Source organism: Moraxella cuniculi DSM 21768 (genome assembly GCF_900156515.1).
Lineage (GTDB): Bacteria > Pseudomonadota > Gammaproteobacteria > Pseudomonadales > Moraxellaceae > Moraxella > Moraxella cuniculi.
Genome location: NZ_FTNU01000011.1, coordinates 1 through 57,671, shown reverse-complemented (window position 1 = coordinate 57,671; position 57,671 = coordinate 1). Strand labels below are relative to the sequence as shown.

Here is a 57,671-nt window from a genome sequence, read left to right as displayed (position 1 = left end):
CTTGGGCTTTTGACAAAATACCTGAAAATTTGGGGCAATTTATGCTAAAATAAGGCATATTTTTCTAACCAATTTCACAATCATAAAGGATAGCCCATGACAACTTTTAGCCAAGAAAAAGCCGCCATCACGCACATTGAGGGGGCATTGCATGACAATCACTCTGTTCGTATCGGCATTGCTGTTGGCAGATTTAATGGTTTTTTGGTCGAAAGTTTGGTTGAAGGGGCGATTGATGCCTTAGTGCGTCATGGTGTGCTGGGCAAAAATATCCATGTGGTGCGTGTGCCAGGTGCTTTTGAGCTGCCTTTGACCGCCAAAAAAATGGCAGAATCAAACAACTATGATGCCATCGTGGTGCTGGGGGCGATTATTCGTGGTGCTACGCCGCACTTTGATATCGTTGCCAGCGAATCTGCAAAAGGCTTAAGCCAAGTGGCACTACAGCACGGCATCGCTGTCATCAACGGCATTCTCACCACCGAAAATATCGAACAAACCATTGAGCGTGCTGGCACCAAAGCAGGCAACAAAGGGTACGAAGCGGCAATGACTGCACTTGAGATGATTTCTGTATTTAACAAAATCTAATCTTAAATGCGGTGATGGCATTGCCAATTTGCAAGCCATCGCAGGCAACCGAACCTGTAGCAGTACGGCAAATTTTTTTGAATGAATCAATAAAATTTTGCCAAATTATCATCGCTCATTGATAAGTTTAGCAAAGAGATTGTCATGACCCAACAAACAGACACCCCAAACCTTGCCGAAACTGGCTACAAGACCAGCCATACCGCTGTACGCAAAGCTCGCCGTTTTGCCCTGCAAGGACTGTATGAATGGCTTAGCACCGATTACCGCCTAAATAAGCACGCCAGCCATTTGGCAGGTGGTAACGAACCTCATACCATCGCCGCTCGCACCCGTGCAACAAATGCCATGCACACAGTTCATTTGGGCTACTATCATGAACTCATGCGACAAATCCCTGCCAAGACAGGCGAGCTGATTGTGGATATCAGCAATCATTTGGATCGCAATTTTGAGGCTCTGGACACGGTAGAGCAGGCGATTTTGCTCATCGGTGCCTATGAACTCAAATACAGCTTGCACATTCCTTATAAAGTCGTACTTGATGAAGCCATGCAGCTGAACACTCATTTTGGGGCAACCGATGCACACAAGCTCATCAATGCCGTGCTGGACAAACTTGCCAAGCGACTGCGTAGCCTTGAAAGTGCTGCCGATAAGCCATCTTGACAAACAATCAGCTGCCTTGCCAAACTCCTTGACAACACAGCATCCATCAGCAACCGCCCATTATCTGTGCCATGTCTGAATTCTCGCTCATTGCTCGCTATTTTCAAGGTGCAACCAGTACACACCACAGCACTCGTCTTGGTATTGGCGATGACTGTGCCATCAGCCAGCTTGCTGATGATTGTCAGCTGGTCAGTTGCACCGATACTCTGGTAAGCGGTAGGCATTTTCTTCCTGATACTTGTCCGCACGCCATCGCTTACAAATCTGTGGCGGTGAATTTGTCAGATTTGGCGGCGATGGGGGCGACACCTTTTGCCATTTTGCTTGCTCTTAGCCTACCAAAATCAGCTGCTTGTGATGAATTTTTGGGCAGATTTGCCAAAGGGATTGCTGATATTTGCCAGCAGTTTGGCGTTGAGCTTATCGGTGGCGATACCACAGGCAATGACACGCTGACAGTTACCATCACAGCACTTGGCACCGTACCTGCCAACTCGGCATTGTACCGCCATACCGCCAAAATTCATGACATCATCTGCGTCAGTGGTGAGATTGGCTCGGCAAATTATGCCCTAAGCCAACGACTGGCTGGCAACTCACCCCCAGCACAGTTACAGCAAGCACTGGATTATCCAATGCCGCAAGTGGCACTGGGGCGACAACTGCTTGGGGTGGCAAACAGCATGATTGATATCTCTGATGGGCTTGGGCAGGATTTGGGTCATATTTTGGCTGCAAGCGGTGTTGGTGCAAGGCTTGATTTGCACAAAATCCCTACCAATGCTTTGCTTGGCAAATTAGACCATGAACAGCTTTGGCAACATCAGCTAAATGGCGGTGATGATTATCAGCTGCTTTTTACCCTAAGCCCTGAAAAATTTGCCGAATTTAATCAGCACAGCCAGCCCATTTATGCCATCGGTGAGATTGTGCCAACGCAGGGCTTACAATTATTTTGGCACGACACTCCTGTTGATTTTCCCATCAAAGGCTGGCAGCATTTTTAACATTTAGCAATATGAGCAACTATCATGAGCAACCAAAAACCCGATATCTACCAAGCCAATCTCTGCCCACCCTGCCCACCTGATGCCAGCAGTTATGACAAAATCATCTACCAACTCGGCATCGGTCTTGGCTCTGGCAAACCAAAAAAAGCCGCTGGCACTTGGGGTACGGTTGGCGGATTACTGGTGGCGATTGCCTTGATTTGGCTGGGGTTTTGGGTATTTGTCATCGCAACCATACTTGGGCTGCTTGCTGGCAGCCATATCTGTGGTCGCACCAGCACCCTGATGGGCATCGCTGACGATCCGCACATTGTCTGGGACGAATGGATTGGTATGTGGCTGGCGTTATTGCCCACTGTGTTTGTGCTGAACCACTTTGGGCTATTAAATGACTTTGTGCCAAGCAAACTTATATTTTGGAGCAGCATTACGCTATCGTTTGGGCTATTTCGCCTGTTTGATGTCCTAAAGCCCGCCCCTATCAGCTGGGCAGATCGCCATGTATCGGGAGGCTTTGGGATTATGCTTGATGATATCTTGGCAGGAATTATCGCAGGAATGCTCACAGTGATTGCGATATTTAGCTTTGCCTCACTGGGTCTTGTACTCTAAGCTGCTTGCTGCCAAATCGGCATCATCAAGACAGCACAACCGCCAAGATTTTTGCTTTGCTCTGATGGGTGTTTTTCAAGCTATTAATTGGGAAATTATCACAATGCCAAAACACCAAACCTACCTGCCGCTTTGGCACATAACGGTAAATTGTCAAAACTAGCCTGCACAAAATTAGCAGTGATTAAATTTGGACCATCTGCCAAAGTTTTGGTAAAAAAATTAGCACATTTGCAAGTGAAGCAAAAAATTAAAAACCACCCATTATACAATCGGTGGTTTTGGTAAAAAACAACGCATCATTCATCGGCGAACAATCGCTCAACCGCAGCTTCATCAAAGCGATACTGCTGACCGCAAAAGCCACAATCAAGCACCAGCACGCCATCATGAGCTGCCACCACCTGCTTGGCTTCATCGAGCCCCAGTTGTATGATTGCCCCTTCGCTTTTTTGCACCGAGCAAGTACAAGCAAAATGCAGCAGTGTCGCCTCTGGCAGCACCACTTGCTCCTCATGATACAAACGATACAGGATTTCTGCCGCTGGCAAATCGGTAATTTCTTCAGGTTTTAAGGTGTCAGTCAGTGCCGTCAAGCGATTCCACAAATCAGGGTCGGCTTCTTTGTCGGCTTGCGTCTGTGGCAATAATTGCACCAAAACGCCAGCAGCCGTTGTGTCCGAGGTAGCAAGTTTAATCAAAGTTGGAATCTGTGCTGACTGCTTTTGATAATGTGCCAAGCACTCCGCCAAACTGTCGCTGATTCGCTCAACAATCCCTTGATAGGCTTCGCCCTTGTCGGGGTGAATGCTGATAAATAACACGCCTGCCCCCAGTTGAGCAAACGCCTCATCACTGCCATCAAGCGACCGCCACAAAGACGCATTGTCGCCTGTGTCATCAAACCCTGCCAATGCACGCACTGCCCCCGTATGGTCGCACTCTGCCATCGCCCAAGTGAGTCGTGCCTTTTCATCGGTGCTTTGTAATTGTACAGAAAGTTTGCCATCAATCTTTAAGGTGCTGATTAATAGGCTTGCAGATACCAGCATCTCGCCTAGCAGTGCCTTGAGTGCTGCTGGGTAGTTTTTTTGGGCGATGACGGTTTGGTAAGCCTTGTCAAGCTGTACAATGTCGCCACGCACGGCTGAATTTTCAATAAAAAACCGCTGGCGATAATCGCTGCTTGCTTGATAATCTTGGGTAGTGGTTGTCATGATTTTTCTCTATTACAAACTTCCTTACTATATGGGGACAAAAAGAAATTTTACAAATACCGATTCGCCATCGTCTGCCCAGATTGCTTGTGGTATAATAAATTGCCCTTGCCCAACGATTTGGGGCAAAGTTGGCATTTAACAGCAGATTGCTGCTGGCAGATTGATAATTTTGATACTAAGGAACAAGACTATGTGCGGTATCGTTGGTGCTATTCGTAGCCATCATAATGTGGTGGATTTTTTGACAGATGGATTAAAACGCTTAGAATATCGTGGCTATGATTCGTCTGGCATCGCAGTACAGACCGAAACAGGCATTCGCCGTGTACGCCGTGTGGGACGCGTTGCACTGATGGAAGAAGCCGCCAAAAATAAAGAAATCTATGGGCTGACAGGCATCGGTCATACTCGCTGGGCAACTCACGGTGGCGTTACCGAACCCAATGCCCACCCACACATTTCCGCTGGGCTGATTTCGGTGGTGCATAACGGCATCATTGAAAATTTTGAAGCAGAAAAGGCTCGCCTAGAAGCACTGGGCTATGAATTTGAATCACAAACAGATACTGAGGTCATCGCCCACAGTGTGCATTATGAATACACGCACAACGGTGGCGACTTGTACCGTGCGGTGCAGACTGCTTGCTCTCGCTTTCAGGGTGCGTATGCCATCGCAGTCATTGCCAATGACAAGCCCAACCAAATGGTGGTTGCTCGCATGGGCTGCCCACTGCTGATTGCCTTTGGCGAAGATGAGGTATTCATCGCTTCTGATGTCTCTGCTGTGATTGCCTTTACTCGCCGTGTTACCTATTTAGAAGATGGCGACATTGCCTTACTGCACGCTGATGGTATCCAAAAATTACTCGACAAAGACGGCAATGATGCCAACCGCAGCATCAGAACCTCCGAGTTGTCATTGGCATCGCTGGAGCTTGGGCCCTACAGTCATTTTATGCAAAAAGAAATCAACGAGCAGCCCCGTGCTGTCTCTGACACTGCCGAGATTTTTTTGGACGGTGGTTTTATTGCCGAGAATTTTGGCGAGCAAGCAGCACAGATTTTTGCCGAAATCAACAGCATTAAAATTTTGGCCTGTGGCACTTCATACTATGCTGCCTTGACGGGCAAATATTGGCTAGAAAGCATTGCCAAAATCCGCTGCGATGTTGAGATTGCCAGCGAATATCGCTACCGTGAAGTCATCGCCGACCCAAAAGAGCTCATCATCACCATCAGCCAGTCAGGCGAGACACTTGATACGATGGAAGCCTTAAAATACGCCATGACACAGGGGCATCAATACAGCCTATCCATCTGCAATGTCATGGAATCCGCCCTACCACGCAACAGCACGCTGGCGATTTTTACCCGTGCAGGTGCCGAGATTGGTGTCGCCTCAACCAAGGCATTCACCACGCAACTGGTGGTGTTGTTTGGGCTGGCGGTAACGCTTGGCATTGTGCGTGGTCAGGTTGATGATGAGCGTGCCGATGGCTATGCCGAAGACTTGCGTCTGCTACCCGGCAGCATTCAGCACGCACTGAATCTTGAGCCGCAACTGGCAACTTGGGCACAAAGTTTTGCCAACAAGCCCAGTGCGTTATTTTTGGGTCGTGGCATTCACTACCCCATCGCCCTAGAAGGTGCGTTAAAACTCAAAGAGCTGACCTATATCCATGCCGAAGCCTACCCAGCAGGTGAACTAAAGCATGGGCCACTGGCTTTGGTTGATGAAAATATGCCCGTGGTTGTCATTTCACCAAATGACGGACTGCTAGACAAGGTCAAAGCAAATATGCAAGAGGTGAGTGCTCGTGGCGGTGAGCTGTTCGTCCTGTCTGATTTGGACAGTGATTTTACCGCAAGCGATGGCATTCATGTGATTCGCACCCCGCGGCATATTGGGATTTTGTCGCCAATCGTGCATACCATCGCCGTGCAGCTATTGTCATACCATGTGGCACTGGTGCGTGGCACAGATGTTGATAAACCACGCAATCTGGCAAAAAGCGTAACCGTAGAATAACCACCCAAAAACAGCAAGTAGCCTTAGATTGCTTGCTGTTATATTAAATTACGCCATAGACTTCGCATAGCCATGATAATGCAATTTTGGCACAGTTTTGGTACATGGCACTGCCACAAGGCTTAATTATCAGTCATTGCTCACCTGTTGCACCCTATGCCAAAATATGGCACAGTAAGCTGTTTTAGCAAGTGTTCATCAAAGATATTCTTGGCATCAAAGATTGGCACATGAAGTGCATTTAACCGATGCACATCAGGTGGTACAAGCAGCGACCAATTGACGATAAACAACGCATCAGCCTCCTTAAGCGGTGTATACGCATCATCAACCATCTCAAGTAGTGGCTCATCACCATACAACGACATCATCTCAAACGCCGTATGCTGGGTGAATAATCGTGTCTTAATGCCGTATGACCACAGCAGTTTTAATAAGGGGTGAATTGCCGAATTGGTGGCACGAGACGCACCACTGCGATAACCAGCCCCCCAAATCACGACAGTTTTTTGTTCAATAAACCCATCAAAATACTGCCAAAATTTGCGAAAAATCAGCTCTTTTTGGTCTTCGTTAATCTCGCTGACAGCACTGATTAGGGCGGTTTTTACCTGATGGTGTGCAAAGTCGCCAGCCAAGAGCTGCAACTCTTTTGGCAAACTTTTACCACCAAAACCCCAGCCCGCCGACAAATATGCCGAGCCAATGCGACTGTCCTGCCCAATAATTGCCTGAACCGCCTTAATATCCACCGACTGCTTATCTGCCAGTCGTGCCATCTCATTCATGAACGAAACACGCACCGCCAGCATTGCCATCATGCTACTTCTGGCAAACTCCACCGTTTTAATGTCGGCAATCTTGCAGCACAATGCACCGCCTTTTAGACGCATCAGCACATCACAAGCCTGCACGCTGTGCGGGGTCTTTTCGCCAATCATCAACAAATCCGCTTGATAAAAAGCATTAAAATTCGCCCCATCTTTCATAAAGCTAATGGGCAGATAGTAGACCCATGCCGATTTGATTTGCCATGCCTTATCCGCCACCGTGCCAATCGGTGCGGCACCACTTAGGATAATCTGGCTATGCACGCTGGTATGCTGCTGCAAAAACTGCCAAATATCCTGCATCTGTGCTGCCATATCCTCAAAAAACACCCACAATAAGCCATCACAACTTGCCAACAAATACTGCTCAAGTGGTATGGTGGCAAGCTGGATTTTTTGTTCGCTGCAATACAGCGACCACAGCGTCAGCATTTGGGTATCAAACTGATAATGCTCCAGCGTATCGTTGATGGCGTCCTGCGTTGCCCACAGCTGCACCTGCTTGCCCAAACTTGCCAAATACAAGCAAGCATTAATCGCCTCATGCTGATGACCCATGACAAAAATGCGTTCGTGAATTTGCATATCTCTATCCTTGCTTAATCCGAGCCAGCAACGCATTGGTTGAACCATCAAAACTCTCAACCTTGCCTGCTTGTTGCAGAGCCTCATAGACACTGTTTGCCATCACCTTGCCGACTTCCACCCCCCACTGATCAAAGGGGTTAATCTGCCACATGACACTCATCACATATACCTTATGCTCATACAAAGCAATCAACGCCCCCAAAGTCTTGGGGCTTAAGTCTTCTAGCAACAAAGTGGTGGACGGCTGGTTGCCACGATACTGCTTAAACTTGGCAAAATTATCCTGCCCTTGTTGCATTGACTGTGGCAAGGCTTCGTTGCCAAACGCCAGAACCTGCGACTGGGCAAGGCAGTTGGCAAGTGATAATCTGTGCTGGTCTGCCAGCGAGGCATTGGACACCTGTGCATCATTATAACGGCGAATCGGTGCAATAAAATCACAAGACACACGCTGCGTGCCTTGGTGCAGCAGCTGATAAAAGGCGTGCTGGGCATTTGAGCCAATATCACCCCACAAAATTGGGCAGGTATTGTATGCCACTTGCTCGCCCGAACGCTTGACTGACTTGCCGTTTGATTCCATCTCAAGCTGGGTCAGATAATTGGGAAAAAACGACAATCGCCCATCATAAGGCAGCACCGAGTGGGCGTTAATCCCCAAAAAAGTCGCATTCCACACCCCAATCAGCCCAAGCAAGACAGGAAGATTTTTACGAAAATCCGCTGTGGCAAAATGCCTGTCCATCTGGTTTGCCCCAGCGAGCAATTCCCGAAAACCTGCCATGCCAATTTTAATGGCGATTGCCAAGCCAATTGCCGACCACATACTAAATCTGCCACCAACCCAATCCCACAACAGCAGCTGATTATCAGGGTGAATGCCCCACTGGCTCATCTTATCAAAACGGGTGGAAATGCCGATAAAATGGCGGCGTAACACAGTGGCTGGATTGTCATGGGCAGTAAGTAACCACGACAATGCCGTTTTGGCATTTGACAAAGTATCAATCGTGCCAAAAGATTTTGAGGAAATAATAAACAAGGTACTTTGAGGGTTTAGGATTTTTAGCAAATTGTCCAGCTGCGTGCCGTCCATATTTGACACAAAATGCACGCGAATGTCAGTATCTGACCACTCTGCCAATGCTGTGGTCGCCATCAATGGTCCCAAATCAGAGCCACCCACGCCAATATTGACCACATCGGTGATTGCCTCGCCAGAAAACCCTCGCCAAATGCCACTGCGAATGCGTGCTGTCAGCTTGGCAACCTTATCTAGGCTTTCATGCACTTGTGCATTGACATCAATGCCATCAACCATCAAAACCTCGCCCTTGGGCAGACGCAATGCCGTGTGCAAGGCAGGGCGATGCTCGGTGTCATTGACTTTTTGTCCTGTGATTAGAGCATGGATTTTATCTGCCAAACCAAACTCATCAGCAAGCAAAAACAGCTTATCCATCACCTCATCATCCACCGCTTGCTTGCTATAATCCATATAAATATCACAAGCACTGGCTGCCAATCGCACCCCACGATTGTCATCTTTGTCAAACCGTTGTTTTAGGCTCAAGGTTGCCTGTGTTTTTGCCAACCGTGTCAAATCCTGCCAAGCTGACTGCGTCATGATTGTTCCTTATATTGCTAGATGGTTGCACCAAGATGCTTGGCAAAATAAGCAAATGCCTGCACATAGGTTGTCATATCTCCAGCATCAAAGCTCTCGCCTTTTAGCGTAACCACCTCCATGCCCTGCGTGCCAATCAAAGCATCAATGGCATCGGTCAGCTGAATCTCACCGCCGACACTTGGGGCGGTTTTTGCCAAATAAGCAAACAATTCGGCATCAAAGACATAACGCCCCACCACCGCCAGATTTGATGGTGCCAGCTCAAGTGCTGGTTTTTCAACAAAACCTTTAACATCAAAGCACTGATTGATGTTGGTCTTTTTGATGGTTTGTTTGTCATCAAGCCGTGCAATGCCATATTTATGCACCTGACTGTCCGCCACTGCATCAACCAAAATCTGGCTGCGTCCTGTATCAGCGAACCGCTTGAGCATGAATGCCAAATTATCCACAGCAAAATCAGTGGTAAATGGATCAAGCACCACATCAGGCAACAATACCGCAAAAGGGTTGTTACCAACCACCGCCTGCCCTTGCAAAACTGCATGACCCAGCCCCAGTGGCTTGCCTTGTCGCACACTGATAATCTGTACATCATCAGGCAAGCAATTGATACTGTCTGCAAGCTCGCCTTTGCCCTTGTCTCTTAGCTGCCTGTCCAGCTCGCTGTTAATGTCAAAATAATTTTCGATGGCACTTTTTTGGGCATGGTTTACCAAAACGATATTTTTGATACCCGCCCTGATTGCCTCAAGCACGACATAATGAATGGCAGGTTTGTCGCCAAGCGGCAGCATTTCTTTTGGCACCGCCTTTGATAATGGCAACATACGCGTGCCAAAACCTGCGGTAGGAATGATGGCATAAGTTGGTTGCAGTGGTTTTTGCATATCAATCACCCAATAGTTACTTTGCTCATTATGATAATTATTTCAAGGCAGAAATTATGACGCTCGCCCAAATTTGCGTTTTTTGTCCATGCTCTCCATCGCCAGCACCATCTCGTTATGGTCAAGGCTTGCTGTATGGCTAAGCAGCTGCATCACATCAGGGTGCAGTACAAATTTGGCAAATTCGGCAACACGATCAATGCGATTGTCAAAATTTAACAGTCCTGTTTTGTCATCAACGCTGACATAACCCACTCGCACCAGCGTGTCTAGGAAACTTGTAAATAACGCCTTGTCAAACATATCTGGCAAATCATCGGCGTGCAGCACTGAGATACGCTGACCGACCACATAGCACAGATTGACCACCTGCTCACTACTTAGGCGATTTGTGCCTTGTTTGGCAAGCAAAGTCAATGCCATAAAATACCTCTCAAGGCTTTGCTGAGCTGGGCTTGCCAATACCACCAGTCGCTGATACGCCTCCGAATTACCCTCGGCACTACCAACCACGCCATCGCCCAAATCCACAACCACGCCCTGCTCAATCAGCAGATTTAGCACCTGTTGCACTTGGTGATTGATATTACGCAGGGCGGTTTTTAGGAACAATTCCGCCTGCAAAAATGGATACAGCAGCTCAGTAATACCATCTAGTCTATCACGATGGATGCGGCCATTTCGCTGCACCAACGCCGCCAAAAAACTGGCAATGATAAACACATGCAAAATATTATTTCTAAAATAGCTCAATAGCGGTGCTTGTTTATCCGCCACACGAATCATATCGCCCAAAATATGTGCTCGGCGTTCGATGAGCTTTAATTTAATGCCATAATCAACAATTTGCCGCGGTGTCATGTCGGTAACATAGGTGTCAGCATCATAAGGCAGTGCCTGTGCAATGCGTTGATACAGGCGAATCTGCTCAAGGCACAAGGTCTCATCAAGTGCAGCATTGGGTGCGGACAAAAGTGCCAACGCCAGCAGCGATACAGGGCTGACTACCGCTGCCTTGTTAATATTTTGCATGATTTTCACGCCCAAATTCTGTACCATGGCGTGCGTGTTTTTGGTATTTTGCTCATCAGTTGATTGGGCATTGACATCAAATTTTGCCATAAAATCGGTCAAATAAAGCGGCTCGCCAAATGCCAAATGCACCGTGCCAAAAATCCGCTCAATCTTGCGTGCTGTCTTTAACAGACCCAGCAGATTCTCGCTTTCTTTGGGCTTGCCTTTTAGCTCGCCAACATAAGTCGCCCCCTCCATGATGCGTTCATAACTGATATAAGTCGGGATAAATACCACAGGTTTGGCAGGCTTACGCAAATAGCTATTGACCGTCATCGCCAGCATACCCAATTTGGGCGGCAGCAGTCTGCCCGAACGCGAACGACCACCCTCAATAAAATACTCAATCGGTGCTTGTCGCTGCATCAGGCTATGCACATATTCCTTAAAAACGGTGCTGTATAACGCATTGCCCTTAAAACTACGCCGCATAAAAAACGCACCGCCACTTCTTAGCAAATCGCCCAAAATTGGGATATTTAAATTCTCGCCTGCCGCCACATGAGGGATTCTTAATCCTCGTTTATAAATCACATAAGACAACAGTAGATAATCAATATGGCTGCGATGACAAGGCACATACACTATCTGATAATCTGGAGCCAGTGTGCGTACCCGCTCAAAATGTCGCACCTCAACACCATCGTACAGCCGCGTCCACAACCAAGTCAAAAAATGATCAAAAAACCGCACCACCGAATGCGAATAATTACTGGTAATCTCACCCAAGTACCCTTGAGCCTCTGCCTTGGCTGCAGCGATGGATTTGCCAGTCTGATTGGCATGATTTTTGATGGCGTCAACCACCACAGGCGATGAGAGTATCGCCCCTGCGACATTGCGTTTGTCGGACAAATCAGGGCCGACAATGCTGGTGCGTTGTTTGTCCAAATAGCCCATCAGACGCATGGCAATGGTGGCAGCCAAATTCTCGCCCACGCCAGCTTTGGCATCGTTAATAAGCGATTGTAAGTCCTTTGGCTCAGAAAACCGCACAAAAGTATCTCGACCCATCACACCGATATTAAACAGCTGCTTGATTTTTGATGGCGATTCCCATTCATCTGCCATCAGCAGCCGAAACAGCGACTCTTCTTTGTCAGGAGCCCTCCCCCACAGAATCGTTACAGGCACCAGTTGCACCTTCAGCTCTGGATTGTCAAGACACGCTGCAATCAGTCGCTCCAGTCGTGGCACGCTCTGTGTCGCCCCATCGGCTCTGCGGTCTTTTAAAAAAATCATCGCCGAAGTTTCGTGGATACCAGCAGCCTTAACTTGTGCCAATGCTGACGGCAGCCCCAACTCATCGGTTTGCATACCGACTAATAGACTGTTGGAACGAGAATACGCACGAATCACATAAAAGGTGGGTACAGCTGGGTCAAGCACAGGCACCTCACCAAGCAAAGTAGGCTTGACAGCAAGCGACAAGCCCTTTGCCGAAGCACGGCGATATGGGCTGGGCGTGCGGCTGTGTTCTGTGCCAGCTGGGTGAGTGTCGCTCGGTTTGTCTTTTGTTAGCCAAGTTGGAAGTTTTAGCATAATCAATAAACGATAATAATTTGACTGATTATTCTACCATTCTTTGACTTTTTTTGACTGAAAATTTGACAAAAAATGTTATAATTTTCACCTTTTGGCATAAAAACACGCCACAATATCTGTTTTTGTACATTGGGGAATTTATGAAAACCTCTTTTGACCGCTACCAAACACCACCTAAGAGCATGACTGCCGATGTGGCACAGCTGATAGATACGCTGACGCTTGACAAGATTGCCACTGATACTTTTCAGGCACCAAGTTTTGATTATGTTGGGCCGCGTGTTTTTGGCGGTCAGGTGCTGGCACAGGCTTTGATGGCGGCAGCCCAAACGCTTGAAATTGACAAACCCTGCCACAGCCTGCATGGGTATTTTTTGCGTGGTGGCGATATTCAGCTGCCTGTGGTTTATCAAGTGCGTCGTCTGCGTGATGGTCGCAGCCTGTCAGCACGAGAGATTACCGCCGTGCAATATGTGCCAACTCATGCCGATGACAAGTCTGCCGAAACCAAGCCACAAGTGATATTCTCCATGATTGCTTCGTTTTCGCCGATGGAGGGCGGGCTGGATTATCAGCCTGCCATGCCCCAATACCCAGCCGCCGACAGCCTAAAGACCGAGCAGCAGCTCAAGGCTGATTATCTGCACAAAATTCCAGAATCGCTACAGGCTCGCTTTATGCGTCCTCGCCATGTTGAGATACGCCCCGTCCACCCCCAAGACCCCATCTCGCCAGCACCCACCACACCTCGTCAAGCCAACTGGCTGCGAATTAGTGATATTGGCGAACAACCTGTTGCTATCCATCAGGCACTGCTTGCATTTGTTTCGGATTATTATTTGGTCGGCACAGCCCTGATGAGCCATGGGTTATCGCTGATGTCGCGTGGCTTGCAGTTGGCAAGCATTGACCATTCGATGCACTTTCATCGCCCCTTTGATATTCGTGAATTTTTGTTATACGAAATGTGGAGCGACACCACCAGCCACGCCAAGGGGCTAAATCATGGGCAGTTTTGGCAAGCGGGCAAACTTGTCGCCACCACACAGCAAGAGGGTCTGATGCGACTGCACGCCGATTGACAAGAGTTTGCCCATGGGCTGATTGCCACTTCGGCCATCTGGTATTTTTGACCTGACAGCAAAATACTTACCAAAAAATTGATACAATATTGCCCTTGGTAAGATTTTTGTACGCACCACTTGACCACGCCTATGCTGATGATTAGTATAATCAAGCAGTGGTTAAATGCCTTGTTTGCACCCACACAATCCCACCAATGGCTATTGGCTTTATCAATAACACGGATACACACATGAGACATGGGTTATATTTTGGTTTTTTGGCACTGGCGGTGCTGGCACTGACAGGCTGTGATGTGGTCAAACAAACCATCACAGGCGACGAAAAAGCTCTAAGCGATGCACAAATCGCCAAGCTCATACCTGCACGCGTAAAAAATGCCAAAAGCTGGGCTGCTGACATGGCTGATATTTTTGATACTTTATCCATCAAAAAAGATGCCCAAAACATCTGCACTGCCATCGCTGTCATCGACCAAGAATCCAATTTTGCTGCCGACCCTGCCGTGCCCAACTTGGGCAATGCCGCCCTAAAAGCCATTGATGAGAAACTTGAGGACAAACTTGGCAAAAATTTAGCTGGGGTATTTCGCACCATGCTGGAGACTCGCCCAAGCCCTGCAAATAGCTTTATCAAACAAATCCAAGCAGTCAAAACCGAAAAACAGCTTGATGAGCTTTATCGTCAGATTTTTGATTATTTTACCCAGACCTATAAGGTCGCCCCTTTGACGAATATCACTCGCCTGTCAGGTCAAGGGCTGGACGAACGCATCAACCCAGTTACCACGCTAGGTTCGATGCAGGTGCATATTGACTATGCACGCAGCCATCGCCGTGCCAGCATGAGCGATCGTGATTTGCGTGCCGACCTTTATAGCCAATATGGCGGTCTGTATTATGGCATTCATCGGCTGCTGACCTATCCTGCCAATTACGACAAGCCCCTGTATCGCTTTGCTGATTATAATTCTGGTATGTATTCTAGTCGCAATGCCGCTTTTCAGCAGCGTGTGGCAACCTTGACAGGTCAGACGCTTGCCATCGATGGTGATTTGTTGCTGTATAACGATGGCACGCCACTGAACAAAAAATCCGCCACCGAGATAGCGACCATCAAACTGCTTGCAACAGCCACCAAGCCCGTCAGCGAACGCCAAATCCGCAGCGACTTTAAAAAAGAAAAAACACAAGGCTTTGAAAATACCGTTACCTACCGCACGGTCAGTGAGCTATTTGACAAACAAACAGGACGCAAAAGCACCTATGCCATCATGCCCCAAGTTGTCATCAGCGGCCCAAAATTAAGCCGAGATTTTGACACCAACTGGTTTGCTACCCGTGTTGATAAACGCTACCAAAACTGCATCGCGACCGCCAAGCGACTCAAACTTAGTTAGCCGCCAAGCATAAGTGCCATTTGGCTTTTGTTAGCTTTATTAAATATTAATTGAATAATATATTTGACAATGGCGGCACAGCCACGCCAGCAAACCACCATCTGGACTAAAAATCATACGGCTGGCGTTTGATTATCGCTGTCTTGTCAATGTTGCGTTGTTTGGCAAATTAACTTATGCCAACACATTATTTGACCTACAAAACCACAGGATTTTTGATAATAAAGGAGCGTTAATAAAACCGTTTTGGCAATTATTGCCAAATCAAGCATGGCGGCGGTGTGGCTGATGATGGCAGGCTTGGATTGGTTTATTGCATTTGAGCTGCTCGTATCAACCAAGCAATGTGATTATTTAAACGATCCCAGTTGTATAAAAATAAGCAAATATGCAAGATTTGGCTCATCTGGCAAGTCAGAGTTTAATGCTTTTTGTTTAATAAATACACACCGACTGCTGCCGACAATAAAATTGGCAATAACGCCATCAATAATGGCGACAACCCTGCTGCCAACGCCACAAAGCCTGCCAAATCCGTCAAATAACTAAACAGCAAACCTGTCAGCAATGCCAGCACAATACGCAAGCCCAAGCCCTGTGAGCGTAACGAACCAAATACAAATGATGATGCCACCAACACCAAAGACAGTACCGCAAATGGCGAAAATAGCTTTTGCCAAAACGCCAGCTCATGACGCACAGAGCGAGTACCTTGATATTTCATCAGTTGCCGATGGGCATACAAATCGCTTAGCGACAAATCCTCAGGTTCTTTGGTCAATAAATGCACATCAGTCGGTGCAATTGGCAAAGTTAGCGTCTGCGTATCGGCGTGCGTTTTTTCAACACGATTGTTGTTGATTGCCACCTCATCAACGCCAGACAATTGCCAAACATAACGCGTCGCTACGCCATCGGCTTGGTCTGTGGCAGGTGTATTTTGTTGATAGATACCCTCATTGGCACGCAATGCCCCCACCAGATTGCCATCATCGAGCTGATACCGCTTGACCTCACCAAGCCTACCCTCGCTGTCAGCATAGCTGATATAGACGACATCTTGGCGATTGCCTTCATTAACCACCGACCAATAGCCATTGATGGAGATAATTTTGCTATAAATTGCGTCATTTTTGATGGCGGCGGCTTGTTGATTGGTGATGGGCAGCACAAACTGATTGACCACAAGTGCCAACAAAACAAAAATAAAGGCAGGCAACATCACCCAGCCGATGATGCGATACATACTAATGCCAGCCGCCCGCATGATGACAAGCTCGCTATTATTGGCAAGCAGCCCCAAGCCAACAACCGCACCGAGCAGCACTCCTGTTGGGATAAATTGCACCAAAAAATCTGGCGAACGATACAAAATAAACCGCAAAGCGTCCATCAGTGTATAGGTATCGCTAAGATTCTCAAGCTCGCCAAGATACGAAAAAATCACCTGCAACAACCACAACCCCATCACTGCCGCTGTCATAGCAAGCAAAGCAGACACGATAACATACTTTGGCAAAATCAGCGACTTCATGCTAGTTTCCATCTGGTTTTTTGCGATTGAGGCGAATGCGTGCCACCCATCGCTCATGATAATTCAGATACAAAGCGAACGCGGTTAATAATACCATCGCCACAGCATAGCTACCCACGGGCAGTTTGCCTTTGGTGATACTGTCTTTTAGCGAAATCACCACCAAGACACTCGCCACATAAATAAAAATCGCTGGAATCAACTTCAGCCACCTGCCCTGCCGTGGGCGTGTGTAGGACAGTGGCAATGCCATCATCAGTGCCAACACCATCAACCATGGCATACTGGCACGATAACCCAGCTCTGCCATGGCTTCGTTGCGATTTCTATCAAGCGTCCCACGAATCACCTCAATTAATGCAGGGGTGCTGACCGCCTCGATACGCAGCTGCTTACTCTCATCAGCCTTAGGGGCGGTCAATGTCATGCGATAACTATCAAACCCCACCTGACTGTACTGACGACTGGCAGGGTCAATCTCATAACGGCGACCTTGGTACAGATTTAGCTGAATCTGCCCATTGTCAAGCAGTGTCTGGGTGGCAGATTTGGCAAAAATCAGCGTGTCTTTTTTGGCAGATTTGTCCGTCAAACTGCGATTGTCCGCCTGATTTTTTGCCATTTGTACGATAATCACATCGCCAAGCGACTCACGGCGTTGCCCAATCTCGCCCACATACAGATGATAATTGCCACTGCTGATGAATTGTTTTGGGCGAATCAAATCAAACACTTGAGCCATTGACTGCTCTTGCCAGATATTGCTCGCTCTGTACATACCCCACGGCTTTGCCACAAAAGACACCCAGCCTTCGGCAATCGCCAGCAATAAACCAAGCGGTATCAACAACCGTCCCAGCTGACTGCGACTGATGCCACTGGCATTGATAACCGCCATCTCATGATCAGAATACAAACGACCAAATACCAACATTAAGCTGATAAAAAATGACAATGGCAAAATCAGCTCAAGAAAATACGGCAGATTATAACCAATCAAGCTAAACAATACGCCAACATTTAGCCCACCTTCGGCTGCGATGCCAAAATAGCGAATCAATCGCCCACCAAGCAACATCACCACCAAAAACCCCAAAACTAGGGCGGTGGTTGTAGCAACTTGACTGGTAAGATAGCGGCGTAAAATCACGGCAATTCAGCTTGATTATTTGTACAAATAAGTTATCATATCAAAAAATCAGACAAGTTTTAAGTAATTTGCCAAGTTTATTTTGTTGCCAGTTGTTGCCATGCTCTCTCTGATTGTCAAACCCAAATAATACTCAACTATTTTTTATAATATTTTTAATAAAAATAAATAATAGCCAGACCAATGCTCTTTTGTCATAGATTTGGCAAATTTAGCAAAATTTGGGTTTAGCTTGCCCAATATTTATGCTACACTAAAACCCAGTAAGATTGTTCAATTGATCAATCCTATATTTCATTAACCCCAAGAAGGAATTTATCATGCCCTTACCAAAACTGTCTCTTAGTGTACAAAGTGAGCTGAGCCTAAAAAAAGCCACCAAAACCAACCCGCTACCGACCATCGTTGTTTATGCTACTGACGATGGTAAAATTTTGGGCAATTTACCAGATAGCGAACACCTAACCACCGCCAAAGCTCTGCTTAAACGCAGTAATTTTCAGGCTGGGCTGGGTGAGAGTGTCATCGACTATGCCATCAATGACAAAGACGCAGCGGCCATTGTTATCGTTGGTGTCGGCAAACTTGACAAGCTGGCGAATAATATCGCCAAAGTTGCCAATGCCACCTACAATGCCATCAAAACCAGCCAAAAAGCTGCCGTGCTGTGGGGTGATACCATTTGTCAGATTCACTTTACACAGTTTGTAACTCATCTTATTGGTAGCAGCTATCGTTTTGACCATCACAAATCCAAGCCAAAGCCTGCAGATACCCTCAGCGAAGTTGTATTAATCAATACCAAAGACAGCCTTGATGATTACAAAACCGCTCTGCAATTTGCCCAAGCCACCGCCACAGGCATGGGTGCTGCTCGTGATGTTGCCAACGAAGCTCCCAATGTCCTCACCCCAAGCGAACTTGCCAAAAAAGCCAAGCAACTTGCCAAAGACTATGCTGACACCATCACCGTCAGCGTGCTGGGCGAAAAAGACATGGAAAAACTTGGCATGGGTTGCTTTTTGGCAGTCTCACAAGGGTCAGACCAAGAAGGCAAACTTGCCATCATCGAATATTATGGCAAATCTGGCAAATCTGGCAAAAAAGCCAAATTAAACAAGCCCATCGCACTGGTTGGCAAGGGTCTGACCTTTGATTCAGGCGGTATTTCATTGAAGCCATCAGCAGGCATGGAGGAGATGAAATTTGACATGGGTGGTGCTGCATCAATTTTGGGTACCATGCACGCCATCGCCGAAGCCAACCTGCCCATTGATGTCGTGGCGGTGCTTGCCTGTGCCGAAAATATGCCATCAGCTCGTGCCTCTCGCCCCAGCGATGTGGTTACAGCAATGAATGGTACAACGGTTGAGATTCTAAACACCGATGCCGAGGGTCGCCTTGTGCTGTGCGACACACTGTGCTATGTGCAAGAAAACTATGAGCCGAAGGTCATCATTGACACCGCCACCTTGACAGGGGCTTGTGTTATCGCCTTGGGCAGTGTGCGTTCGGCATTGTACAGCAATGATGAGGACACTATCTTTGCTCTGCAAGCTGCCAGCGAATACACCAATGATTTGGTTTGGCATATGCCACTTGATGATGCCTATGATGAGCAAATCAATTCAAAAGTTGCCGATATCCAGAACATTGGTGGCCGCGAAGCAGGCTCGGTAACGGCTGCCTGCTTCCTAAAACGCTTCATCAAAGAAGGTCAAGCGTGGGCACATCTTGATATTGCTGGCACAGCATGGAATGGTGGCGGCACTTGTGCAGCAACAGGTCGTCCTGTGGCATTGCTTGCTCAATACCTACGCAGCCAAAGCCAAGCATAACACCACACCAAGCCTTAAAGCAGGGTTCGCCCTGCTTTTTTTGTCTTGTCAATCAAGCCAATCATTAAAATTATCACGCATTCTAACTTAGCGACATTGATATAGTAACACAGCTATTGGTAATTTGACTGTCATTATCATGCGTTTCACATGAAACCATTACGCATACCTTGTGGTAAAATTCTCAAATCCTGCCAGCAACAGCCCAAAACCACATCAGCCTTGCTGTTTGTTGGCAAACACGCTTGCCACCTCCCTTGTGATAAGCAAAAAAAAAATCCGCATCAAACAATGCGGATTTTGTGAGATTTTGGTTTATTTTAGCACTTCGGCGATGGCATTTGCCACATATTCAACATTGGCATTATTTAGCCCTGCCACGCACATACGCCCATTATCAACCATATACACCGCAAATTCCTCACGCAAGCGTGCCACTTGTGCTGCGGTTAAGCCTGTAAAGCTAAACATACCTCGCTGCTTGGTAAAGTAGCCAAAATCACGCTCTGGCAGTCGCTGCTGTAGTGCTGCTTGCAACTTGGCACGCATATCACGAATGCGATCACGCATTTGATAAACCTCATCAACCCACTGCTCAAACAATGCCTCATCGTTCATCACAATGTCCACAACAGCATTGCCATGTGATGGTGGGCTTGAATAAATGCGGCGAACGGTGAATTTTAGCTGACCCAATACCGTATCCGCCTCTGCCTTCGTTGGTGCAACCACTGATAGCCCGCCAACACGCTCACCATACAATGATAAATTCTTTGAAAATGAGTTTGATACGAATACCGTCAGACCCTTTTCGACAGCCAGACGAATGGCGAACGCATCAGCATCCATATCATCGCCAAAGCCCTGATAGGCAATGTCCATGAACGGTATGAGTTTTTTGCGTTTGACGATATCCAGTACCACTTCCCACTGTTCACGGCTCAGATCCACACCAGTTGGGTTGTGGCAGCATGGGTGCAATAGCACGACATCATTTTCGTTTAGTGTCTCAAAAAAAGCACACATCTCATCAAACTTTACGCCAATGGTCGCTGGGTCATAGTATGGATATTTGCCAACTTGCAGCCCTGCTCCCTCAAAAATGCTGATATGATTGCCCCAAGTTGGGTCAGACACATAGCATTTGGCAGTTGGGAACCATTCATGGATAAAATCCGCTCCCACTTTTAACGCACCAGAACCACCAAGCGTTGCAATCGTTGCCACACGCCCCTCTTTGATAACCGCAGTGTCTTTACCAAACAGCAATTCTTGACACGCTTTTTTATAGCCTGCCAAACCGTCCATCGGCAAATAACCGCGTGGGCGTGGTGGATTGGCGATTTTTGCTTCGGCAGTCTTGACGCATTCTAGCACGGGCAACTTGCCATCTTCGGTATAGTACACACCAACGCCAAGATTGACCTTAATGTCAGTGCGATCATCATTTGCAAATTTATCCATCAGACCCAGAATCGGATCGCCAGCATAGGGGGTAACATGAGTAAACATGGCATTGTCCTTTTTTTGGTGAATTGATTAGTGAGATTTTGTTGAAACACGGGCTAAAAACAGCGACAAAATACAGCCCTAAGTATAGCCGAAAAGCACTGCATTGTCTGCGGTATTTTTGGCGTTTTTTCGCAAAAATGCTACAATTTGTAAGTTTGACCGCCCATTAGGCATGGTAAAGTTCAAATAGCCTATGGTCAATCAGATTTTGCATGGGCATTTTGCCGATTTCATGGTGAATTGACAAGCAGTGATGGCGACAAAGCCGCCGCCAACTTGTGCCAATTCATCACACAGCTAACCTGCCTTGGCATGAGCGGTCAAAAACTCATGGGTATTTTGCTCCAAAAATCCCTTAAACGCCAATGCCGCTGGCGACAATGAGCGGTTTTTGTGCGTGTACAACAAAAACTTACGCTCCACCACAGGGTCGGCAATCGGTCGCATGACCAGTCCATTTTGCTCAACCCACTCAGCGGCATACAATAAACACAGCGTAACGCCCAAGCCCATACGCGTCATGCCCAGTGCTGTGGATAAGAAATTAACCTCAAAATCAGGGTTGAAAATACGGCTAGATATCTGTGCTGGCAGCTCGTTTTGGAGGCTTTTGATAAATGGGCCATTTAGCGTAATAAGTCGCTCGTTCAATAAATCCGTCCAACGCACGACATCTTTTTTGGCAAAAGGGTGCGTGGCTGGCAACACCAAATAAAACGGCGACGAAAACAAAGCGATTGCCTCAAGGTCATCAGAATGCATTCGCTCTGGTGCTATGCCCAAATCCGCCTCAAGATTTTCGATATGCTCCACCACATCATCGACCGAGCAGTCGGTTAGGGTTACTTGGATATTTGGGTGCAACTCACAAAATTTTGCCACAAACTTTGGCATGGCACTGGCGGACAGTTGCTGCGACACCGCCAAACGCACATGACCTTGGTGCAGTGATTTTAGGTTGCTGACTTTTTCATTTAGCACCGACATCTCATTAAGTACACGCCGTGCTTGTGGCAACAGCCTCGTGCCTGCATCGGATAAGTATAATTTTCGCGTGGTGCGGTCAAACAATTTCACACCGAGATTTTGCTCAAGCTCTTTAATCAGCCCAGATAATGCCGATTGCGTCAGGCACAGCGTCTCAGCAGCTTTGGTAAAACTGTTTTGTTCAGCGACCAGCACAAAGGCTCGCAGTTGGCGAAGTGTGGTACTCACAGCCACCTCTTATTAATGCTTGCACATCTATAATATGGCAAATTATGATAAATATATTAGTAGATATTATAAATGATAATTATCAGAATGCAACCTGATTTTTGGCGAAAATATCAGCAAATACAGCCATCTTGTACAGTCTTTGCCATTAGCGGTATTTGCTTGATTGTTGGCGGAGTGGCAGTCCTTTGCCATTGCCGATTATAACTAAGGAGCAATGATGGTAAACACATAAGCTGCCAAATTCACCAACAGCACGATGCCATATAGGATATTTGTTCGCCCTTGATTAAGCGATAACATGACAATAAAAGTTGATAACCCAAGCAGCACCATAGATTTGCCATCCAGCCCCAATACCAGCGGAATGCCGTACAATAAGCAAACGATGGTAACAGCAGGAATGGTCAGTCCGATGCTTGCCAATGCCGAACCCAGTGCCAAGTTAAGACTGGTCTGAAAACGGTTGCGGCGTGCTGCATTCAGTGCCGCCAAGCCCTCAGGCAACAACACCACAGCAGCGATAATCACACCAACCAAAGCCGCAGGAGCCCCCATTGCCGCCACCGCCGCCTCAATGCTTGGGCTTAGGCTCTTGGCAAGCATGACAACGATGCCCAAGCACACCAACAAAAATGCAAAACTTGCCGCCGTAACCTTGCCACTTGGCGGTTCGGCATGATGGTCAAGATCGTCATCAGCAGCCAAAAAATAATCACGATGCCTTACCGTCTGCACCATAATAAACGAGCCATACAGCACCAAAGATGCCATCGCCACAAAAACCAGCTGGGCTGATGAATAAGTCCCTTCGGCGGTCGAGGTGGTGAAATTTGGCAAAATCAGCGTCATAACCAAAATTGACACCAGCGTAATCAGTGCGGTGCTGGCAGATTTTTGCCCAAAAAATTGCTCACGGTGCTTTAACCCACCTATCATCAATGACAAACCCAAGATACCATTTAAAATCAGCATAATCGCTGCAAATACCGTATCTCGTGCCAAAAATGCCGCATTGTCGCCACCTGCCACCATCAACGAGATGATGAGTGCCACCTCAATGATGGTAATCGCCAATGCAAGGATAATCGTACCAAACGGCTCGCCAACTTTGTGTGCTACCACTTCGGCATGATATACCGCAGACAGCACGCTGCCTATCAAAAATACGCCACCCAATATCTGTAGCAAAATACTGCCTTTAATGCCAAAAAAGAACAATCCCCAAGCCACCAATGGCACTATCATCGACCACACAGGCAACCCAAAGCGTGAATTTGTCGCCATACCCGCTCCTTAATTTATGTATTCAAGTTCAACCATCAGCCATTGCTTGGACATTGGTTTATTATTTGTTTTAATTTTTGATGACAAGCCAATCAACAAACGCCTATTGCTCTGTCGGCACAGGTTTTTCTAGTCGCGTAACCAGCAGCTGGTCTATCTTATAATGATCGATATCCACCACCTCAAACTTGTAGCCTTCATGCTCCACCCAATCGGCAGGACGAGGGATTTTTCGCAAGCGATACATAATAAATCCAGCCAGCGTCTCATAATGCTCCCAGTCAGCAAATTCCTCAATGCCTAGGGCGTGCTTAACATCATCTATCGGCGTGATACCATCAATCAACCACGAATGCTCATCACGGCGGATAATCTGCTGATCCTCAGGCTCTGCCGCCGCCCAATCCCCCATCACCGTCATCATAATATCTGACAGGGTAATCACTCCCACAACCAGTGCATATTCATTAATCACCACCGCCATTTTTTCATTGCTGGCACGAAATTTATCCAACAGCTCTGACAAAGTCAGCGTATCAGGGATAATCAGCACATTGCGAATGGTTGATTCATTAAGCTGAAAAAACGACTGCTGATTCAAAATCCGCACCAAAATATCTTTGGTGTCCACATAGCCTATCACCTGATCGATATGCTCGTTACACACCAAAAATTTTGAATACGGATAATCGGCAATCTTGTGGCGAATGCTCTCCTCACTCTCACCGAGCGTAAAAAACACCACATCTTCTCGTGCGGTCATTGACGATGGCACCGTTCGCTCTTCTAGCTCAAAAACATTCTCAATAAAATGCTGCTCTTGTTCTTGCAGCACGCCTGCCTCAGCCCCAGCATCAACAATGGCAGAAATATCATCAAAAGTGATATTGTCATCACGAGCGGTATTGACCTTAAACAGCCTAAAGGTCAGATTGGCAATGGCATTGATTGTCCATGCTAAGGGCTTAACCAAACGGATCAGCCAAGTAACAGGATTAATCACCGCCAGTGCGACTTTTTCAGGGTTAATCATTGCGATGCGTTTGGGAATCAAATCAGCATACAAAATAAACAACAGCGTTACCACTGCAAAAGACGCAAAAAATGCAATGCTGTCTAGCCACACCCCTTGATAAACCATGCCCAGCCAGTTGGCAAAATAAGGACGCAATGCACTCTCACCAACCGAACCGCCCAAAATAGCGACCGCATTTAGCCCAATTTGTGAAGTGGCAAAAAAATCCGCCGAATTTTCTTGAAGTTTCAACACTTTATCGGCACGCTCATCGCCAGACTCGGCAAGCAGTTTGAGCTTGATTTTTCTGGCACCTGCCAAGGCAATTTCTGAAATCGAAAAAAAGCTCGAAGTCAAAATCAGCACCAGAATAATCACAAGATTTTGAAATAAACTCACGATAATTTTCCGCTGTTGGATAAAGTTAAGGTTATTTTGGCTGACAGTCAATCAGCTGACCCTTGACCCCACTGGCAGCATCGCTCATCAGATATACATACGCAGGCATGATTTCTTCGGGTGTTTTTAGGGTATAAGGATTCTCACCCGGAAATGCGTGTGCACGCATATTGGTGCGAGTCGCCCCAGGGTTAATACAATTAAACCGCAAGGCAGTCGATGCTTGTGTCTCTTGGGTGAATATCACTGTCATGCCCTCCACTGATTGCTTGGATAAGGCATAAGCCCCCCAAAACGCTCGTGGGCTTGATCCCACGCTGCTGCTGGTGAATATCACCGAACCGCTGCTTGCTGCACGCAAAAGAGGTATAAGGCTCTGGGTCAGCATAAACACAGCGGTAGAATTAACTCGCATAACCTGCTCAAAGGTAATCGGATCGTACATCTCAAGCGGCGTCAATGCCCCCAAAATTGCGGCATTGTGCAGCACGCCATCAAGATGCCCGAATTCTTTTTCGATTAATCGTGCCAGCTCTTGCATTTGGGCAAAACTTGCCGTCTGCAAATCCATCGGCAAAATCGCCGCCTGTGGCAAGCCTAGCCGCTCAATCTCATCATAGACCGCCTCAAGTTTGCTCTGGGTTTTGCCAAGCAACAGCACGGTTGCCCCACAGCCAGCATAGGTCAATGCTGCCGCCTTACCAATGCCATCACCTGCCCCTGTAACCAAAATAATTTTGTCTTTTAGGCTGTCTTTTGTATATTCAAATGCCCGCATGGCATCGTGTGAAATCATCTGTTGCATTATCCTGTCTCAATACCAAACCACTACGCCATCACTTGTGCCAATACCCAATCATTTAACTCAATTGGTGTTTCCACGATGGCATCAGCTCCCCAGTTGTCAATATTTGCCAAATCATCAGCGGATAGATAGCCAAACTTTGCCACCGCCGTTGTCATGCCTGCAGCCTTGCCTGCTTCAATATCACGGTGATGATCGCCAACATAAATACAAGCCTTCGCCGATACGCCAAGTTTTTGGCACGCCAGATACATCGGCTCAGGATCAGGCTTGGTGTGCGTAACATCATCAGGGCAGACCAACACGCCACAGCGTTCGCTCAATTGCAGTTTTTGCAACAAGTTCACCGCCAAATGGCGTGGCTTGTTGGTAACAATTCCCCACGGCACGCCTTGACGCTCAAGGGATTGCAACAAATCATCTAGCCCTGAGAACACACGGCTGTCCACACAAATATCCGCCTCATACGCCGCCAAAAAAGCCTCACGATACGCCAAAAGTTCAGGGTCATCATCGCTGACATTGTCAAATTTACCATCAAATATCAGTCGCACCATCGCCCTTGCTCCTGCCGAAACCTGCTCACGAATCGCGGCATCGCTTGGCACGCTATGGCCATCTTTGACACACAAGTCTTTGATAATACGAATAAAATCAGGAGCGGTATCAATCAGCGTACCGTCCAAATCAAACAACACTGCTTGTATCTTAGCCATGATCACCTCTGTTGGCATCTGACATATCTGCCAAAGATTTTGCCTGTGGCTTGACAAATGCCATCATATAATTCACATCAACATTGCTATTGGACAGCCAATAATGCTTGGTGATTGGATTATAATGCAGGCCTGTCATATCAAAACGACAAAAACCTGCCTGCATTGCCATTTGATCAAGTTCAGCTGGCGTGATAAATTTCTGATAATCATGCGTGCCTTTATCCACCAAATTTAGCACATATTCTGCACCGATGATGGCAAATAGATACGACTTTGGGTTGCGATTGATGGTACTCATCACGCACACGCCACCTGGTTTTAGCAAATCATAGCACGCCTGCACGATGGCAGCAGGGTCTGGCACATGCTCTAGCATCTCCATGCAGCTGACGACATCATACTGCTCAGGCTCTTCTTGTGCCAGCGTTTCGGCTGGCACACAGCGAAACTGTAGCTTTTGCATGCCTGTTTTGGCAGCGTGAATGCTTGCAGCTTTTAGGTTTGCCTCGCCCAAATCAATGCCCAGCACATCGGCACCACGCACCGCCATAGAATGTGCCAAAATCCCCCCACCGCAGCCAATATCCACCACGGTCTTATCCACCAGTGATGAGCCATAATGCTCACTGACCCTATCCTCAATCCAATTGAGTCGCAATGGGTTGATATCGTGCAAAGACTTAAAAGCCCCCATACGATCCCACCACTCATCGGCAAGTTTGGTGAATTTACCAATTTCATCAAAATCGGCATTGTCGGTGTGGTTGGCTGATTGCATGACACTTATCCTATTTATCAATCAAAATACTGCTATCTTATCATTTTTGACAGCTTTTGACTACTTTTGACAAATAGCCACCTGTTGTATTATCATCTCATTTCTTGACTGGTAATTGCAGGGCTGTTGCGTTGAGATTTGGTAAATCTTGCCGTGATTTTGCTCATTTTTGCCAATTCTTGCAAGTTTTTGGCAATAAATATAAAAATTTATACAATCTGCAACGAATAATTAAGGAAACTAATGCCACATTTGCCAAGAAATACGCTAAACTATATGGCAATTTAATAACCGACACAAAACCGCAAATGGCGTTTTTCGCCAGCTGTTTTTTATAAGGAAAAATAACCATGAAATTCGCCCTAAAAACAACGCTACTTGCCTCTATGGTTGGTTTGGCGACACTAAGCCAAGCAAACTTTGTTGAAGGTCGTGATTATAAAGTTTTGGCCAATCCAGACCCAATCACCAGCGATGTCATCATCGTTCGTGAGTTTTTTTGGTACGGTTGCCCACACTGCAACAGCCTAGAGCCTTATATGCAAAAATGGGCAAAAACTCGTGCCAGCGATGTGGCATTTTTTCAGACGCCAGCAGCCTTAAACCCAATGTGGGAAGTAGCAGCACGCGGTTATTATGCCGCTCAGCAAATGGGCGTGCAAGAAAATACGCACCAAGCACTGTTTAACGCCATTCACAAAGACGGCAAACGCAACATCATCAGCAACCAAGAAGAGCTAAGCAACTGGTACGCTTCTCAAGGGGTTGATAAAGCAAAATTTAATAGTCTTTATAATTCTTTTGCAGTCAGCACCAAGGTTGAACGCTCCAGATCAAACGCCATGCGTTACCAAATCACAGGCGTGCCTGCTGTGGTCGTACAGGGTAAATATCTGGTAACAGGTGCCGATGCCAAAGTACCACAAGTGGTTGATTTCTTGGTCAATAAAGTGCGTGAAGAGAAAAAGAAATAACGCCCTTTTGAGCAATCATCTTAAAAAACAGCATTACGGTGCTGTTTTTTTTGTGCCAAAACTTGACACAAATTAGCAAATATCAATAACAGACCAAGAAATAATTATAATTTAATTTATTTTTTTTAAATCAACCTTCAATGCAGGATAAGTTGCCATCTCTTACTGGTAAAGATAATGCCATCTTTATGGTCGCAAATTTTCCTTGCCAAATGCTATTTTTAAATTTTCCAGAGAGATTGTTTTTTTTTTTTTAGAAATCTGATATTCTAATGATTAGATATCCAGCAACCAAGGAGGTGCTTATGAACATCGTCATCATCTCAGGAAGTTCACGCCAGCAGTCGCAATCTAGACGCATCAGCGATATCGTCAAAACCGCTTGGATTGACAAATATGCAGAAGATATGGTTGATATCATTGACCTGTCAGAATACCAAATTCCCTTTTGGGACGAGGCAATTTGGGAGGGTAATTGGTCGTATCAGCCACAATGGCTAGCAATCAGCAGTCGACTCAAAGTTGCCGATGCCTGCATCTTTGTCGTGCCTGAATGGGCAGGCATGGCTCCAGCTCAAGTTAAGAACTTTTTATTGCTTGCCGATTTGGACTTGGCTCATAAGCCATCGCTGATTGTCTCAATCTCATCTGGTATGGGTGGCAGCTATCCTGTGGCAGAGCTGCGAATGTCAGGGTACAAAAATACGCACCTGCTGTGGATTCCAGACCATGTGATTATCAGAAAATGTCAAGATTTCCAGCCAGCTGCCAATGGCTATGAATTTGAAACCAACAGATTGGATTATTGCCTGACACTACTGCAAGCCTATGCCGCCAGACTGCAAGGGCTGTCGCATGACCTACAGACCCAAGGACTGCCAGAACACAGATACGGAATGTAGCTTTTATGCAAGCAATCAAAGAATTTTTCAGTCCATATATGCTCAAGTTTATCATCAGCTTTATCAGTGCTGATATTGCCATCATGCTCTCACAAGCCATCATTGCTTGGATTTTGTATGAAAATCTTGGGATACAGTATGTAACCGCCATCGCTCTGATTGCCCTATTGGTGAACACCATCGCCAACAAAAAGCTGGGTTTTTTGCTTGACAGATACCCTAGGGTGAAACTGGTGATGGCAGCAAACCTCATCATAGCAGCCCTGACCGCTATCGCGTTAATAAGCCAATCTACTTGGATATTTGCCATACTGTCTGTGCTGACAGGGCTGTATTTTTCTTGTTTTTATGCCGCCAGAGGAGCAATTGCTCAGTTGATTTGTATCAATAACCCCAATCAAGATTTTACCAAATTAAACTCAATGCTGGTCGTTACTGACAAGCTGGGTGCTATCTTGGTCGGGGTGATTGTAGCGTCGCTGTTTTCTTGGCTGGGTGCTGATGCCTTGATTGTACTGGCGTTGGTCATTTTGCTTATCTCAACCGCCCTGCTTGCCAAATTTAACAGTCCTACGACCAAGCCCACTGCACAAAACGCCAAAGCCAAGCCAGCTGGCAGTTTTGCGTGGTTTTTTCAGCACAAAATTGCACGGCTTGTTGCTTGTGCTTTGGTAGTTACCATCGTAATTATGACAGGCGGCACCATTGATCGAGTTATTTTGTACGATGTGCTCAAACTCACCCCTGATTTAATCGCCTACACAAGCATCGCCTATAACAGTGCGGCAATCATCGGAGGCGTGATGGTTAATTGGGTAAAACATGAGACCGCCGCTATTTATGCTTGTATCGGTTTGGCGTTTTTGATGTCGTGCTTGCTGGTTATTAGCCCCAGTTTGTCGATGTTTATTGCCTCCTCGGCACTGTTTGGGCTGCTCAATAGCATCAACCGCGTACTATACGACAGTGTGATTATGCGTCATGTCGCCAATGAACAAATTGGTACTTTTTATAGCCTGCTCAACAGTCTCAATCAAGGGTCGCAATTTTTGATTTTAATTGCCATCAATGTCTTTTTGTGGATTTCAAGCACCACCAATGAACTGCTGACTCGCTGGGTGATTGTTTTTTATCCTGCCATTTTCTTATTAATTCCTGCATTTTTGTGGCTAAGTGGCAAATACCAAAAAGCAAAAACCTGACTGCACCGCCCAATCCAAATCAGCAGTCGTGGGCTAATTTGTAGCGTTCTTTTGGTACAGAGCGATTTTGCTGACTTAATAAAGTACAGTTGTACGCTTTTTCTTACAATTATTGTCAGGATTTGCTACTGTATTTTTTGAGTAAAATTTGCGATACTATAATTGTGGCAAGGATTGGGCAAGGTCGCCAACAAGGACGAATGCTGCATTAGGGAAAGAACGCAAGGAATGAAGGCAGATGCCTTTTGCCAAGGATTGCAATAAAGCCGCACAAATCTACCTTGTACGGCTTTATTGCTCTTTCAACCTAAGTTGGGAGTTTTGCAAACAAGTGGTTATTATAGCCGATTTTTATTGGAAATGAAAATCAATTTTAATAAACGCTATCTTTGATAAAATCAATCAGCCCACTTACCATCATCACTGCACGGCTAAGTGGACAAAATCGCCACTTCTTTCACATAGCTCTCAAAGTCTGCAACGCTCTCCGCCAACAGCTCATCGTCGCCCAGATGCTTGGCATACTCAATCCACAACAAAAGCTGATACACACTATTAAACTCGCTGGCATTGAACTGCTTGACAAACTGCTTGATACTGCTCTCATCATCAAGTTTTAGGCGAGTATGCCAAGTTGTGATTTTGGCGATTTGTTCTGGGGTGAACTTCATGGCAAACAACGCCTGCGTCAAGCTGTGTCTGTCTTCTTCGACAATGAGCTTGCCGATGCGTTTGATTTGGCGATTTTTTGCACCACCTGACGCAATGGTGGACAGCTGTGCCAATTCGTCCAAAAAATATTCACTGACTGGCAGCTGACTTTGTTGTTTTTTGGACAAATTTGCCAAAGGGGTCGCCAAAGCCTGCAAGCGTTCGTGGGCTTTTTTGATTTCGGTGCGAGATACTCGCATATCCATTTTAGAAAAATCAATCATATCGCTACTCTTGTGCTTTGCACTTTTAATCATTAATCATCTATGCTATAAAGCATGGCTAACTGTGCCACAGTCGCCGCTCTCGGTGCTTGCTAATGATGTGTGCGGTATCTGCCAGATGATTTGCCAGCTGCTGCTTGACCTTGTTTAGCACATACACCGAGCGGTGCTTGCCACCTGTGCAGCCGATGGCGATGGTAACACTGTGGCGATTGCTGCCAGCAAAATTGGGCAACCATCGTATCAAAAAATCAGCAACATCCCCCGCCATCTTGTCCACCTCGGCAAACTGTGCAAAAAATTCACACACCGCCACATCCTCACCTGTTTTGGCACGCAATGCAGGTTGCCAATGCGGATTTGGCAAGACTCGCACATCAAAAACAAAGTCTGCATCAATCGGCGTACCGTATTTGAAGCCAAAAGACAGTAAATTTATTGTCAAAGTCGCATCCAAGCCCAAATAATCACGAACTTTCACCTTTAGTTCATGGGTGTTGATTAGGCTTGTATCAATACTTACATCTGCCAAGCGTGCAATTGGCTCAAGCAGTGCCGTTTCTTGATGAATCGCCTCTGGCAGACTGTCAGCAACCTGCGTCATAATCAATGGATGAATACGCCGCGTCGCCCCAAACCGTGCCACCAGCACAGACTCACTGGCGGTTACATACAGCACCTTGACACAATGCTCGCCATAATCTTGCACCAATGCCTCATGCACCTGCTCAAAATCGGACAAATCCGCTTCGGCAACACGAGCATCGACCCCCAAGGCAATCTTGGCAACATGGCTATCAGCAGTCAATTGCCCAACCGCACCCACCAACAAGGACAAAGGCAGGTTGTCAATCACATAATAGCCACAATCTTCCAAGATATGCAGCACCGAGGTTTTGCCAGAACCCGAACGCCCAGAGACAATGATAATTGATGGTTTGCTATTGGTTGCTGCCTGCATATTGTGTTCCGTATTGCTGTGATTATTGTCGCAAAACTTCCAGATTGTCAAGCAAGCGTGCCTTGCCAAGCCATGCCGCCGCCAAAATCACCAGCTGCTCATCGGTATGCGTTGGTTGCTGCAGGTGATGATTATAAATCTCCACATAATCAACCACAAAACCTGCCTGCGTCAATCTTGCTTTTGTTTCATCAATCAGGCTTGGATATGCCGCCAAATCTGCGTCAATTATTCGCTCTGCCAACGCCTGTAAGCTTTGCGACAACACAGGGGCAATGGCACGCTCACTGGCACTTAGATACTGATTGCGACTTGATAATGCCAAACCATCATCGGCTCGCACAATCTCACCGCCGATAATTTTGATGCCAAAATTCAGCTCATTATTGAGCTTATGAATGATGGCAAGCTGCTGATAGTCTTTTTTGCCGAATACCGCCACATCAGGACGCACGATATTAAACAGCTTACTGACCACCAGACCCACGCCATCAAAATGCATCGGGCGAGATTTGCCACACAAAATCTGTGTAATCTCACCTGATAGCACCTGCACATTTGGCGGATAGATAGGGTACATTTCATCAACACTGGGTGCAAAAACCATATCGGCATTGACCGTGCTTAACTGCTGACAATCCGCCTGTAGTGTGCGTGGATAGCTATCAAAATCCTCCCCTGCGGCAAACTGAGTTGGATTGACAAAAATACTCACCACCACAACATCAGCGTGCTGTTTGGCGATTTTGACAAGCTGTAAATGACCCTCGTGCAGATTGCCCATGGTTGGCACAAGGGCAACTTTTTGGTGTCTATGCTGATTAAGTGCCGCCTGCAACTGGGCAATGGTATGAAAAATTTGCATAATTATCAGTTGTTTTATTTAATCAAAAACTGTGAGCATCGGTTGGGAAATTTTTGTTTTTTACCGATTGATGATATAGCTCAAACGCCCCTTGTATACTGCGACTATGGTTATTGCCATCTGTTAAGAAATCCTTAACAAACTTGGCTGGTTTGCGTGTATAAACACCCAGCATATCGTGCATGACCAGCACCTGACCGTCCGTATCAACGCCAGCACCAATCCCAATCACTGGCACCGCAAATCGTTCGGTGATGGTACGGGCAAGATCAGCTGGCACACATTCCAATAGAAGCACTGCTGCACCTGCATCAACCACCGCTTGGCAGTCGTCAAGGAGCTTCTGGGCAGCTTCATCGGTTCTGCCTTGCACCTTATAACCACCCAGTACATTGACCGACTGCGGTGTCAGCCCCAAATGCACACAGGTCGGCACGCCATGATCAGCAAGCGTCTTAATAATCGGTACAAGGTTGCGACCACCTTCAATTTTTACCATTTGAGCACCTGCCTGCATGACAGCACGACTGCTGGCAATGGCATCGTCCAAAGTGGCATAGCTCATAAAAGGCAAATCCGTCATAATCAGTGCATGAGTATTGGCACGAGCGACATTGGCAGTGTGGTATGCCATATCCGCCACCGTTACAGGCAATGTCGATGACTGCCCTTGCACCACCATGCCCAAGCTATCACCAACCAAGATGGTATCAATATCAGCTGCCTGCATCATCGCTGCAAAGCTGGCATCATAGCAAGTCAAACAAGAAAACTTCTCGCCTGCTGCTTTGTATTTGTTTAGCGTGGCTAAAGTAATGGGTGCTGTTGGCTTATCGGCTAAATAGGTCATAGATTCACTTAATATTAAAAATAGGCTTGCTGCTTGGTGGCATAAATCAGTCAAAATCAATCAGCCAAGCAACGGTTTTATTATGCGGACTGACAAAGCGGTTTTCAATCATGGTTTGCCCAATTGGCAAAATCTGCCTCCAATCGCACAAGCCCCGTCATATCACGACTAAGCGGATTGTCAGCTATCGGCACGCCAGCTATGGTTATCGCCGCATCCAGCTCGTACAGCGGCACAAGAACAAAATTACGCAAAGCCAACTCGCGATGAGGTATGGTCAATCGCTCACTGTCAATCTGCATATCTTCATACAGCAGCACATCAACATCCAAGCTGCGTTCGCCCCAGTGCCGAAGTCGCACACGAGCCGCCGCCTGCTCCATGCTTTGACAAAAATCCAACAGCTCAAACGCATCTAGGCTTGTCTTGGCGGTCAATACTGCATTATAAAAATCAGGCTGGTCGGTTACGCCATACGCCACAGAGCGATACAATGACGATACCCGCACTTCGCCAAATGCTGGCGACTGACAAACCGTCTGCACCGCACGACACAGATGATCAATTGGCGTACCCAGCTCATTGCCAAGATTGGCACCCAGTCCCAAATAACAACGCTTCATCATACATCTGCCTTAGGCTTGGCATTGGATTTGCGACCGCGAGTACGCTGCTTGTTTTTATTTGCTCCATCGGTTTTTTTGCTGCGACTTGACCTTTGCTTCTGCTGGTGATTATGCTGCCCTATGCCACCATCATCGGCATATTGCTGGGCTTTTTGTGCTGCCAAATCCGCCTCACTGATGCCCAGATTACGCTCTTTGATGGATAAAGTAGATGATGGCTTGCGTTTGCGATGGCGTGCCGCAGGAATGTACGGTTCATCATTGGCAAGCAATTTCTCAAAATCCGCCTCACTAAAGCAAACTTTGGCAAAAACAGGCACAGGCATCTCGGGGACGATTGGTCGTTTTGGCTTGGGCGGTGCCTGCTCATGATTCTGTAGTAACTTATCCGCCCCTGCCACCACAAATAATGGCTCTGGGCGTGTCTTGACCACCTCACTACGCAAAGACAGCTCACGCAACTGGGCAAGCTCGGCATTCATGCTGTCCTTGCCTCGTTCACGGCGGCGGCGTTTTGGTGCCAATGCCTTTTGATCAAATGCCTCAATCATCGCTTGCTTATCGGCACTGCTGGCATCTTGATATGCTTGCCACCATGATGCCATGCCCAAAGTCGGCTCGGACAATGGGTGATTGTCATGGCTTTCACGCATAACCAAAAAATCAAACGCCGCACGAAATCTTGACAGCCTCTCAATATTGGCAATCTCACGCACACGCGGATTGACCAATTTTGGTTGCAAAAACCAAATCTCCGCAATAAACTGCTCGGCAAACTTTGGAATGGCGGTCTTGCTCCGCTGGGCATCAAACACCTGTTCGGCAGCCTTTTTTTGAGCATCAAAAAACTGCAAACCACGCTTTTTAAACTTCGCCAGCTGATACAGGTAATTTTCCCACAATAATGCCGCATAAAAAAATGCAGGATTGACACTTTTGCCTGCCGCCACTCGCTGATCGGTATTTTTGGCAATTGCCATCATCAGCGGTGTCGGTGCATCAGGGGCAAATCTCATCAAACTGGTCATCGCACCATGCTCAAACAACAGCGGCAACAGCGGTGCCAAATAGCCTCCGCCAAACATTTTTTGTGTTTCGTCATATAAGCGATGGGCAGAAACTTGCTCAAGCCGCCCCCAGTTATCAGCATGAAACTGACTTGCCAGAGATTTATCAAAATCAAAGCCAAGTTTTGCCTTGAACCGCAATGCACGCAATAGCCTTACAGGGTCTTCTTCGATACGCACCGCTGCATCGCCAAGTAGCCTTAGTCTACGATTGGCAATATCATCAAGTGCTGCACAAAAATCCAGCACCTCACCCTTGATTGGCTGATAATACAAGGCATTGATACTAAAATCACGGCGAGCAAAATCCTGCTCAATGCTGCCCCAGACATTATCACGCATCAGCATACCCTCTTCGGTAGTGTGCGTATCGTCTTTGGGCGGTGCTCGAAAAGTCGCCACCTCAATCATTTCACGCCCAGAATAAACATGGGCAAGCTGAAACCGTCGCCCAATAATGCGACAGCGACCGCCAAAAATTGCCTTAATCTCATGTGGGCGTGCATCAGTTACAGCATCAAAGTCTTTTGGTACCAATCCAAGCAAACTATCACGCACGCCACCACCAACGATATACGCCTCAAAACCTGCTTTATGAAGTGTACTGACAACCTCAACAATGCTGTGTGGCAGACTGTCTTTTTGCAGCTGTAGCGACTGTGCCGAATGTATGGTGCGATTTATTTTTTGTTTTGGCTGCTTAGGCGAGTTGCCCATGCCTACTCCTTGATGAACTGGGATTTTCCCATACTTGTTTTACCAAACTTTCTATTTTACCGCTTATCCAATAAAAAAGCGAACAAAAAAGCGGACTTTTGCCAAAATTTGTTCAAAATTTATGCAATTTTGTCAATTTTAATACCGCAACAAGCCCAAGCCACCACCCAAACTTAGCCCAATACCACCAACATCGGTCAATTATCAATCAAGCACCGTCAGTCGATGGCGATTTTTGTTGATGGTCGCCTGCCCAATGCCTTTGACCTTTATCAGCTCATCAACGCTGGCAAAATTACCATATTCAGCACGATAATCCACAATCGCCTGTGCCGTGCTTTGCCCAACCCCAGTTAAGCTGATAAGCTGTGCCACCGTTGCCGTATTGATATTGATTTTGGTGGATTTGGCAGCTTGGTTGCCAAGTGCCTGATAGGCAGCGTGGACATCGCTATAGCACTGATTGCCCAAAGCCGTGGTCATCGTGCCACACGCCAGCACGCCCATCAGCAATATCTGCCAGACTCTCTGTAGCAGCACATTAGGCAGCAGAGTATGGCAGGCGGTGTTTTTGTTATAGTCCTGATTTTTTGGCAGCATTCCAATAATCATCTTTGGTTTGTAAATCGCAGCTGGTCATCTCAAGCCCAGCTGCCGCCACCTGATCTTCAACAAAAGCAAAGCGGCGGCGGAATTTGCCTGCAGCGGACTGCAATGCCATCTCGGCATCTACGCCCATATGCCGTGCCAAATTGCTAAGCACAAACAAACAATCGCCCAGCTCATCGCTGATGCGTTGGCGTTGCTCATCACTTAGTTTGTCTGCTTGGTAGTTAAATTCTCCACAAGGCAGCACTTGTTGCAATTCGGTGATTTCCTCGCCAAGTTTGTCCAAAACGCCTTGTAAATTTGTCCAATCAAAGCCCACACTTGCCGCTTGGCTTTGTAGAGCCTGTGCCTGCATCAATGCCGTGCCAGCTTTCACATTGGATAGACGGCGAATAGGCTTGCCCAAAGCCTGCCAATGTGCATTCTCTTGGCGTTTTATCTCGTCCCAGCGGCGTTTCACCGCTTCATCATCTGCCAGATTTTCTTTGTCAAACACATGGGGGTGGCGGCGAATCAACTTATCCTGCAACGCATAAATCACCTGTGCCATGTCAAATCGTGCCGCCTCGTCATACAATTTGGCATGAAAAATCACCTGAAGCAGCACATCGCCCAACTCGCCTTTGAGGTTTTCGGTGGCAAAAGCTGAGCCATCGTCCGTCTGAATCGCCTCAATTAGCTCAAAAACCTCCTCGATGGCGTACTTTTGTAGGCTGTCATTGGTCTGCTTAGCGTCCCAAGGGCATTCGGCACGCAGACGCTCCATCAAAGCAAGCAAATCATTAAAATCACTGGTTGGTGTCATCGTACTATCCAAAAACACAAGATTATCAATAAGTCAGCTGTCATGTGCCAGCGATTGATGGTTGGGATTTTAACCCATCATCAAGCGTTTGCCAACTTCTTGCCAGTTTATATTGTCAATAATTATACGCCGCCTGATCCATCAGCGTATCAAGGCAAAATTTTACCTTACAAATCACAAAGCCCAGCCGAAACTGGGCTTGTTAATTATACTAATTAATGTGCCAAATCTGCAAACAATGCCGTGGACAGATAACGCTCGCCTGATGATGGGATTACCACCACAATCAGCTTGCCTGCATTTTCTGGGCGTGCTGCCAGTGTCAATGCTGCCGATACCGCCGCCCCTGACGAAATGCCCACCAGCAGACCTTCTTTGGCGGCCATATCTCGTGCAACACGAAACGCATCTTCATTGGCAACGGTCAGCACTTCGTCATAAATATCGGTATTTAGCACCGCTGGCACAAAGCCTGCACCAATGCCCTGAATTGGATGCGGCCCTTTTTCGCCACCAGACAATACAGGCGAGGCAGCTGGCTCAACCGCCACCACTTGCACGGCGTTGTTTTTGCTTTTTAGCACTTCGCCAACGCCTGTTACCGTACCACCTGTGCCAACACCTGATACCAAAATATCCACCTGTCCATCGGTATCTTCCCAAATTTCAATGGCGGTGGTATCACGATGCACTTGCGGATTGGCAAGGTTGTCAAACTGGCGTGGCATAAAATACCCCTCTTGTGCCGCCAACTCATTTGCCTTGGCAATCGCACCGCCCATGCCTTCGGCGGCTGGTGTCAGCACCAAAGTCGCCCCATACGCACGCAACAATGCACGACGCTCAAGACTCATGCTCTCTGGCATGGTAATCACCAAGCGATAACCTCGTGCTGCACAAACCATCGCAAGCCCAATGCCTGTGTTGCCAGATGTCGCCTCTACGATGGTTGTGTCCTTGTTAATCAAGCCTGATTTTTCGGCATCATCAATCATTGCCAACGCAATGCGGTCTTTTACCGAACTGGCTGGATTGAAGTACTCAAGTTTTGCCACCACGCGTGCGGGTAAATCTTTGGTTAAGGCAGACAATTCAACCAAAGGCGTGCGTCCGATAAGCTCGGTGATATTACTGGCGATTTTCATAGATACTCCTTGTGTTATTGGTTGGGCAAAGGTTGGCACCGCCATCGGTGAAGCACCATTTGCCCATGCAGTCATGATTACTATAACAAATTTTATTGGCATTTTATACACCCATTTCGGCAATTATTAGTCCAATATCAGCTATGGTTATTCTGATTATGAAATATCCAGCAACATCGCCACATTGTCCCTTGCTGTGCTACAATATCAAGATAACCGTCAAGCAAGGAAATTTTCATGAAAACTTTTGAACCAATAGCCATCACCTGCTTTAAGGCCTATGATGTGCGTGGCGAGCTGGGCGTAAGCCTTGATGAGCGTATCGCTTATCGCATTGGTCGTGCATTTGCCCAATTTCTCGGTGAACAAACCTGCCAAGACACTGCCACCATCGTGGTCGGTGCCGATATTCGCCCCTCTAGCGAAACCCTAAAAGCCGCTGTGATTGACGGCATTACCGATGCAGGCATTGATGTGATTGATTTGGGCATGACAGGCACAGAAGAGGTATATTTTGCCACCAGTCATTATCAAGCCATCGGTGGCATCGAAATCACCGCAAGCCACAACCCCATCAACTACAATGGGCTAAAAATGGTGCGTGAACACTCTCGCCCCATCAGTGCAGATACAGGGCTTGCCCAAGTGCAGGCATTGGCAGAGAGTGGGCAATTCACCACTCGCCCAAAAGGCAAAATCACCCAACTTGCCAGCAAAGATGCCTATATTGCCAAGCTGATGAGTTTTATTGACACAACCAAACTTCGCCCCCAAAAAATCATCATCAACAGCGGTAACGGAGCAGCAGGGCCTGTGGTGGACGCACTCGAATCGCAACTGATTGCTGCCAATGCACCGATTGAGCTTATCAAAATACACCACACGCCTGATGGCAGTTTTCCAAACGGCATTCCAAATCCGATGATTATTGCCAATCAGGCAACCACACGCGATGCTGTGCTGGCTCATCAGGCGGATTTTGGCGTGGCTTTTGATGGTGATTTTGATCGCTGTTTTTTGTTTGATGCCAATGGTCGCTTCATTGAGGGCAGTTATGTGGTCGGTATGCTGGCAGAGGCTTTTTTGCAAAAACACCCCAAGCAAACCATCGTCTATGACCCACGCGTGATTTATAATACCGAAAATGTCGTCTCTCGCTTGGGTGGCGTGGCTGCCCTGTCCAAATCAGGACACTCATTCATCAAGCAAGTCATGCGTGATGAACAAGCCATCTATGGCGGCGAAATGTCAGCACATCATTATTTTAAGGAATTTTTTTATTGCGACAGTGGCATGATTGTTTGGCTGCTGGTCAGTGAGCTATTGTCCAGCACTGGCAAATCATTGGCGACTTTGGTTGATGACTATATTGCCAAATTCCCAAGCTCAGGCGAGCTAAATTTTCGCTTGGGTGGCCATGATGCCACAAGCATTATCACAAAACTTGAACAACTGTTTGCCAATGAAAATCCCAGCAAAAACACGCTTGATGGACTAAGTTTGGATTTTGGCAAATGGCGGTTTAATCTGCGTTCGAGCAATACCGAGCCACTGATTCGGCTAAATATCGAAAGCCGTGGCGACAAGGCACTGCTTGCCCAAAAAACTGCCGAGCTGGTGTCATTTTTGCAGCAGCATGGAGCGGCTTCCGCCGACCACTAAGCTTGGCAAAAACAACCCTTGTATATCAAGGGTTGTTTTATAAATATACCGCCTTGGTTAAGGTTTTAGTTTATCGCCCACCAAGCCTTTGATGGTGTTCAAAATATCCGCAGGCAACACCACCGTCTTGGCATTATCCGACTGTGCCATGTCATTCATCGCCTTGATATATTGTTCGCCCAATAAATATACCGCAGGCATTTCTTTGCCGTCCATCGCCTGTGAGATAAGACGGATAGACGCTTCAGAGCCTTTTGCCAGCACCACTTGAGCTTCGGCATCACGGCGTGAGGCCTCAAGCCTACCATCAGCCTCCAAGATAGCTGCTTGCTTTTGACCATCGGCACGAGTTACCATCGCACGGCGTTGGCGTTCGGCAGCTGCCTGCTCCTCCATTGCCAATTGCATGGTTGCCGATGGTTTAATGTCTTGAATTTCAACGGTTTTTAGGGTGATGCCCCAGTCGGAAATATCATCGCTGATGGCGTGTTTGAGCTGTGCCTTGATCTGATCACGGCTAGACAAGGCAGCGTCCAAATCCATCTCGCCAATAATAGAACGCAAGGAAGTTTGTACCAAATTACGAATGCCGTGTTCATAATTTTCGATGCCATAGACAGCGTGTTCAGGCTGGACAATATTGATATACGCCACCGCATTGGCAATGATGACGACATTATCCCGAGTGATGACCTCTTGGCTTGGAATATCCAGCACAATGTCTTTGGTGGTAACTTTGTACGCGACATTGTCCACATAAGGAATAATAAAATTCAGTCCCGGCTCTAGCGTCTGGTGATATTTGCCCAGACGCTGAACGATCCATTTTTCGCCTTGGGAAACCATTTTTACCCCTTTATAAATGGTAAATACCACCAAGGCAATCAATACCAACAATACACTGCCAAATTCCATCATCATTCTCCCAAAATTACTTATAAATAACTTAAATTTATCCAAACAATTTGACTTGTGGGTTATTTTTTGGCGACCACCAACTCATTGCCCATGACCGCTGTTACCACCACTCGCTCGCCAACAGCGATTGGCTGACCGTCATCACTGCGGCATCGCCATTGGTCAGCACCCACTTTTGGCACGGCAAATCGCACCACACCCAAGCCCTCTGGGGTAATTGCCGAGACAATCATGCCACTTTCACCGATAATCACCGCACCGCCCAAGCCTGCTTTGGTGCGTGTTTTGATTTTTGGCTGTATCAGGGCAAACCACAATACGCAAGCGATAATTGACAAAACAAGCCAAATCACAACCTGCATTATCAATCCCACTGGCAACAGCCATGCCAGCAATGCCGTCAGCAATGCCGCCACACCAAACCACAAGGCAGCAAAACTTGGCAAAAATAGCTCAACGGTTATTAACAACAAACCAATTATTACCCAATGCCACGGTTGCAAATTCATACCAATTCTCTACTATGTCCAATTTACTGCAACGCCGCCAATGCCTGCACAGGCAAAGTAACCACATCAAAAGCAACCGCCAGTGGCAGAAGCAATAATTTACCTGCAGCCAACGCTCCTGCCTTGCCATCAGCCCTGCTGCTTGCTTGCGTGTAGATACTGACGCTATAAGGGCGTGTCAGCGGTGTAAACTTGCTGCGTAATAAGTCAAAATTGCTCACCTGCGGATAAACTTCGCCTTGCACAGCAATCTGAAAACAAAACCGCTGGGCGTTCATACGAGTATCTGAGGCATTGGAGCATTCACTGGCTTTATTTTGCAGCAAAAATTGCAAATCTTGGTACTGCAAATCTTGTTTTAGGCGGGCATAAGACAGCTCAATCGTGCCTGCAAACCGACCATCATTATTGGCAGAATAAAAGGCAAGCTGATTGTTCACCGTGATGTTTTTTGGCTCTAGTGTGCTTAACAACGCAACCAATTGTGTGCCACCTTCGGTCAGAACATAGCTGTTCGTCTGACCGACAATCACCACCGAATCATTGGGCAAATTTGCCGTGCTGGCAGGGCGAGCAAACGCCACAACCTTATCAGCAACAAGCTCTACTTTTGTGATGTTTTGCTTTGAATCATTCATCAAACTTGTGGTTGCACAACCTGTCAGCAGCGTCAAACCCAAGGCAATCAAGGCAGATTTAATCAAGATAGCACAACTCATTACCACTCCTTATAACGATAAAATATATTATTGAGAATAAATATCAAATGCAAATGAAGCAGATTTATCCTAGTATCGATTATAAAACATCATTGAGCAAAATACAAATAAGCCCAAACTATCCATCAATCTTGGTCTGTGAAATTGTCCAAGCAAAACCGACATTTACCAGCATTAATAGCAACAGCACCGCCAATGGCAACTGCCAATCACCCTGCCACTGATACAGCCAACCAAGCAAAAATGGCCCAAAAAATGCAATGCTATAACCTATCGCCTGTGCCATGCTTGATAAATCTCGTGCCATCTCGGCGGTGGTGGTTTTTAGCGAAAACATCATCAGCGACAGCGTAAACACCATCGCACAGCCCAAGCCCATCAGCACCGACCACATCAGCATCTGTGTAGGCATAAATAATAAGCCTGCCACCGCCAGTGCATTCATTGAGGTGCCGACAATCGCCAATAATCGCACCGACACGCCTCGCCTCATCAGATAAGTCAGACCAATAATTGCAGGCAATGCCATCAGCTGACACACCAGTGCCAAACGCACCGCCTGCTGCAATGTCACCCCATAAGACATCACAATCGCTGGCAAAAAGCTGGCAATACTATAAAATAACAAAGACTGCAATCCAAGAAACGCTGCCAAATGCCACGCTTGATGATTTTGCCACACAGAATATCCTGTGCCAAATTCTGCTCCATCTGCCACAGTAGGCTTATCGGCAAATCGCCACCAAATCAGTGCCGCCGCCAGCGAAAATACTGCCCAAAAACTCATCGAAACCCGCCAGCCCCAATATTCAGACAATGGCACAACAGCCCACGCACCCACGCCTGCCATTGCCGACATACTCAGGCTAAACACCCCTGTGGCAACGGTGATATGACCAGCTGCGTGTTGTTTGATAAACGGGGCAATCAACGCATTTAGCATACCAATGGCAAAAGATAAAATCAGCGTGCCTATAAATAATACCGTCGCCCCAAACCAGCTGCGAGTCGCCACCCCCATCGCAAGCAGCAGTGTCATCACAATCATCATGCGATGCAGCCCAAAGCGTCTTGCCAATCGTGCCGACACCAATGCCCCAAAGGCAAATAACGGCATGGGCAAAGCACCAAGTAGCCCTATCATCGTTGTTGTCAAGCCAAGCTCTGTCGCCACCATTGGTGCCACCGAGCCAAGCATCACCAAAGGCGTTCTCATATTCACGGCAGCCAATATCAAGCCGACCAGCAGCACTGGCAAACAAACCCGAGAAATCACCTGATGGGCAGTCATGATAATTTATCCAAATCAATCAACATAAATACAAAACCCACCAAAGTGGCGGGTCTTATCACCTAAGCAATCAACCAGCAACAGGCTGATATTGATAAAGCAGGCTGGCGGATAAGCCAGCCACACGCCTAGCATATCGTCAAGCGGTGTGTCTTATTGCCATTTTCTAAGCAGCAACGAACCATTGGTACCGCCAAAGCCAAAGCTGTTTGACAACGCAAATTGCAGACCTTCCACCTTGCGTGCCGTGTGAGCAATATAATCAAGTGTACAAGCTGCGTCTGGATTGTCCAAATTAATGGTCGGTGGCAGCAATTGGTGCTGTAGTGCCAGCACTGTAAAAATCGCCTCAACCGCCCCTGCGGCACCAAGTAAATGCCCCGTCATAGATTTGGTTGAGCTCACCAAAATATCACCGCCAAACAGTCGCTCAATCGCCTGACTTTCGGCAATATCACCCTGTGGCGTACTGGTGCCATGGGCATTAATATACCCAACTTCTGCTGCACTCACGCCTGCATCAGCCAGTGCTGCCGCCATCGCACGCATCGCCCCCTCACCTCCTGCCGCTGGGCTGGTGATGTGGTTGGCATCATCACTCATGCCAAACCCTACCAACTCAGCCAAGATATTAGCACCGCGTGCTTTGGCGTGTGCCAAACTCTCCAAGACCAACGCCCCAGCACCATCTCCCAGCACAAAGCCGTCTCTGTCTTTGTCAAACGGTCTGCTGGCACGCACTGGCTCATCGTTGCGTGTGGATAAAGCGTGCATCGCCCCAAAGCCTGCCATGCCAAGCGGTGTTGAGGCTTTTTCGCTGCCGCCAACCAGCACCGCATCACAATCACCATAAGCGATAAGTCTCGCTCCCAAGCCGATGGCGTGCGTTGAGGTGGTACAAGCTGTTGCTGTCGCCAAATTCGCCCCTTTGAGCTGATGTCGCATGGCAATCAGCCCTGCTGGCATATTGACAATTGTCCCAGGAATGATAAATGGCGAGACTTTTTTTGCCCCATGCTCGGTGAGCGTATCACGGCTACTTTCAATGGTCTGAATTCCGCCAATGCCTGAGCCCATCACCACCCCGAACCGCTCACTTGGCACATTGACAGGCAGTTCATCGCCAACAATATCTGTTGTTAGCCCAGCATGGTACAACGCCTGAGCTGCCGCCACTTGTGCATAATGCACAAAAGTATCAAAACGGCGTGCTTCTTTTGGGTTTAGGAAGGCTTTGGCATCAAAATTCTTCACCAAGCCTGCAATCTGCGAGCGAAATTCATCAATCGCCACTGCCTTATCATCAAAGCCCTGCAAGCGACTAATGCCACTAACCCCTTGGCTAAGATTTGCCCAAATTTCATCAAGGTTGTTACCCACAGGGGTCAAAGCCCCCATGCCTGTAATGACAACGCGTTCGGCATCGCTTTTTTCAAAATAAGCACGCTTGGCTTGGCTTGATGGCTGTGTCATGCTACATATCCTACTTGGTGAATGGTTGAAATTTTATCATAAAACAACAAACTGGCTTATCTTAGCATGAATTAGTATAAATTTACAGTTTACAGTTGTATTTTTTAGCCTCGTGGGTGATGAGCAGCGTGTAGCTGTTGTAATCGAGTGCTGGCAACATGGGTATAAATCTGCGTGGTGGACAAATCACTATGCCCCAATAGCAGCTGCACACTGCGTAAATCCGCCCCATGATTCACCAGATGCGTGGCAAACGCATGACGCAAAGTATGTGGCGAGATGGCGGTGCTAATCCCTGCTGACAAAGCGTATTTTTTGATAATGTGCCAAAAATTATGCCGCGTCATATAACCGCCCTGCTCGGTCAAAAATACCGCCTGACAGTCTTTTTTGCCAAGCAAAAAATTAGCACGCACCTGTAAATATGCCGCCAATGCCGCTTGAGCATACTCACCAAGTGGCACCAGTCGTGCCTTGCCACCCTTGCCCACAACGGACAACCACCCTGCGTTTAGGTTTAGATTCTCAAGCGACAAGCCAACCAGCTCACTGACTCGCAGCCCACAAGCATACAGCACCTCAAGCATTGCTTTGTCCCTTAAGCCTCTGTCAGTGGTCGTATCGGCAGCATTGAGCAGAGCGTTTACATCTTGTTCTGAGAGTGTTTTTGGTAACGATTTGCCAAGTTTTGGTGGCTTGATGCCCTGACAAGGATTGTCCGTACGCACGCCTGTTTCGATTTGCCACAAAAAAAACTGCCGCAAACTTGCCAAACTGCGTGCAATGGATCGTTCAGATAGGTTTAATTGCCTTAATTTTGATAAATGTGCCTTCAGCTCACCTGCCTCCCAAGAAGCAACGGGGGTATCAGACAGGCGAATGCACAATCGCAAATCTTGGCTATAGGCATTGCGTGTGGCTGTCGATAGCCCTTTGGCAAGCATCGCCGCACGAAACTGGCTAAGATAATCAGGATCGTCATCATAAATAATGGCGGCAGGTTTTCTGGGGGATAGGGCTTTCATGCCGATTTTTTTTGTACAAGATAGCGATAACTGCCCTCGCTTAACTGCTCTTGGACAAGCAATTGATGCCCCAAATGACGGCAAAAATTTGGAATATCACGCATGGTGGCAGGGTCGGTGGCATGAATTTCGATACACTCGCCTGCTGCCGCTTGCCGCATGGTTTTGTGCAGGAGCATGACAGGCTCTGGGCAGATTAGCCCTGTGGTGTCCAAAGTATGATGAATGGTTGTCATTATTTTACCCAATAGCTCGCCAGTTTGCTTCTCATTGCTAAGTTGGCAATGAAGTTTGCTTAACTGTGATTTTATTTATACTAATAACTGTATTTTGATGAATTGATAGAATCTACCCATAATGTCGCCACAATCCCACGCTTGGATTGTCTGCCGATTGCCATGTGTCCAATCACTTCTCATCTGGCAATGATGGCTGGTCATCATTGGTATTTTTTGTTAAGAATTTTAAAAATTTATTTAAATTTACACGAAACAAAAACGGCATACCCAGCCAAGCAATCATCGCCAAAAATACCGCCATAAAAAATACCTTGTCGGCACCAAATACAAGCCCACGAAACAACGCCACAATCAATAAACCCACACCTATGGCAAGGATTAAAAACAAAATTGACGGCTGCATCACCCGATAACGCAACAACAAAAAACTGTGATACAGGCTAATCGGCATCGTCAAGGCAATCAAACCGTAGGGCAAATAATGAAACGCATAATACACCCATGTGTTGTTTGCCAATGCAGGCAGACTTGCCAATGTGCCAAGCACACAAAAGCAAATCACCGCCAAAAGCACCAAGCGTACCGCCAAATTTGCCTGCTTGATGGCCTTGGTAAATGTTTGAATAATCAGTGTTTGCTGCATAATAATCCTTAAGACCAATTTGTCAAAGGGCTGCCATTGAGGTGTAAGCGGTTATTTGTTGCTTGGCTTGTAACTGCTGACAAATACCGCAAATTCTGGCTGGCGATAATAACTGTCAATCAATAAACACGCTGCCACATCATCAATTGGCTCATAAGGCGAAGCAATCCAGCCTTGTTGCAGAGCGATGGCTTTGGCATCTTGTGAGCTTAGCCGTTCGTCATAAACAAACACCGCCACCGCCTGACGACGCTCGGCAAGCTGATGAGCCAATCTACGAGCGAATTTGTGTGCCCGCTTTGAGAGCATCGATTCTGTGCCGTCCATATTCAGCGGCAAGCCAACCAGCACCTCGCCAATGCCCCACTGCTTGATGATACCAAGCAAATTGTCCCAGTCAGGCTGCCCATTATTCATCGCCAAAATATCAAAGGGGCGTGCATCGCAAGTTAGGCTATTGCCCAGTGCCATGCCCATTTTTTTTACCCCATAATCCAAAGCAAGAATCAAAGTTGCTGTTGTCATCATGCGTATCCCAAATTGGCAGCCAATCGCTCAGGCTTAATGCCCATCTTGGCATAGCAAGCAGCCAACCTGTCAGCAAATGGTGTCAAAAATAAGGTTGGCAAATCAGCAGGACAAATATACCAATCGCCTGCATAAACTTCTGCTTCCAATTGTCCCTTGCTCCAGCTGCAATGCCCCATACACAACAAATAATGCGACAACTCGCCAAATGCCAAATGTTGCAAAATGTCCTTGCTGGTAGTCAGACAGACATTCTCAGCAATTACAAACGAAGACTTAAAATCAGGCTGACCTGTGTGCAACACAAACCCTGCCTCAATTCGCACAGGCCCACCATCAACGGCAGGCGTATTCATCATCTGCTGACTAACAGGCAAATCCAAATCAGCAAGTAACGCACCCACGCTGTTTGGCAGTGGCTGATTGACCACAAATCCCCACGCACCCTCTTTGGTATGCCGACAAATATAGACCAGCGTATCCACAAAGCGATCATCTTGCAACTGCGGTGTCGGTATCAAAAAATGATGGTTTAACTTTAATAATGCTTGGTTCATGGGGCTTTCCTGCCTTGCTTTGATGGCTCGGCAGGTAAATTGGCAGTCAGCTCATCAGCATGACGGATATCAGCCAGCAGGCTTTTTACATGGGCTCTGGTAGCATCGGTAATATTCACCCCGCCTGACATACGAGCCAGCTCATCAATCTGCTCTTCGCCTGTGATAATACGCATATCACTGACCGTCTGCTCACCATGCTCCTTATGTACCAAGATATGCCGATGTGCTGCCGCTGCCACTTGTGCTTGATGCGTGATGGCAAGCAGTTGCTGGTGCTTGCCCAAGGTTCGCAATAACTCACCAACCACTTGGGCTGTGCCACCACTGATGCCAACATCAACCTCATCAAAGACCAAAGTTGGTCTTGCACCGCCATCGCCCGATGCCATCACCTGCATTACTAGGGCGATACGAGACAGCTCTCCCCCTGATGCCACCTTGTGCAAAGGCTGTAGCGGCATACCAACATTGGCACTGAACAACAACGCAATCTCATAAGTGCCTTGTGCATTATACTGCTGTTCTGGTTTTTTATTAAAGGCGAATTCACAGCGAGCATTGGGCAATGCCAAGGGCAACAGCCTTGCCTCCAGTCGCTCACAGACATCGGGTGCGTGGGCGATTCGTGCCTCGTCAAGTGCTTCGGCTGCCTGCAGATACGCTTGGTACGCCGTCTGCACTTGAGCCTCGAGCGTGTCGTTATCAGGCAAATTATTGAGCATATCCAGCTCTTGTTGCCAGCTGGCAGCATCAGCAATCAGTTCAGCAATTGGCGTATGGTACTTACCAGACAAGCGATGTGCCAAACCAAGCAGCGTATCTAACTCATTGAGCCTTGCCTCGTCTGGCAGTTGCTGATCGGCATAATTAACCAGCTTGGCGGTCGCCTCTTGGATTTGCTCTTGTGCCAATGCCAAAAGCTGACTGCATTCACCAAAAGTCTTGTTCGTGCTGTGATTATCACAAATCCGCATCGCACGCGACAACAAAGATGCAACAGACGGCGTATCGTCATCGCTATCAAGCAGCGTTGCCGCCTGCAAAGCCTCTCTCATCAGCTGTTCAAGGTTACAAAGCTCATCATGCTCGGCTTCTATTTGCTCAAAATCCACCGACAACAGCGGCTCAATATCTGCAATTTTTGCTGATAATAACGCCATGCGGTCAGCCCGTTGTGCCGACTGACTGCGTGCCTGCTCTGCTTGCTTTTTTAGCGATTGATAGCTGTCAAATGCCAGTTTGCTTTGTTGTTTTAATTCACCAAAGCCACCAATCTCATCAAGCCACTCAACCACAAACTGAGGTTTTAATAGCTCAAGCCCTGCGTGCTGACTGTGGATATTAACCAAAATCGCCCCAAGGCTTTTTAGTTCGCTGATGCTCGCTGGCACGCCATTTATCCATGACTTTGAGCGTCCCTGACTGCTGATTTTGCGACGAATGAGCAAAACAGGCTCATCAAGCGTGCGATCATGTTCGGCAAACCATGCCGCAACTTTCTGATTGCCGCTGACATCAAACTCACCAAAAACACTTGCCTCATCACAGCCATGCCGCACCATGCCACTATCAGCACGCTCACCTGCACACAGCGATAATGCGTCCAAAATCAATGATTTACCCGCACCTGTCTCGCCTGTGATGACATTAAATTTCTCATCAAAGCTGATTTCTTTTTCGTCAATCAATGCCAAATTTTGTAAAGTCAGTGAAATAAGCATAGCCAATCTCTATCCGTCATCAACCCTCTATCATAATCAAACAGCACCCATTTGGCAATGATAAAAATGTTACCAAGCTGCTTTGTTTTTGGCAAGACAACAAGCAAGCTTGGGTGTTTGCTGAAAAATTGGCAAAATAAACACGCTGCCAAATACAGCAGTCAGCCAAACCCAAAAATAAAACCATCTGTATCAACAAATGGTTTTGGGTGGTTATTTTTTGTCTCGTGCCTTGAGGACTTTTTTGACTTTATCGCGCGCACGAGCTTGCTTAAGCGTGGACAAATAATCCACAAACAGCTTACCATTTAAATGATCCATCTCATGCTGGATACATACCGCCAATAGCCCATCAGCTTCAACATCAATCTTTTGACCTTTGTCATCCATCGCCTCAATTCTGACACGGCTGGGACGCTCGATGGTGTCATACACCTCAGGGATTGATAGACAACCCTCCTGATATGGAGCCAACTCATCAGTCAATGGCGTAACGGTAGGATTGATAAACACCTGTGGTGCAGGATTATCGGCATCTGCTGACAAATCCATAACAATTACCTGCACATGACGATCCACCTGCGTTGCTGCAAGCCCAATGCCTCGTGCATCATACATGGTCTCAAACATATCAGCAACCAGTGCTGTGATACTCTCATCAATGTCTGCCACAGGCTTGGCAATGGTACGCAAGCGTGGATCAGGATAGGTCAAAATTGGCAATCGTGCCATCGTCTCATCTCGCTATTTGGTTGCAAAAAGTTTATTATAATCTAAAATCACCACAAACAAAACCAAATTCACCAAAACTGTGCCACTTGGTAATTTGTCATCGCTTATTTACCTGCGGAGATTTGTCATGAAATACCCAAAAACAGCCATCTATCTTGGCATTGGCATTTTGCTTGGTGCTTGCCAAAGCTCACCTACCATCAGCACCATCACTGCCAATACAGATGCCAATGGTTGCCTAAGCACGGCAGGATTTCGCTACTCGGCACTGCAACAAAAATGCGTACAGCCCTTTAATGCAGCGACTTTTCACTTTGCTGACAACGATGATGGCACACTTTCGGTGTATGTTATTTTGTCTGAGGACAAACAGCTGGCGGAAGTTTTTGCCAACAACCTAGCACGCCCTCTCATACTACAAGCCAACAAAGGCGGCTATGTCTCCGATGATGGCAAAATACGCCTGATTTATGCACAAAATCGCTGGCGATTGACAGGTCGCTAAGCCCATTATGCCTTTGGCACATAGCCTTGCGGTTTTTCGTAATCAGCATTGTCCAAGAATTTATCTCGCTGCTCATTCAAAAAGGCTTTGGCAGCAGGGTCTATCATGCTTAGATGATTTTCGTTAATCAGCATGGTTTGTAGCTCCAGCCATTCTTGCCACGCTTTGGCTGATACTGTTTCTTGAATTTGCCGACCTTTGTCATTGGGAAATGGCGGATTTGGCAATTTTGGCAGATTTTGTTTATATTTACGACAAAAGACCATGTGGTCTGCTGGATTAAAAGTTTGCATAAAATTTCCTTGATGATGCGATGTAATGATTATAGCAGATTTTGCCTATTGGCGTGGTAAATTTGCCATCCTTTCCAAATCATGCAACAATTCATGTTACAATAACCAAGCTGGCAGACATTGGCAAGAATTTTTGCCAACAATCAATCTGTCTTAATGAACAATCCACCCAACCAAAGGATCAATGATGGGCAATCGACTCTCAAAAATTACCACACGCACAGGTGATGATGGCACAACAGGCATGGCTGATGGCAGTCGCTTATCCAAGTCGGATTTGCGGTTTGATGCCATGGGGGCAGTTGATGGATTAAATGCTCAAATCGGTCTGCTGCAAGCTCATCTGGCTCAAAAACTGCCAACAGTGTGTGATGAGATTGGCATTATTCAGCACAAACTGTTTAATATCGGTGGTGAGATCGCCCTGCCAAATCATGCCGAAATCGGCTATGTTGCCATCACCACAGATGATATTGCAACCGTTGAACGCTGGCTAGAACAACACAACGAACCTCTGCCCTATTTACAAGACTTCATTCTGCCTGCAGGCTCTGTTGCCACCGCTCAGACCCATGTGGTGCGTGCCAGCTGCCGTGATGCCGAGCGGCTGCTTGTACGCCTATCTGAACGAGATGGCAACATTAGCCATGCCAGCAAACAATACCTAAACCGCCTGTCTGATTACTTATTTGTGCTGGCTCGTGTGGTTGCCAGACTAGATGGCGGACAAGAAGTACTTTGGCAAAAGTAACCAACAAGCTGCCTTTCGGCGGCTTTTGTTTGCAGATCTGGCATGGCTTTGTGGGAGCAAGCTGGCAAAGCGTGTTTATACCGCAAGATCTGCCAAATCTCCTTTGGTCTCAAGCCACTGCTTGCGATCTGCCGAACGCTTTTTGGCAAGCAGTTTGTCCATAATGCTGTTCGTGCTGTGTATGTCGTCCAAATCCAGTCGCACCAACTTACGCGTATCAGGATTCATGGTGGTTTCACGCAGCTGATTGGGGTTCATTTCACCCAAACCCTTAAAGCGGGTGATTTGCGGTTTTTTGTTGCCAAGTTTGGCAAGCACCTGCTCTAGTTCTTCATTGTCAAGTGCATAATGCACCTCTTTGCCTGCATCCACGCGATACAAAGGCGGCACAGCAACATACAAATGCCCCGCCTCAATCAACGCAGGGAAATGTCTGACAAATAACGCACAAATCAAAGTCGCAATATGCAATCCATCGCTATCGGCATCTGCCAAGATACAAATCTTATCATACCGCAGCTCGGACAAATCATCAGAGGCAGGGTCGACACCGATGGCGATGGCAATATCATGAATCTCTTGGCTAGACAGCACTGTATCGGACGACACCTCCCAAGTGTTCAAAATCTTGCCACGCAATGGCAAAATCGCCTGAAACGCATTATCTCGTGCCTGCTTGGCACTGCCCCCTGCTGACTGCCCCTCAACCAAAAACAGCTCGGAGCCTTCTTTTAAGCCACCACGACAATCCCACAATTTACCGGGCAGGGCAGGCCCTTGGGCGACTTTTTTGCGTGCCACTTTTTGGGCGGTTGCCAGTCGTTTCGTTGCCTTGCCAATCACAAGCTCGGCAATGGCTTTGGCACTGTCTGGGTGCTGATTGAGCCATAGGCTAAACGCATCTTTGGCAAGTGTCTGCATCAGCGGTGCTGCCTCACGGCTGGACAATCGCTCCTTGGTCTGCCCACTAAACTGCGGCTCGACAAATTTTAGCGACAAAATATAGTTCACGCCGTCCCAGACATCTTCGCCTGACAGCTTGACATTGCGAGGCAACAGATTATGAATATCACAAAACTCACGCAACGCCTCCAGCACCCCTGTTCGCAATCCATTGACATGCGTCCCACCTTGGGCAGTAGGGATAAGATTGACATAACTTTCGGTAACGGGCGTACCCCCTTCGGCAAGCCACGACAAGGCAAAAGTTGCACCGCCTCTTTCACCTTTGGCAGGCTCAACACTAAAATAAAATGGCTCATCGGGCAAAGCAGGCAGCCCATCAAGCTGCTCGGTCAGATACTGCACCACACCATCACTAAACTGCCAACTTTCGCTGTCGGCAGGATCAATCTGACTGATAAAGTCTATCTGCAATCCCGTGCAGAGCACCGCTTTGGCTTTGAGGTTGTGCTTGAGTGCTTTGATGGCAAACTTTGGATTGTCAAAATATCGTTCATCAACCCAAAATTGCACCTTTGTGCCACGCTTTTTTTTATTTGCCGCCTTATCAGCCAATAATGGCGTAACAGCTTGCCCTTGCTCAAACAACATACGATGTTCAAGCCCATCACGCCACACCGTAACCGCCACTTTGGTTGATAAAGCATTCACCACGCTGATGCCCACACCGTGCAAACCACCCGAAACCTGATAATTATCCGTGCTAAATTTGCCGCCAGCGTGTAATCGTGTCAAAATCAGCTCAACACCCGATTGGTTAAATTCAGGGTGAATGTCGGTCGGCATACCTCGCCCATCGTCCTCAACGGACAGCGAGCCATCAGTATGCAGCACCACAGTAATATGGCGTGCAAAACCCGCCAAGGCTTCATCAACCGAGTTATCAATGACCTCTTGGGCAAGGTGATTGGGTCGTGTGGTATCGGTGTACATACCGGGACGGCGGCGTACAGGCTCAAGCCCCTCTAGGACTTCTAATTTTTGGGAAGTATAAGCACTCATGGCAATCAATCTACAAAAAAATTACCGCCATTGTACACCAAAGATGATAAGTTGGGCAATGGCAAAGCCGTGATTGCCACCACCAGCCCTGCCAACCTTGTGTAAATTGTATCAATTCAACAGCTGTGGTTATGTAGATTTATCAATCATCATGTAGCCGCCAATTTTTATTATTGATACGCCATGCTTGTTATAATGCAGCATTTATTAGTGATAATATTTCAAAAATTATTTAGTTTGTTTTAATTATTATGCCAATTCTAGCACCAATTAACTCTTTATTTATCTTAACAAGCAACCACTTGCACAAAATCAATCTGCCCTATCTGATGGTGCATTTCGTGCATTTGCCCATCAAGGCTCTGCTGTCAAATGCCAAAATTTATATTTTAAAATTTAAAAATATTGGTTAATAATTATTCAAAAAAATCAAATTATAATCTTGCGATAATTTACCCATTATTATCACAAAAATTCCCATAAAATCGCCCAAATTATTAATATTTTCTTAAAAATAAATCATAACATCAGCTATAATTTTGGCACAAAGTGCATGGCAAATAACGCCACTTACTCAAAACCTACTCAAATTCTCTGCACCTAATTATCTTGGCAAATTTACCAACGCCAAAACCCAATTTAGCACCGTTGCCACCTGCTTGTCATAATCACTCATGCGATGGTCGCCACCTGCCTGTGCCAATACCGCCACCCCACAAGACTGATAAAAGGCTTGCGTGGCGGTAGCGTCCAACAGCTCATCAGCCATTTTTAGCAACACTTTGATTTTATTTGGATTTTTTGCAATCAAGCGATGATTTTCAAACCATGCCAAATCTGCAAATTTAATCTGCCAACCGCCTGAGGTACGATAAATTACCGTCTCATCAGCCAGCGGTTGCCCATCAAAATGATTTGCCAAAAACCGCCGAAAACTCAAATCTGGACGGATACTCGGATTGAGCAATACGCACGGCACGGCGGTCATGTCGCTTAATAAATTGGCAAAATAACCGCCAAGCGATGAACCAACCAGCACAGTATCCTTACCATCGCCGATCAACTCAACCAAAAGTGCCACCACCTCATCAGGCGTGCGATTTAGGTCAGGTCGCAGCACTGTGATATCTGGGTAGTGTTCTTGGCAAAATTGATGGGTAATTTGAGCCTTAGTAGCATTGCTATCACTGTCTAGTCCGTGCAGATAAATCAGTTTCAAAACCACACCTTTTTTATTAACAAACTAGCCAACAGTTTATAACAAAATAAGTATAAAATCAAAGCCTTCGGCAAAGTGCCAAAAAGCAACATTCTCTTTAACCAGCACAAGTCATTTGGTAAGAAAATTTGATAAATATTAAAATTTTTATATGCAGTCAGTTTTTGGACTATTGCCAAATCGCCAATTTGCGTTTATAGTAAGCATTTCATCAATCAATCGCCAACCATGCCACAAGTTGAACTTTTTGCCATCGACAACCCCTGTATCAGCATTTGCCAAATGAACAAAAAAGGCTACTGCATCGGTTGTCTTCGCAATCGTAGTGAGCGACAACGCTGGCACACCATGAGCGATGACGAAAAACATCGAGTGCTTGTTTTGCTTGCCCGTCGCCGCAGGCAGATTCATGAGCATTTGCGTCAAAAAGCACAGCCACAGATTGAATTGGACTTTGTTGGCACACCAAACCAGCTTGAGATTTTTTAAAGCCCGCAGCCCAAGTTATCATGTTGGCAAACAAAACCCCCATTCTGTAAGAATGAGGGTTTTCTCATGCCAATGGCTACTTGGGCAGTATTTGCTTACCTTTTACGCCTTGGCAAATTGCCAATAAACCAGCAATCACACTCTGCGATTGGTTAATTTGGCGACCGCAGATCGTGCACCCAAAACACTGGCAACAAAGGTCAATAAAGTACTAATCAACCAAAACAAACCTGAATACAAAGCGGCTTTGCGTGCTGTTTCTTCTGCGGTTTGCAGTGCTTGTTCCGCTTTTAGCTTGGCATCAGCGATGGCTTGTTCGGTACTTGCTCGATACTCTTGATAAGAAGTCATCGCCACCTCACGCACTTGTACAGCCTGAGCCTCGCTTAAGCCTTCATTTTGCAAGCGGTTAATCAACTCATCGCCTTTTAGCACAGTTTCAACTTCGGCCGCACGCTGCTTGGCGTATTCATCAATATTTTTCCAAGTATCAATGCTACCAAAATCCATTTTGGCAAGGTCGGCTTTGGTCTTGTTCACCATGCCTTCTAGAACATTAACAGTTGCCGCCACCTGTGCTTGATCAAAGCTGTCATTATTTTTTGCAACCCAAGCCTCAATATCTTCACGGCTGATATTGTCCGTTGCTTTTTGGTACAGCTCTTGTGCTTTGTTGGCAATCCCTCCTTCACTTGAGGCATTCACTGCCACCGCTCCTGCACCTGCTACAGTTGCAGTTGTTGATGCCACCGCTCCTGCAGCGTTGCCAATCATGCTTGCTGTACCGCCAACAGCATTACCAGCGGTCTTTACCACACCTGTGATGCCATTAAATGCAAAAACCGAGCTGATTACCACAATTGCTGCTGCGGTCAAAATCCCAGTCAGCGTTGCATCTTTGGGTGCGATATCTGTACCATCACCAAACAAAGCCTCTGGTGCTGATGACTTGACTGCAAAATACCCCGCCACAAAAGCACTTAACAATGCCGTCAATGCTGCATAAATACCTGCGGCAATGCCTGCACCACGCAAATCTAATGATAAAAATGAACTAAGCACCAAAGCCAAGGCAAGCATAGCCATTGATACCACAAGACCCATCAACAGGCCTGCAAAAATCCCACGCCAAGATGGGCGTCTGCCAGTCAGTGTAAGATTTTTCATTAATCTCTCCGATAAAATCTTAAATTCTAATCCAAACACAGTTTATTAAACTGATGAATTATTATACATACTATAATTGTATCCTTCACCACCCATCTCGTCGTTCCTTCGTAACCCTCTGTAACCCCCTGTAACAACAAACCCCCTCCATCACTCGATGAAGGGGGCTTAAAAGGGAT

Annotated in this window: 54 protein-coding genes; 15 read left to right on the top strand and 39 right to left on the bottom strand. The window is 46.9% G+C overall.

The window, feature by feature from the left end; genetic code table 11:
• Nucleotides 1-96 precede the first annotated feature (96 nt).
• The 4 genes from ribH to BW928_RS07275 all read left to right on the top strand — a co-directional run bounded on the left by ribH (nucleotide 97) and on the right by BW928_RS07275 (nucleotide 2,885).
• Nucleotides 97-591, top strand: coding sequence for a 6,7-dimethyl-8-ribityllumazine synthase (gene ribH / locus BW928_RS07290; protein ID WP_076555581.1), 495 nt, complete (start codon nucleotides 97-99; stop codon nucleotides 589-591).
• Between the two features lie 144 nt (nucleotides 592-735).
• Nucleotides 736-1,260: a transcription antitermination factor NusB gene (nusB, locus tag BW928_RS07285; protein ID WP_076555580.1), complete on the top strand. Its 525-nt coding sequence runs from the start codon at nucleotides 736-738 to the stop codon at nucleotides 1,258-1,260.
• Nucleotides 1,261-1,331: 71 nt separating this feature from the next.
• Nucleotides 1,332-2,270 carry a thiamine-phosphate kinase gene (gene thiL / locus BW928_RS07280; RefSeq protein ID WP_076555579.1) on the top strand — a complete coding sequence of 313 codons (939 nt, stop codon included), beginning with the start codon at nucleotides 1,332-1,334 and terminating at the stop codon, nucleotides 2,268-2,270.
• A gap of 24 nt (nucleotides 2,271-2,294) precedes the next feature.
• Complete coding sequence (locus BW928_RS07275; RefSeq protein ID WP_076555578.1) at nucleotides 2,295-2,885, top strand: phosphatidylglycerophosphatase A family protein; 591 nt, start codon at nucleotides 2,295-2,297, stop codon at nucleotides 2,883-2,885.
• A 299-nt stretch (nucleotides 2,886-3,184) separates the two neighbouring features.
• Here BW928_RS07275 and hslO read toward each other — a convergent pair whose 3' ends face one another.
• The gene (gene hslO, locus BW928_RS07265; RefSeq protein ID WP_076555576.1) at nucleotides 3,185-4,102 is read right to left on the bottom strand and encodes an Hsp33 family molecular chaperone HslO; all 918 of its coding nucleotides are present in this window, start codon (nucleotides 4,100-4,102) and stop codon (nucleotides 3,185-3,187) included.
• Between the two features lie 193 nt (nucleotides 4,103-4,295).
• Here hslO and glmS point away from each other — a divergent pair, with 193 nt between their 5' ends.
• The gene (gene glmS / locus BW928_RS07260) at nucleotides 4,296-6,134 is read left to right on the top strand and encodes a glutamine--fructose-6-phosphate transaminase (isomerizing) (RefSeq protein WP_076555575.1); all 1,839 of its coding nucleotides are present in this window, start codon (nucleotides 4,296-4,298) and stop codon (nucleotides 6,132-6,134) included.
• A 140-nt stretch (nucleotides 6,135-6,274) separates the two neighbouring features.
• Here glmS and BW928_RS07255 read toward each other — a convergent pair whose 3' ends face one another.
• Genes BW928_RS07255 through plsB form a run of 4 tightly spaced genes read right to left on the bottom strand, consistent with a single transcriptional unit; the run spans nucleotide 6,275 to nucleotide 12,688 of the window.
• On the bottom strand, nucleotides 6,275-7,549 hold the full coding sequence (locus tag BW928_RS07255) for a UDP-glucose 6-dehydrogenase (protein WP_227516572.1): 1,275 nt from the start codon (nucleotides 7,547-7,549) through the stop codon (nucleotides 6,275-6,277).
• A 4-nt stretch (nucleotides 7,550-7,553) separates the two neighbouring features.
• Complete coding sequence (gene pgi, locus BW928_RS07250) at nucleotides 7,554-9,179, bottom strand: glucose-6-phosphate isomerase (protein WP_076555574.1); 1,626 nt, start codon at nucleotides 9,177-9,179, stop codon at nucleotides 7,554-7,556.
• A gap of 17 nt (nucleotides 9,180-9,196) precedes the next feature.
• Nucleotides 9,197-10,072, bottom strand: a complete 876-nt coding sequence (locus tag BW928_RS07245) for a UTP--glucose-1-phosphate uridylyltransferase (protein WP_076555573.1) — start codon at nucleotides 10,070-10,072, stop codon at nucleotides 9,197-9,199.
• Between the two features lie 54 nt (nucleotides 10,073-10,126).
• Entirely contained in the window at nucleotides 10,127-12,688 is a 2,562-nt protein-coding gene (gene plsB, locus BW928_RS07240; RefSeq protein ID WP_076555572.1) for a glycerol-3-phosphate 1-O-acyltransferase PlsB, read from the bottom strand.
• Between the two features lie 143 nt (nucleotides 12,689-12,831).
• Here plsB and BW928_RS07235 point away from each other — a divergent pair, with 143 nt between their 5' ends.
• Together BW928_RS07235 and BW928_RS07230 are read left to right on the top strand one after the other, a co-directional pair.
• Nucleotides 12,832-13,773: an acyl-CoA thioesterase gene (locus tag BW928_RS07235; RefSeq protein WP_076555571.1), complete on the top strand. Its 942-nt coding sequence runs from the start codon at nucleotides 12,832-12,834 to the stop codon at nucleotides 13,771-13,773.
• A 233-nt stretch (nucleotides 13,774-14,006) separates the two neighbouring features.
• The gene (locus tag BW928_RS07230) at nucleotides 14,007-15,173 is read left to right on the top strand and encodes a DUF1615 domain-containing protein (protein ID WP_076555597.1); all 1,167 of its coding nucleotides are present in this window, start codon (nucleotides 14,007-14,009) and stop codon (nucleotides 15,171-15,173) included.
• Nucleotides 15,174-15,594: 421 nt separating this feature from the next.
• On the opposite strand, the gene lptG is transcribed toward BW928_RS07230, so the two are convergent.
• On the bottom strand, nucleotides 15,595-16,707 hold the full coding sequence (lptG, locus tag BW928_RS07225) for an LPS export ABC transporter permease LptG (protein ID WP_076555570.1): 1,113 nt from the start codon (nucleotides 16,705-16,707) through the stop codon (nucleotides 15,595-15,597).
• A 1-nt stretch (nucleotide 16,708) separates the two neighbouring features.
• Nucleotides 16,709-17,857 (bottom strand): LPS export ABC transporter permease LptF, encoded by a 1,149-nt coding sequence (lptF, locus tag BW928_RS07220; RefSeq protein WP_076555569.1) that lies wholly within the window; start codon nucleotides 17,855-17,857, stop codon nucleotides 16,709-16,711.
• Nucleotides 17,858-18,177: 320 nt separating this feature from the next.
• Between lptF and BW928_RS07215 the strand changes: the two genes are divergently transcribed.
• Nucleotides 18,178-19,695 carry a leucyl aminopeptidase gene (locus BW928_RS07215; RefSeq protein WP_076555568.1) on the top strand — a complete coding sequence of 506 codons (1,518 nt, stop codon included), beginning with the start codon at nucleotides 18,178-18,180 and terminating at the stop codon, nucleotides 19,693-19,695.
• A 315-nt stretch (nucleotides 19,696-20,010) separates the two neighbouring features.
• On the opposite strand, the gene BW928_RS07210 is transcribed toward BW928_RS07215, so the two are convergent.
• The 7 genes from BW928_RS07210 to ubiG form a co-directional block, all read right to left on the bottom strand.
• A complete protein-coding gene (locus BW928_RS07210; RefSeq protein WP_076555567.1) occupies nucleotides 20,011-21,207 on the bottom strand; it encodes an amino acid aminotransferase in 1,197 nt (398 codons plus the stop codon).
• Between the two features lie 297 nt (nucleotides 21,208-21,504).
• Nucleotides 21,505-22,422, bottom strand: coding sequence for a LysR family transcriptional regulator (locus BW928_RS07205; protein ID WP_076555596.1), 918 nt, complete (start codon nucleotides 22,420-22,422; stop codon nucleotides 21,505-21,507).
• A gap of 207 nt (nucleotides 22,423-22,629) precedes the next feature.
• Nucleotides 22,630-23,709, bottom strand: a complete 1,080-nt coding sequence (locus BW928_RS07200; protein WP_076555566.1) for a calcium:cation antiporter — start codon at nucleotides 23,707-23,709, stop codon at nucleotides 22,630-22,632.
• Between the two features lie 103 nt (nucleotides 23,710-23,812).
• Nucleotides 23,813-25,123 carry a polyamine export protein PaeA gene (gene paeA, locus BW928_RS07195; protein WP_076555565.1) on the bottom strand — a complete coding sequence of 437 codons (1,311 nt, stop codon included), beginning with the start codon at nucleotides 25,121-25,123 and terminating at the stop codon, nucleotides 23,813-23,815.
• A gap of 31 nt (nucleotides 25,124-25,154) precedes the next feature.
• Nucleotides 25,155-25,928: a YciK family oxidoreductase gene (locus tag BW928_RS07190; RefSeq protein ID WP_076555564.1), complete on the bottom strand. Its 774-nt coding sequence runs from the start codon at nucleotides 25,926-25,928 to the stop codon at nucleotides 25,155-25,157.
• A gap of 23 nt (nucleotides 25,929-25,951) precedes the next feature.
• Complete coding sequence (locus BW928_RS07185; RefSeq protein WP_143821530.1) at nucleotides 25,952-26,647, bottom strand: HAD family hydrolase; 696 nt, start codon at nucleotides 26,645-26,647, stop codon at nucleotides 25,952-25,954.
• Nucleotides 26,637-27,425 carry a bifunctional 2-polyprenyl-6-hydroxyphenol methylase/3-demethylubiquinol 3-O-methyltransferase UbiG gene (gene ubiG, locus BW928_RS07180; RefSeq protein ID WP_076555563.1) on the bottom strand — a complete coding sequence of 263 codons (789 nt, stop codon included), beginning with the start codon at nucleotides 27,423-27,425 and terminating at the stop codon, nucleotides 26,637-26,639. The genes BW928_RS07185 and ubiG overlap by 11 nt, the downstream gene beginning before the upstream one ends.
• 350 nt (nucleotides 27,426-27,775) lie before the next feature.
• On the opposite strand from ubiG, the gene BW928_RS07170 reads away from it, so the two are divergent.
• The 3 genes from BW928_RS07170 (at nucleotide 27,776) to BW928_RS07160 (ending at nucleotide 30,503) form a co-directional block, all read left to right on the top strand.
• The gene (locus BW928_RS07170; RefSeq protein ID WP_076555561.1) at nucleotides 27,776-28,399 is read left to right on the top strand and encodes a thiol:disulfide interchange protein DsbA/DsbL; all 624 of its coding nucleotides are present in this window, start codon (nucleotides 27,776-27,778) and stop codon (nucleotides 28,397-28,399) included.
• A 305-nt stretch (nucleotides 28,400-28,704) separates the two neighbouring features.
• Nucleotides 28,705-29,301, top strand: a complete 597-nt coding sequence (locus tag BW928_RS07165) for an NAD(P)H-dependent oxidoreductase (RefSeq protein ID WP_076555560.1) — start codon at nucleotides 28,705-28,707, stop codon at nucleotides 29,299-29,301.
• 5 nt (nucleotides 29,302-29,306) lie between these two features.
• Nucleotides 29,307-30,503, top strand: coding sequence for an MFS transporter (locus BW928_RS07160; RefSeq protein WP_076555559.1), 1,197 nt, complete (start codon nucleotides 29,307-29,309; stop codon nucleotides 30,501-30,503).
• 431 nt (nucleotides 30,504-30,934) lie between these two features.
• Here BW928_RS07160 and yjgA read toward each other — a convergent pair whose 3' ends face one another.
• The 9 genes from yjgA to cysK all read right to left on the bottom strand — a co-directional run bounded on the left by yjgA (nucleotide 30,935) and on the right by cysK (nucleotide 39,083).
• On the bottom strand, nucleotides 30,935-31,438 hold the full coding sequence (gene yjgA / locus BW928_RS07155; RefSeq protein WP_076555594.1) for a ribosome biogenesis factor YjgA: 504 nt from the start codon (nucleotides 31,436-31,438) through the stop codon (nucleotides 30,935-30,937).
• A gap of 58 nt (nucleotides 31,439-31,496) precedes the next feature.
• A complete protein-coding gene (gene rapZ / locus BW928_RS07150; protein WP_076555558.1) occupies nucleotides 31,497-32,399 on the bottom strand; it encodes an RNase adapter RapZ in 903 nt (300 codons plus the stop codon).
• Between the two features lie 22 nt (nucleotides 32,400-32,421).
• Entirely contained in the window at nucleotides 32,422-33,264 is an 843-nt protein-coding gene (gene panC, locus BW928_RS07145; protein ID WP_076555557.1) for a pantoate--beta-alanine ligase, read from the bottom strand.
• A gap of 22 nt (nucleotides 33,265-33,286) precedes the next feature.
• Nucleotides 33,287-34,114: a 3-methyl-2-oxobutanoate hydroxymethyltransferase gene (gene panB / locus BW928_RS07140; RefSeq protein ID WP_076555556.1), complete on the bottom strand. Its 828-nt coding sequence runs from the start codon at nucleotides 34,112-34,114 to the stop codon at nucleotides 33,287-33,289.
• Between the two features lie 104 nt (nucleotides 34,115-34,218).
• Nucleotides 34,219-34,737, bottom strand: a complete 519-nt coding sequence (folK, locus tag BW928_RS07135) for a 2-amino-4-hydroxy-6-hydroxymethyldihydropteridine diphosphokinase (RefSeq protein ID WP_078310365.1) — start codon at nucleotides 34,735-34,737, stop codon at nucleotides 34,219-34,221.
• Nucleotides 34,737-36,524, bottom strand: a complete 1,788-nt coding sequence (gene pcnB / locus BW928_RS07130) for a polynucleotide adenylyltransferase PcnB (RefSeq protein ID WP_076555554.1) — start codon at nucleotides 36,522-36,524, stop codon at nucleotides 34,737-34,739. Before pcnB ends, folK begins: the two co-directional genes overlap by 1 nt.
• A 204-nt stretch (nucleotides 36,525-36,728) precedes the next feature.
• Entirely contained in the window at nucleotides 36,729-37,124 is a 396-nt protein-coding gene (locus BW928_RS07125; RefSeq protein WP_227516571.1) for a ComEA family DNA-binding protein, read from the bottom strand.
• Nucleotides 37,099-37,938 carry a nucleoside triphosphate pyrophosphohydrolase gene (mazG, locus tag BW928_RS07120; RefSeq protein WP_076555553.1) on the bottom strand — a complete coding sequence of 280 codons (840 nt, stop codon included), beginning with the start codon at nucleotides 37,936-37,938 and terminating at the stop codon, nucleotides 37,099-37,101. The genes BW928_RS07125 and mazG overlap by 26 nt, the downstream gene beginning before the upstream one ends.
• Nucleotides 37,939-38,153: 215 nt before the next feature.
• The gene (gene cysK / locus BW928_RS07115) at nucleotides 38,154-39,083 is read right to left on the bottom strand and encodes a cysteine synthase A (protein WP_076555552.1); all 930 of its coding nucleotides are present in this window, start codon (nucleotides 39,081-39,083) and stop codon (nucleotides 38,154-38,156) included.
• Nucleotides 39,084-39,320: 237 nt separating this feature from the next.
• Here cysK and BW928_RS07110 point away from each other — a divergent pair, with 237 nt between their 5' ends.
• The gene (locus BW928_RS07110; protein ID WP_076555551.1) at nucleotides 39,321-40,745 is read left to right on the top strand and encodes a phosphohexomutase domain-containing protein; all 1,425 of its coding nucleotides are present in this window, start codon (nucleotides 39,321-39,323) and stop codon (nucleotides 40,743-40,745) included.
• A 57-nt stretch (nucleotides 40,746-40,802) separates the two neighbouring features.
• Here the strand turns inward: BW928_RS07110 and BW928_RS07105 are convergent, their stop codons facing one another.
• From BW928_RS07105 to def, 12 genes are all read right to left on the bottom strand, one after another.
• Nucleotides 40,803-41,660: an SPFH domain-containing protein gene (locus tag BW928_RS07105; RefSeq protein WP_076555550.1), complete on the bottom strand. Its 858-nt coding sequence runs from the start codon at nucleotides 41,658-41,660 to the stop codon at nucleotides 40,803-40,805.
• Between the two features lie 62 nt (nucleotides 41,661-41,722).
• On the bottom strand, nucleotides 41,723-42,172 hold the full coding sequence (locus tag BW928_RS07100; RefSeq protein WP_076555549.1) for an NfeD family protein: 450 nt from the start codon (nucleotides 42,170-42,172) through the stop codon (nucleotides 41,723-41,725).
• Nucleotides 42,173-42,195: 23 nt separating this feature from the next.
• Nucleotides 42,196-42,891 (bottom strand): YidX family protein, encoded by a 696-nt coding sequence (locus BW928_RS07095; RefSeq protein ID WP_076555548.1) that lies wholly within the window; start codon nucleotides 42,889-42,891, stop codon nucleotides 42,196-42,198.
• 118 nt (nucleotides 42,892-43,009) lie between these two features.
• Entirely contained in the window at nucleotides 43,010-44,182 is a 1,173-nt protein-coding gene (locus BW928_RS07090; protein WP_076555547.1) for an MFS transporter, read from the bottom strand.
• Between the two features lie 153 nt (nucleotides 44,183-44,335).
• Nucleotides 44,336-45,655: a beta-ketoacyl-ACP synthase II gene (gene fabF, locus BW928_RS07085; RefSeq protein WP_076555546.1), complete on the bottom strand. Its 1,320-nt coding sequence runs from the start codon at nucleotides 45,653-45,655 to the stop codon at nucleotides 44,336-44,338.
• Between the two features lie 104 nt (nucleotides 45,656-45,759).
• Nucleotides 45,760-46,680 (bottom strand): site-specific tyrosine recombinase XerD, encoded by a 921-nt coding sequence (gene xerD, locus BW928_RS07080; protein WP_076555545.1) that lies wholly within the window; start codon nucleotides 46,678-46,680, stop codon nucleotides 45,760-45,762.
• Nucleotides 46,677-46,916, bottom strand: coding sequence for a sulfurtransferase TusA (gene tusA, locus BW928_RS07075; protein WP_076555544.1), 240 nt, complete (start codon nucleotides 46,914-46,916; stop codon nucleotides 46,677-46,679). The genes xerD and tusA overlap by 4 nt, the downstream gene beginning before the upstream one ends.
• A gap of 172 nt (nucleotides 46,917-47,088) precedes the next feature.
• Entirely contained in the window at nucleotides 47,089-47,562 is a 474-nt protein-coding gene (locus tag BW928_RS07070) for a hypothetical protein (protein ID WP_076555543.1), read from the bottom strand.
• Nucleotides 47,563-47,613: 51 nt separating this feature from the next.
• Entirely contained in the window at nucleotides 47,614-48,087 is a 474-nt protein-coding gene (gene ruvX, locus BW928_RS07065) for a Holliday junction resolvase RuvX (protein ID WP_076555592.1), read from the bottom strand.
• Complete coding sequence (locus BW928_RS07060) at nucleotides 48,087-48,647, bottom strand: YqgE/AlgH family protein (protein ID WP_076555542.1); 561 nt, start codon at nucleotides 48,645-48,647, stop codon at nucleotides 48,087-48,089. The genes ruvX and BW928_RS07060 overlap by 1 nt, the downstream gene beginning before the upstream one ends.
• Nucleotides 48,644-50,371: a DNA repair protein RecN gene (gene recN, locus BW928_RS07055; protein WP_076555541.1), complete on the bottom strand. Its 1,728-nt coding sequence runs from the start codon at nucleotides 50,369-50,371 to the stop codon at nucleotides 48,644-48,646. The genes BW928_RS07060 and recN overlap by 4 nt, the downstream gene beginning before the upstream one ends.
• A gap of 213 nt (nucleotides 50,372-50,584) precedes the next feature.
• Complete coding sequence (gene def / locus BW928_RS07050) at nucleotides 50,585-51,103, bottom strand: peptide deformylase (RefSeq protein ID WP_076555540.1); 519 nt, start codon at nucleotides 51,101-51,103, stop codon at nucleotides 50,585-50,587.
• A gap of 127 nt (nucleotides 51,104-51,230) precedes the next feature.
• On the opposite strand from def, the gene BW928_RS07045 reads away from it, so the two are divergent.
• Nucleotides 51,231-51,608, top strand: coding sequence for a hypothetical protein (locus BW928_RS07045; protein WP_076555539.1), 378 nt, complete (start codon nucleotides 51,231-51,233; stop codon nucleotides 51,606-51,608).
• Nucleotides 51,609-51,613: 5 nt separating this feature from the next.
• Here BW928_RS07045 and BW928_RS07040 read toward each other — a convergent pair whose 3' ends face one another.
• The gene (locus BW928_RS07040; protein WP_076555538.1) at nucleotides 51,614-51,901 is read right to left on the bottom strand and encodes an oxidative damage protection protein; all 288 of its coding nucleotides are present in this window, start codon (nucleotides 51,899-51,901) and stop codon (nucleotides 51,614-51,616) included.
• 187 nt (nucleotides 51,902-52,088) lie between these two features.
• On the opposite strand from BW928_RS07040, the gene BW928_RS07035 reads away from it, so the two are divergent.
• Complete coding sequence (locus tag BW928_RS07035) at nucleotides 52,089-52,652, top strand: cob(I)yrinic acid a,c-diamide adenosyltransferase (RefSeq protein WP_076555537.1); 564 nt, start codon at nucleotides 52,089-52,091, stop codon at nucleotides 52,650-52,652.
• 75 nt (nucleotides 52,653-52,727) lie between these two features.
• On the opposite strand, the gene parE is transcribed toward BW928_RS07035, so the two are convergent.
• On the bottom strand, nucleotides 52,728-54,617 hold the full coding sequence (gene parE / locus BW928_RS07030; RefSeq protein ID WP_076555536.1) for a DNA topoisomerase IV subunit B: 1,890 nt from the start codon (nucleotides 54,615-54,617) through the stop codon (nucleotides 52,728-52,730).
• A 604-nt stretch (nucleotides 54,618-55,221) separates the two neighbouring features.
• Complete coding sequence (locus BW928_RS07025; protein ID WP_076555535.1) at nucleotides 55,222-55,836, bottom strand: YqiA/YcfP family alpha/beta fold hydrolase; 615 nt, start codon at nucleotides 55,834-55,836, stop codon at nucleotides 55,222-55,224.
• Between the two features lie 228 nt (nucleotides 55,837-56,064).
• Here BW928_RS07025 and BW928_RS07020 point away from each other — a divergent pair, with 228 nt between their 5' ends.
• Nucleotides 56,065-56,325, top strand: a complete 261-nt coding sequence (locus BW928_RS07020) for a DUF1289 domain-containing protein (protein ID WP_076555534.1) — start codon at nucleotides 56,065-56,067, stop codon at nucleotides 56,323-56,325.
• 135 nt (nucleotides 56,326-56,460) lie between these two features.
• Here BW928_RS07020 and BW928_RS07015 read toward each other — a convergent pair whose 3' ends face one another.
• Entirely contained in the window at nucleotides 56,461-57,492 is a 1,032-nt protein-coding gene (locus tag BW928_RS07015) for a hypothetical protein (protein ID WP_076555533.1), read from the bottom strand.
• Between the last annotated feature and the right edge of the window lie 179 nt (nucleotides 57,493-57,671).

Bases quoted from the DNA above. Each gene is read 5' to 3' on its own strand.
- BW928_RS07125 (WP_227516571.1), bottom strand. From the start codon at position 37,124: ATGCTGCCAAAAAATCAGGACTATAACAAAAACACCGCCTGCCATACT.
- BW928_RS07230 (WP_076555597.1), top strand. From the start codon at position 14,007: ATGAGACATGGGTTATATTTTGGTTTTTTGGCACTGGCGGTGCTGGCA.
- xerD (WP_076555545.1), bottom strand. From the start codon at position 46,680: ATGAAAGCCCTATCCCCCAGAAAACCTGCCGCCATTATTTATGATGAC.
- mazG (WP_076555553.1), bottom strand. From the start codon at position 37,938: ATGACACCAACCAGTGATTTTAATGATTTGCTTGCTTTGATGGAGCGT.
- nusB (WP_076555580.1), top strand. From the start codon at position 736: ATGACCCAACAAACAGACACCCCAAACCTTGCCGAAACTGGCTACAAG.
- thiL (WP_076555579.1), top strand. From the start codon at position 1,332: ATGTCTGAATTCTCGCTCATTGCTCGCTATTTTCAAGGTGCAACCAGT.
- BW928_RS07190 (WP_076555564.1), bottom strand. From the start codon at position 25,928: ATGCAACAGATGATTTCACACGATGCCATGCGGGCATTTGAATATACA.
- plsB (WP_076555572.1), bottom strand. From the start codon at position 12,688: ATGCTAAAACTTCCAACTTGGCTAACAAAAGACAAACCGAGCGACACT.
- BW928_RS07015 (WP_076555533.1), bottom strand. From the start codon at position 57,492: ATGAAAAATCTTACACTGACTGGCAGACGCCCATCTTGGCGTGGGATT.
- ruvX (WP_076555592.1), bottom strand. From the start codon at position 48,087: ATGACAACAGCAACTTTGATTCTTGCTTTGGATTATGGGGTAAAAAAA.
- ribH (WP_076555581.1), top strand. From the start codon at position 97: ATGACAACTTTTAGCCAAGAAAAAGCCGCCATCACGCACATTGAGGGG.
- BW928_RS07245 (WP_076555573.1), bottom strand. From the start codon at position 10,072: ATGCAAAAACCACTGCAACCAACTTATGCCATCATTCCTACCGCAGGT.
- lptG (WP_076555570.1), bottom strand. From the start codon at position 16,707: ATGAAGTCGCTGATTTTGCCAAAGTATGTTATCGTGTCTGCTTTGCTT.
- pgi (WP_076555574.1), bottom strand. From the start codon at position 9,179: ATGACGCAGTCAGCTTGGCAGGATTTGACACGGTTGGCAAAAACACAG.
- BW928_RS07105 (WP_076555550.1), bottom strand. From the start codon at position 41,660: ATGGAATTTGGCAGTGTATTGTTGGTATTGATTGCCTTGGTGGTATTT.
- ubiG (WP_076555563.1), bottom strand. From the start codon at position 27,425: ATGCAATCAGCCAACCACACCGACAATGCCGATTTTGATGAAATTGGT.
- BW928_RS07095 (WP_076555548.1), bottom strand. From the start codon at position 42,891: ATGAGTTGTGCTATCTTGATTAAATCTGCCTTGATTGCCTTGGGTTTG.
- BW928_RS07100 (WP_076555549.1), bottom strand. From the start codon at position 42,172: ATGAATTTGCAACCGTGGCATTGGGTAATAATTGGTTTGTTGTTAATA.
- BW928_RS07165 (WP_076555560.1), top strand. From the start codon at position 28,705: ATGAACATCGTCATCATCTCAGGAAGTTCACGCCAGCAGTCGCAATCT.
- BW928_RS07235 (WP_076555571.1), top strand. From the start codon at position 12,832: ATGAAAACCTCTTTTGACCGCTACCAAACACCACCTAAGAGCATGACT.
- BW928_RS07070 (WP_076555543.1), bottom strand. From the start codon at position 47,562: ATGCAGCAAACACTGATTATTCAAACATTTACCAAGGCCATCAAGCAG.
- BW928_RS07110 (WP_076555551.1), top strand. From the start codon at position 39,321: ATGAAAACTTTTGAACCAATAGCCATCACCTGCTTTAAGGCCTATGAT.
- BW928_RS07275 (WP_076555578.1), top strand. From the start codon at position 2,295: ATGAGCAACCAAAAACCCGATATCTACCAAGCCAATCTCTGCCCACCC.
- tusA (WP_076555544.1), bottom strand. From the start codon at position 46,916: ATGACAACCATTCATCATACTTTGGACACCACAGGGCTAATCTGCCCA.
- BW928_RS07035 (WP_076555537.1), top strand. From the start codon at position 52,089: ATGGGCAATCGACTCTCAAAAATTACCACACGCACAGGTGATGATGGC.
- BW928_RS07045 (WP_076555539.1), top strand. From the start codon at position 51,231: ATGAAATACCCAAAAACAGCCATCTATCTTGGCATTGGCATTTTGCTT.
- yjgA (WP_076555594.1), bottom strand. From the start codon at position 31,438: ATGATTGATTTTTCTAAAATGGATATGCGAGTATCTCGCACCGAAATC.
- panC (WP_076555557.1), bottom strand. From the start codon at position 33,264: ATGCAAATTTTTCATACCATTGCCCAGTTGCAGGCGGCACTTAATCAG.
- folK (WP_078310365.1), bottom strand. From the start codon at position 34,737: ATGAAGCGTTGTTATTTGGGACTGGGTGCCAATCTTGGCAATGAGCTG.
- BW928_RS07020 (WP_076555534.1), top strand. From the start codon at position 56,065: ATGCCACAAGTTGAACTTTTTGCCATCGACAACCCCTGTATCAGCATT.
- rapZ (WP_076555558.1), bottom strand. From the start codon at position 32,399: ATGCAGGCAGCAACCAATAGCAAACCATCAATTATCATTGTCTCTGGG.
- BW928_RS07160 (WP_076555559.1), top strand. From the start codon at position 29,307: ATGCAAGCAATCAAAGAATTTTTCAGTCCATATATGCTCAAGTTTATC.
- BW928_RS07210 (WP_076555567.1), bottom strand. From the start codon at position 21,207: ATGTTTACTCATGTTACCCCCTATGCTGGCGATCCGATTCTGGGTCTG.
- hslO (WP_076555576.1), bottom strand. From the start codon at position 4,102: ATGACAACCACTACCCAAGATTATCAAGCAAGCAGCGATTATCGCCAG.
- BW928_RS07170 (WP_076555561.1), top strand. From the start codon at position 27,776: ATGAAATTCGCCCTAAAAACAACGCTACTTGCCTCTATGGTTGGTTTG.
- BW928_RS07215 (WP_076555568.1), top strand. From the start codon at position 18,178: ATGCCCTTACCAAAACTGTCTCTTAGTGTACAAAGTGAGCTGAGCCTA.
- cysK (WP_076555552.1), bottom strand. From the start codon at position 39,083: ATGAAAATCGCCAGTAATATCACCGAGCTTATCGGACGCACGCCTTTG.
- pcnB (WP_076555554.1), bottom strand. From the start codon at position 36,524: ATGGGCAACTCGCCTAAGCAGCCAAAACAAAAAATAAATCGCACCATA.
- BW928_RS07090 (WP_076555547.1), bottom strand. From the start codon at position 44,182: ATGACTGCCCATCAGGTGATTTCTCGGGTTTGTTTGCCAGTGCTGCTG.
- panB (WP_076555556.1), bottom strand. From the start codon at position 34,114: ATGACCTATTTAGCCGATAAGCCAACAGCACCCATTACTTTAGCCACG.
- BW928_RS07200 (WP_076555566.1), bottom strand. From the start codon at position 23,709: ATGGCGACAAATTCACGCTTTGGGTTGCCTGTGTGGTCGATGATAGTG.
- BW928_RS07255 (WP_227516572.1), bottom strand. From the start codon at position 7,549: ATGCAAATTCACGAACGCATTTTTGTCATGGGTCATCAGCATGAGGCG.
- BW928_RS07060 (WP_076555542.1), bottom strand. From the start codon at position 48,647: ATGAACCAAGCATTATTAAAGTTAAACCATCATTTTTTGATACCGACA.
- recN (WP_076555541.1), bottom strand. From the start codon at position 50,371: ATGCTTATTTCACTGACTTTACAAAATTTGGCATTGATTGACGAAAAA.
- parE (WP_076555536.1), bottom strand. From the start codon at position 54,617: ATGAGTGCTTATACTTCCCAAAAATTAGAAGTCCTAGAGGGGCTTGAG.
- BW928_RS07040 (WP_076555538.1), bottom strand. From the start codon at position 51,901: ATGCAAACTTTTAATCCAGCAGACCACATGGTCTTTTGTCGTAAATAT.
- def (WP_076555540.1), bottom strand. From the start codon at position 51,103: ATGGCACGATTGCCAATTTTGACCTATCCTGATCCACGCTTGCGTACC.
- fabF (WP_076555546.1), bottom strand. From the start codon at position 45,655: ATGACACAGCCATCAAGCCAAGCCAAGCGTGCTTATTTTGAAAAAAGC.
- glmS (WP_076555575.1), top strand. From the start codon at position 4,296: ATGTGCGGTATCGTTGGTGCTATTCGTAGCCATCATAATGTGGTGGAT.